Source organism: Salinisphaera sp. T5B8 (genome assembly GCF_040361255.1).
In the GTDB taxonomy this organism is placed as follows: domain Bacteria; phylum Pseudomonadota; class Gammaproteobacteria; order Nevskiales; family Salinisphaeraceae; genus Salinisphaera.
The window spans coordinates 1-56,718 of sequence record NZ_APNG01000001.1; the positions used below are offsets into that span (position 1 = coordinate 1).

54 protein-coding genes and 1 pseudogene (1 of these 55 only partly in view) are annotated in these 56,718 nt (G+C 62.5%); 29 read left to right on the plus strand and 26 right to left on the minus strand.

Annotation, left to right across the window (positions count from 1 at the left end):
• Window positions 1–541: 541 nt before the first annotated feature.
• The 5 genes from T5B8_RS00005 to T5B8_RS00025 all read left to right on the plus strand — a co-directional run bounded on the left by T5B8_RS00005 (window position 542) and on the right by T5B8_RS00025 (window position 7,063).
• Window positions 542–2,203: an isovaleryl-CoA dehydrogenase gene (locus tag T5B8_RS00005; RefSeq protein ID WP_353175115.1), complete on the plus strand. Its 1,662-nt coding sequence runs from the start codon at window positions 542–544 to the stop codon at window positions 2,201–2,203.
• A 258-nt stretch (window positions 2,204–2,461) separates the two neighbouring features.
• Window positions 2,462–2,890: a MarR family winged helix-turn-helix transcriptional regulator gene (locus tag T5B8_RS00010; protein ID WP_353175117.1), complete on the plus strand. Its 429-nt coding sequence runs from the start codon at window positions 2,462–2,464 to the stop codon at window positions 2,888–2,890.
• Window positions 2,887–4,314, plus strand: a complete 1,428-nt coding sequence (locus tag T5B8_RS00015; protein WP_353175118.1) for a TolC family protein — start codon at window positions 2,887–2,889, stop codon at window positions 4,312–4,314. Before T5B8_RS00010 ends, T5B8_RS00015 begins: the two co-directional genes overlap by 4 nt.
• Entirely contained in the window at window positions 4,311–5,465 is a 1,155-nt protein-coding gene (locus tag T5B8_RS00020; protein ID WP_353175119.1) for an HlyD family secretion protein, read from the plus strand. The genes T5B8_RS00015 and T5B8_RS00020 overlap by 4 nt, the downstream gene beginning before the upstream one ends.
• Window positions 5,462–7,063: a DHA2 family efflux MFS transporter permease subunit gene (locus T5B8_RS00025; protein WP_353175121.1), complete on the plus strand. Its 1,602-nt coding sequence runs from the start codon at window positions 5,462–5,464 to the stop codon at window positions 7,061–7,063. Before T5B8_RS00020 ends, T5B8_RS00025 begins: the two co-directional genes overlap by 4 nt.
• A gap of 932 nt (window positions 7,064–7,995) precedes the next feature.
• On the opposite strand, the gene T5B8_RS00030 is transcribed toward T5B8_RS00025, so the two are convergent.
• From T5B8_RS00030 to T5B8_RS00065, 8 genes are all read right to left on the minus strand, one after another.
• Window positions 7,996–9,429, minus strand: a complete 1,434-nt coding sequence (locus T5B8_RS00030; protein ID WP_353175123.1) for a sodium:solute symporter family protein — start codon at window positions 9,427–9,429, stop codon at window positions 7,996–7,998.
• Window positions 9,430–9,914: 485 nt separating this feature from the next.
• A complete protein-coding gene (locus T5B8_RS00035; RefSeq protein WP_353175125.1) occupies window positions 9,915–10,871 on the minus strand; it encodes a LysR family transcriptional regulator in 957 nt (318 codons plus the stop codon).
• 102 nt (window positions 10,872–10,973) lie between these two features.
• The gene (gene argE / locus T5B8_RS00040) at window positions 10,974–12,170 is read right to left on the minus strand and encodes an acetylornithine deacetylase (RefSeq protein ID WP_502950765.1); all 1,197 of its coding nucleotides are present in this window, start codon (window positions 12,168–12,170) and stop codon (window positions 10,974–10,976) included.
• Window positions 12,171–12,240: 70 nt separating this feature from the next.
• Window positions 12,241–12,915, minus strand: a complete 675-nt coding sequence (locus tag T5B8_RS00045) for a DUF1028 domain-containing protein (protein ID WP_353175129.1) — start codon at window positions 12,913–12,915, stop codon at window positions 12,241–12,243.
• On the minus strand, window positions 12,912–13,337 hold the full coding sequence (locus tag T5B8_RS00050; RefSeq protein WP_353175131.1) for a RidA family protein: 426 nt from the start codon (window positions 13,335–13,337) through the stop codon (window positions 12,912–12,914). The genes T5B8_RS00045 and T5B8_RS00050 overlap by 4 nt, the downstream gene beginning before the upstream one ends.
• Window positions 13,337–14,680, minus strand: coding sequence for a flavin-containing monooxygenase (locus tag T5B8_RS00055; protein ID WP_353175133.1), 1,344 nt, complete (start codon window positions 14,678–14,680; stop codon window positions 13,337–13,339). Before T5B8_RS00055 ends, T5B8_RS00050 begins: the two co-directional genes overlap by 1 nt.
• 272 nt (window positions 14,681–14,952) lie before the next feature.
• Window positions 14,953–15,786: an MBL fold metallo-hydrolase gene (locus T5B8_RS00060; RefSeq protein ID WP_353175135.1), complete on the minus strand. Its 834-nt coding sequence runs from the start codon at window positions 15,784–15,786 to the stop codon at window positions 14,953–14,955.
• Window positions 15,783–16,478, minus strand: a complete 696-nt coding sequence (locus T5B8_RS00065) for an NUDIX hydrolase (RefSeq protein WP_353175137.1) — start codon at window positions 16,476–16,478, stop codon at window positions 15,783–15,785. Before T5B8_RS00065 ends, T5B8_RS00060 begins: the two co-directional genes overlap by 4 nt.
• 61 nt (window positions 16,479–16,539) lie before the next feature.
• Here T5B8_RS00065 and T5B8_RS00070 point away from each other — a divergent pair, with 61 nt between their 5' ends.
• From T5B8_RS00070 to T5B8_RS00085, 4 genes are read left to right on the plus strand one after another with little or no spacing between them, the layout of a single operon-like run.
• A complete protein-coding gene (locus tag T5B8_RS00070) occupies window positions 16,540–16,920 on the plus strand; it encodes a gamma-glutamylcyclotransferase family protein (RefSeq protein WP_353175138.1) in 381 nt (126 codons plus the stop codon).
• A gap of 27 nt (window positions 16,921–16,947) precedes the next feature.
• Window positions 16,948–18,291: an MFS transporter gene (locus T5B8_RS00075; protein WP_353175140.1), complete on the plus strand. Its 1,344-nt coding sequence runs from the start codon at window positions 16,948–16,950 to the stop codon at window positions 18,289–18,291.
• A 60-nt stretch (window positions 18,292–18,351) separates the two neighbouring features.
• On the plus strand, window positions 18,352–19,011 hold the full coding sequence (gene msrA / locus T5B8_RS00080) for a peptide-methionine (S)-S-oxide reductase MsrA (protein ID WP_353175142.1): 660 nt from the start codon (window positions 18,352–18,354) through the stop codon (window positions 19,009–19,011).
• A 35-nt stretch (window positions 19,012–19,046) separates the two neighbouring features.
• Window positions 19,047–20,189, plus strand: coding sequence for an alpha/beta fold hydrolase (locus T5B8_RS00085; protein WP_353175144.1), 1,143 nt, complete (start codon window positions 19,047–19,049; stop codon window positions 20,187–20,189).
• Here T5B8_RS00085 and T5B8_RS00090 read toward each other — a convergent pair.
• From T5B8_RS00090 to pyk, 4 genes are all read right to left on the minus strand, one after another.
• On the minus strand, window positions 20,186–21,139 hold the full coding sequence (locus T5B8_RS00090; protein ID WP_353175145.1) for a bile acid:sodium symporter family protein: 954 nt from the start codon (window positions 21,137–21,139) through the stop codon (window positions 20,186–20,188). The two genes, T5B8_RS00085 and T5B8_RS00090, sit on opposite strands and share 4 nt — an antisense overlap.
• Window positions 21,136–21,720, minus strand: coding sequence for a Maf family protein (locus T5B8_RS00095; RefSeq protein ID WP_353175146.1), 585 nt, complete (start codon window positions 21,718–21,720; stop codon window positions 21,136–21,138). Before T5B8_RS00095 ends, T5B8_RS00090 begins: the two co-directional genes overlap by 4 nt.
• A complete protein-coding gene (locus tag T5B8_RS00100) occupies window positions 21,717–22,799 on the minus strand; it encodes a patatin-like phospholipase family protein (RefSeq protein ID WP_353175148.1) in 1,083 nt (360 codons plus the stop codon). Before T5B8_RS00100 ends, T5B8_RS00095 begins: the two co-directional genes overlap by 4 nt.
• Window positions 22,800–23,087: 288 nt before the next feature.
• On the minus strand, window positions 23,088–24,509 hold the full coding sequence (gene pyk / locus T5B8_RS00105; protein WP_353175150.1) for a pyruvate kinase: 1,422 nt from the start codon (window positions 24,507–24,509) through the stop codon (window positions 23,088–23,090).
• Window positions 24,510–24,680: 171 nt separating this feature from the next.
• Here pyk and T5B8_RS00110 point away from each other — a divergent pair, with 171 nt between their 5' ends.
• Entirely contained in the window at window positions 24,681–25,850 is a 1,170-nt protein-coding gene (locus tag T5B8_RS00110; protein ID WP_353175152.1) for an MFS transporter, read from the plus strand.
• A 227-nt stretch (window positions 25,851–26,077) separates the two neighbouring features.
• Here T5B8_RS00110 and T5B8_RS00115 read toward each other — a convergent pair whose 3' ends face one another.
• Together T5B8_RS00115 and T5B8_RS00120 are read right to left on the minus strand one after the other, a co-directional pair.
• Entirely contained in the window at window positions 26,078–27,769 is a 1,692-nt protein-coding gene (locus T5B8_RS00115) for a methyl-accepting chemotaxis protein (protein WP_353175154.1), read from the minus strand.
• A gap of 523 nt (window positions 27,770–28,292) precedes the next feature.
• On the minus strand, window positions 28,293–29,003 hold the full coding sequence (locus T5B8_RS00120) for an RNA polymerase sigma factor FliA (protein WP_353175156.1): 711 nt from the start codon (window positions 29,001–29,003) through the stop codon (window positions 28,293–28,295).
• A gap of 308 nt (window positions 29,004–29,311) precedes the next feature.
• Between T5B8_RS00120 and T5B8_RS00125 the strand changes: the two genes are divergently transcribed.
• On the plus strand, window positions 29,312–30,382 hold the full coding sequence (locus T5B8_RS00125) for a FliC/FljB family flagellin (protein ID WP_353175158.1): 1,071 nt from the start codon (window positions 29,312–29,314) through the stop codon (window positions 30,380–30,382).
• A gap of 297 nt (window positions 30,383–30,679) precedes the next feature.
• The gene (locus T5B8_RS00130; protein ID WP_353175159.1) at window positions 30,680–31,756 is read left to right on the plus strand and encodes a FliC/FljB family flagellin; all 1,077 of its coding nucleotides are present in this window, start codon (window positions 30,680–30,682) and stop codon (window positions 31,754–31,756) included.
• A 209-nt stretch (window positions 31,757–31,965) separates the two neighbouring features.
• On the opposite strand, the gene T5B8_RS00135 is transcribed toward T5B8_RS00130, so the two are convergent.
• Window positions 31,966–32,265, minus strand: a complete 300-nt coding sequence (locus T5B8_RS00135; protein ID WP_353175160.1) for a CcdB family protein — start codon at window positions 32,263–32,265, stop codon at window positions 31,966–31,968.
• Window positions 32,265–32,504 carry a type II toxin-antitoxin system CcdA family antitoxin gene (locus T5B8_RS00140; protein ID WP_293627591.1) on the minus strand — a complete coding sequence of 80 codons (240 nt, stop codon included), beginning with the start codon at window positions 32,502–32,504 and terminating at the stop codon, window positions 32,265–32,267. Before T5B8_RS00140 ends, T5B8_RS00135 begins: the two co-directional genes overlap by 1 nt.
• A 128-nt stretch (window positions 32,505–32,632) precedes the next feature.
• Between T5B8_RS00140 and T5B8_RS00145 the strand changes: the two are divergent.
• From T5B8_RS00145 to T5B8_RS00160, 4 genes and pseudogenes are all read left to right on the plus strand, one after another.
• Window positions 32,633–32,851 (plus strand): annotated as a pseudogene (locus T5B8_RS00145) (flagellin); the annotation flags it as partial.
• A gap of 368 nt (window positions 32,852–33,219) precedes the next feature.
• The gene (locus T5B8_RS00150) at window positions 33,220–33,624 is read left to right on the plus strand and encodes a hypothetical protein (protein WP_353175162.1); all 405 of its coding nucleotides are present in this window, start codon (window positions 33,220–33,222) and stop codon (window positions 33,622–33,624) included.
• Window positions 33,625–33,941: 317 nt separating this feature from the next.
• The gene (locus T5B8_RS00155) at window positions 33,942–34,196 is read left to right on the plus strand and encodes a type II toxin-antitoxin system ParD family antitoxin (protein WP_353175164.1); all 255 of its coding nucleotides are present in this window, start codon (window positions 33,942–33,944) and stop codon (window positions 34,194–34,196) included.
• Complete coding sequence (locus T5B8_RS00160) at window positions 34,196–34,492, plus strand: type II toxin-antitoxin system RelE/ParE family toxin (protein ID WP_353175166.1); 297 nt, start codon at window positions 34,196–34,198, stop codon at window positions 34,490–34,492. Before T5B8_RS00155 ends, T5B8_RS00160 begins: the two co-directional genes overlap by 1 nt.
• 212 nt (window positions 34,493–34,704) lie before the next feature.
• Here the strand turns inward: T5B8_RS00160 and fliE are convergent, their stop codons facing one another.
• On the minus strand, window positions 34,705–35,067 hold the full coding sequence (fliE, locus tag T5B8_RS00165) for a flagellar hook-basal body complex protein FliE (RefSeq protein WP_353175167.1): 363 nt from the start codon (window positions 35,065–35,067) through the stop codon (window positions 34,705–34,707).
• 282 nt (window positions 35,068–35,349) lie between these two features.
• Here fliE and fliF point away from each other — a divergent pair, with 282 nt between their 5' ends.
• The 13 genes from fliF to fliR are packed head-to-tail and all read left to right on the plus strand — an operon-like array spanning window position 35,350 to window position 46,487.
• Window positions 35,350–37,020, plus strand: coding sequence for a flagellar basal-body MS-ring/collar protein FliF (gene fliF, locus T5B8_RS00170; protein ID WP_502950766.1), 1,671 nt, complete (start codon window positions 35,350–35,352; stop codon window positions 37,018–37,020).
• 4 nt (window positions 37,021–37,024) lie between these two features.
• Complete coding sequence (fliG, locus tag T5B8_RS00175; RefSeq protein WP_353175675.1) at window positions 37,025–38,017, plus strand: flagellar motor switch protein FliG; 993 nt, start codon at window positions 37,025–37,027, stop codon at window positions 38,015–38,017.
• A complete protein-coding gene (locus T5B8_RS00180; protein WP_353175170.1) occupies window positions 38,010–38,702 on the plus strand; it encodes a flagellar assembly protein FliH in 693 nt (230 codons plus the stop codon). The genes fliG and T5B8_RS00180 overlap by 8 nt, the downstream gene beginning before the upstream one ends.
• Complete coding sequence (fliI, locus tag T5B8_RS00185) at window positions 38,699–40,084, plus strand: flagellar protein export ATPase FliI (protein WP_353175172.1); 1,386 nt, start codon at window positions 38,699–38,701, stop codon at window positions 40,082–40,084. The genes T5B8_RS00180 and fliI overlap by 4 nt, the downstream gene beginning before the upstream one ends.
• A 3-nt stretch (window positions 40,085–40,087) precedes the next feature.
• Window positions 40,088–40,534, plus strand: a complete 447-nt coding sequence (fliJ, locus tag T5B8_RS00190) for a flagellar export protein FliJ (RefSeq protein WP_353175174.1) — start codon at window positions 40,088–40,090, stop codon at window positions 40,532–40,534.
• Window positions 40,535–40,560: 26 nt separating this feature from the next.
• Window positions 40,561–42,063: a flagellar hook-length control protein FliK gene (locus T5B8_RS00195; protein WP_353175175.1), complete on the plus strand. Its 1,503-nt coding sequence runs from the start codon at window positions 40,561–40,563 to the stop codon at window positions 42,061–42,063.
• Between the two features lie 51 nt (window positions 42,064–42,114).
• Window positions 42,115–42,600: a flagellar basal body-associated protein FliL gene (gene fliL / locus T5B8_RS00200; protein WP_353175176.1), complete on the plus strand. Its 486-nt coding sequence runs from the start codon at window positions 42,115–42,117 to the stop codon at window positions 42,598–42,600.
• Window positions 42,601–42,609: 9 nt separating this feature from the next.
• The gene (fliM, locus tag T5B8_RS00205) at window positions 42,610–43,620 is read left to right on the plus strand and encodes a flagellar motor switch protein FliM (protein WP_353175178.1); all 1,011 of its coding nucleotides are present in this window, start codon (window positions 42,610–42,612) and stop codon (window positions 43,618–43,620) included.
• On the plus strand, window positions 43,617–44,132 hold the full coding sequence (gene fliN / locus T5B8_RS00210; RefSeq protein WP_353175180.1) for a flagellar motor switch protein FliN: 516 nt from the start codon (window positions 43,617–43,619) through the stop codon (window positions 44,130–44,132). The genes fliM and fliN overlap by 4 nt, the downstream gene beginning before the upstream one ends.
• A complete protein-coding gene (fliO, locus tag T5B8_RS00215) occupies window positions 44,129–44,638 on the plus strand; it encodes a flagellar biosynthetic protein FliO (protein WP_353175181.1) in 510 nt (169 codons plus the stop codon). The genes fliN and fliO overlap by 4 nt, the downstream gene beginning before the upstream one ends.
• Window positions 44,638–45,396, plus strand: coding sequence for a flagellar type III secretion system pore protein FliP (fliP, locus tag T5B8_RS00220; protein WP_353175183.1), 759 nt, complete (start codon window positions 44,638–44,640; stop codon window positions 45,394–45,396). Before fliO ends, fliP begins: the two co-directional genes overlap by 1 nt.
• 10 nt (window positions 45,397–45,406) lie before the next feature.
• Window positions 45,407–45,676 carry a flagellar biosynthesis protein FliQ gene (gene fliQ, locus T5B8_RS00225; protein ID WP_353175185.1) on the plus strand — a complete coding sequence of 90 codons (270 nt, stop codon included), beginning with the start codon at window positions 45,407–45,409 and terminating at the stop codon, window positions 45,674–45,676.
• A 19-nt stretch (window positions 45,677–45,695) separates the two neighbouring features.
• Complete coding sequence (fliR, locus tag T5B8_RS00230; RefSeq protein ID WP_353175187.1) at window positions 45,696–46,487, plus strand: flagellar biosynthetic protein FliR; 792 nt, start codon at window positions 45,696–45,698, stop codon at window positions 46,485–46,487.
• 692 nt (window positions 46,488–47,179) lie between these two features.
• On the opposite strand, the gene flgL is transcribed toward fliR, so the two are convergent.
• The 9 genes from flgL to T5B8_RS00275 form a co-directional block, all read right to left on the minus strand.
• The gene (gene flgL, locus T5B8_RS00235) at window positions 47,180–48,394 is read right to left on the minus strand and encodes a flagellar hook-associated protein FlgL (RefSeq protein ID WP_353175189.1); all 1,215 of its coding nucleotides are present in this window, start codon (window positions 48,392–48,394) and stop codon (window positions 47,180–47,182) included.
• A gap of 24 nt (window positions 48,395–48,418) precedes the next feature.
• Window positions 48,419–50,047 carry a flagellar hook-associated protein FlgK gene (gene flgK / locus T5B8_RS00240; protein ID WP_353175191.1) on the minus strand — a complete coding sequence of 543 codons (1,629 nt, stop codon included), beginning with the start codon at window positions 50,045–50,047 and terminating at the stop codon, window positions 48,419–48,421.
• Window positions 50,048–50,148: 101 nt separating this feature from the next.
• Window positions 50,149–51,231, minus strand: a complete 1,083-nt coding sequence (gene flgJ / locus T5B8_RS00245) for a flagellar assembly peptidoglycan hydrolase FlgJ (RefSeq protein ID WP_353175193.1) — start codon at window positions 51,229–51,231, stop codon at window positions 50,149–50,151.
• Window positions 51,232–52,347 carry a flagellar basal body P-ring protein FlgI gene (locus tag T5B8_RS00250; protein ID WP_353175195.1) on the minus strand — a complete coding sequence of 372 codons (1,116 nt, stop codon included), beginning with the start codon at window positions 52,345–52,347 and terminating at the stop codon, window positions 51,232–51,234.
• A 47-nt stretch (window positions 52,348–52,394) separates the two neighbouring features.
• Complete coding sequence (locus T5B8_RS00255; protein ID WP_353175197.1) at window positions 52,395–53,084, minus strand: flagellar basal body L-ring protein FlgH; 690 nt, start codon at window positions 53,082–53,084, stop codon at window positions 52,395–52,397.
• Between the two features lie 10 nt (window positions 53,085–53,094).
• On the minus strand, window positions 53,095–53,877 hold the full coding sequence (flgG, locus tag T5B8_RS00260) for a flagellar basal-body rod protein FlgG (protein ID WP_353175199.1): 783 nt from the start codon (window positions 53,875–53,877) through the stop codon (window positions 53,095–53,097).
• A 59-nt stretch (window positions 53,878–53,936) separates the two neighbouring features.
• On the minus strand, window positions 53,937–54,695 hold the full coding sequence (flgF, locus tag T5B8_RS00265) for a flagellar basal-body rod protein FlgF (protein WP_353175201.1): 759 nt from the start codon (window positions 54,693–54,695) through the stop codon (window positions 53,937–53,939).
• Between the two features lie 41 nt (window positions 54,696–54,736).
• The gene (locus T5B8_RS00270) at window positions 54,737–56,152 is read right to left on the minus strand and encodes a flagellar hook-basal body complex protein (protein ID WP_353175203.1); all 1,416 of its coding nucleotides are present in this window, start codon (window positions 56,150–56,152) and stop codon (window positions 54,737–54,739) included.
• A gap of 102 nt (window positions 56,153–56,254) precedes the next feature.
• Window positions 56,255–56,718, minus strand: partial view of a flagellar hook assembly protein FlgD gene (locus T5B8_RS00275; protein ID WP_353175204.1) — the 3' portion only. 214 nt of this gene lie beyond the right edge of the window; only the last 464 of its 678 coding nucleotides appear in the window; its start codon lies beyond the right edge, outside the window — the gene reads right to left on this strand; its stop codon occupies window positions 56,255–56,257.

Genomic DNA, 56,718 nt, shown 5'->3' on the forward strand with positions numbered 1-56,718 from the left:
TGGCCCGAATCGCGACTGCGCGCTGCTGAGTTTCGGGGCTAATCAAGAACGCGAATACACACGAATAAGACACAAGACAGAGCACGCGAAGGCTGTCGCTGTGCATTCGCGGACCGTTTTCCTTGTTTGAGACGAAAAACCGCCGATGTCGAGGCGTGTGTGACCGACGGCGTAGTGCTGGATCGCCGACACTTGCCCTGATTCAGCGGGCGATCAGGCAAGCAGATTGTCCGCCAATGAACGCGAAGACACGCGAATAAGTCAAAGGACAGGTCAATCGAAGGCGCGTTGATCTACTATTCAAGCCGTCCAGCGGTTTGCATCATCAATCGCTGCCTTGCATTCGCGTTTATTGGCGTGCATTCGCGGACCGTTTTTGTTGTTTCAAGAAAAAAACCGCACAAGTTCCCGTTCATTTGCGGATAACGTATCCAGCCTGACCCACCGGCAGGGAAAGCGCGCCGACGGTAATCCATAATATCTGCCCCGGGTCGGCGGATGATGCACAATCCAGGGTCTTGACTCGAACCGGATCGTGCTCATGTCCGATACCCCGCTGCACCCACGCCAGCATCTGCGTACCCACGACGTTACCAACCAGCCGCCGCCGCTGGTGGATTACAACGCCTTCAGCTCGGATATCGCGCTCATGGAAGCGGTACACCGCGAAGGCGGCGACTGGGGCCAGGACCGGCTCAAAAGCTATGGTGCGATTGCCGGCACGGAACTCATCGAGGTGGGCTTCGAGGCCAACGAACATCGCCCGGAACTCGTCACCTTCGATCGCTACGGCCACCGCATCGATGAAGTACATTTCCATCCGGCCTATCATCGCAGCATGACCCTGGCCAAGGAACATGGCCTGCATGGGCTGACCTGGACCGCCCAGCGCGGGGGCGCCCAGGTGGTGCGCTCGGCGCTGGTGTACATGCACAACCAGATGGAAGCGGGCACGATGTGTCCGATCACCATGACCCACGCCAGCGTGCCCGCGCTGCGCCATGCCCCGGAACTGGCCGAACAGTGGCTGCCCGGCATTCTCGCCAACAGTTATGACCCGACGTTCGCCCCGCACGGCGAAAAATACGGGCTGACCATCGGCATGGGCATGACCGAAAAACAGGGCGGCTCGGACGTACGCGCCAATACCACCCGAGCCACGCCGCGCGCCAATGGCCATTTCGGCCTGACCGGCCACAAGTGGTTCTTCTCGGCGCCCATGTGCGATGCTTTTCTCGTACTGGCCCAGGAAGAAGCCGGCCTGTCGTGTTTTCTGTTGCCCCGCTGGACGGCGGCGGGCGAGCGCAACACGATTGAAATTCAGCGCCTGAAGAACAAGCTCGGCGATCACTCCAATGCCTCGTCGGAGGTGGAGTTCTTCGACGCCGAAGCCTATCGCGTGGGTGAGGCCGGACGCGGCGTGCCCACCATCATCGAAATGGTCTCGCAGACCCGCCTGGACTGCATGCTCGGTTCGGCCGGGCTCATGCGCCAGGCGCTGGTGCAGGCGATTCATCATTGCCGCTATCGCGAGGCCTTCGGCGCGCGCCTGATCGAGCAACCGCTCATGCAGCACGTGCTCGCCGATATGGCGCTGGAATCCGAGGCCGCCATCGCCTATGCCATGCGTGTGGCCCGGGCCTTCGAATCCGACGACGAGCAGGAAAAACTGCTTGCCAGAATTGCCACGCCGGTCGGCAAGTATCTGATCTGCAAAGCCGCCCCGCCGCTGGTCAACGAAGCCCAGGAATGTCTGGGTGGCGCCGGCTATGTCGAGGAATCGATTTTGCCGCGGCTGTTTCGCCAGTCGCCGTTGAACTCGATCTGGGAAGGCTCCGGTAATGTCCAGTGTCTGGACATGCTGCGCGCCATGGCGAAAAGCCCGGCCGCACTGGATGCGCTACAGGCCGAACTCGGCGCCGCCCAAGGCGCGCATCCTGCCTACGACGCCCACTGCAAGGATCTGGAACGCATGCTCGCCCGCGTGGCCGACCAGCCCATGCAGGCCCGCCGGGTCGCCGAGGCCGTGGCCCGCGCCCTGCAGGCAAAGATTCTGCTCACCGGCGAATCCGCCTGGGTCGGCGAGGCGTTCTGCGAGGCCCGGCTGGCCGGCAATCGCGGCATGGCCTACGGCACCCTCGATGCGGATATCGATTTCGCAAGCCTGATCGAGCGCGCCAGCGTCGACCTCGCCGCGGGCTGAATACGGGCTGGGTGTTGGTCTCGCAGCGCCCGGCACCCACAGCCGACCAAGTCCCCTATCTTGATCGTGGGCTTTGGCGCGCCTGCCTTCGCATACGCGCGTTCACTAGTCGAAAACCGCTGTTCGCAGCGCGTAAATAACGAAGCGCGGCAATGCGACTGCGCGCCTATAATCTGCCAATAAAATAGTCTTGCAATAATATTGCTTCGCTATACACTTAATGCCGGACGCGCTTTCCAACGGCATATGAGGTGTAGCTTGGCCCACGTACTCCCGGACTCGATTCGCTGCCGGCTGGGTTACCTGTTGGCCAAGAGCCATCAGCGCCAGGTCCAGTTTTTCGAAGCCCATACACGCGAGATGCAGGTCTCGGGCCGCCAGTACGCCACCCTGCTCTTGCTGGAAGCCAACGATGGGCTGCGCCAGAGTGATATCGCGGAATGGCTGGATCTGGATCGCACGACGGTCACCTATCTGGTCGATAGTCTGGAACAACGCGGCTGGATCGAACGCCAGCGCGATCCAGCCGACCGCCGTGCCCATATCGTGCGTATGACCGCTGCGGGCATGGCCGGGCTCGAGAAGGTCCGCCCCGCGGCGCGTGCGGCCACGCAGGAACTGCTGGCACCACTCAACGACGACGAACAGGCCCAGTTGCGCGCCCTGCTCGCGCGGCTTGTGCCATGAACGCCATGACCGCACGCAAGGCCGTGGCGGCCTGTCTTGTCATAGCCACCGGCGCTACGGCCTGGGCAGGGCCACCGGCCGCGCCGCCGCCGCCGGCCGCCGCATCGACCAGCACACCGGCCACAGCGGCTTTGTCACTACGCGATGCGGTCGATCGGGCCATGGCAGCCAATGTTCAGACGCTGCTGGCCGATGCCCGACGCGACGAAGTGGCTGGCGATCGTCGCGAAGCGCGTGCCGCGTTTCTGCCGCATGTCTCGGCCAACGTCAGCCAGGCACGCCGACAGAACAATCTCGCCGCCCAGGGGCTGGATATTCAGTCGGCGCTGGATTCGCTCGGCCCGGCCGCCCAGAACGCGGACATCAGCGTGCCGGACGTCGTGACCTATAACAGCTTCGACGCACGCGCCGAACTGCGTCAGAACCTGTTCGACTACAGCGCCTGGCAGCAGTACAAAAGCGCCAAGCTCGGCGAGCGGGTCGCCGCCGATCAGCTCGCCCTGGCCCGCGAACAGGTCGCCTCCCAGGCCGCGCTCGACTATGTCGGCGCGCTCGCCGCGCGGGCATCGGTGGATGCTGCTCGGGCCGATCTCGAACTGGCCGATCGCCTGGCCGATCTGGCAGTCGATCAGGAGAACGTCGGCATCGCGACCGGGGTGGATGTCACCCGTGCCCAGACCCGCCAGGCGCGGGCGCGGGCACGCCTGGCTCAGGCACGCACAAACCGCACGCGCGCCGATATCCGGCTGGCACGTACCGTGGGAATGCCTCTGGATACGCCGCTGGCCCTGAGCGACGACCTGCACTACAGCGCGGTGGTCGATGGCGATATCGAAACCGACCTGGACAGTGCCTATGCTAGCCGTGCCGAGCTGCGTCTGGCCCAGGGCCAGCTGGCTGTGCGCCGCGCCCAACTCGCCGGTGCCCGCGGCGCGCGGCTGCCCAGTCTGTCGGCAAGCGCGACCTATGGCGAATCCGGTAATACCTATCACGAGAACGTCGAGGACACCTACACCATCGGTGCCCAGATCGAGGTGCCCATCTTCGACGGCGGCGCGATTAGTGCCCGTATCGACAGTGCTGCCAGCCGGCTGGATCAGCAGCGTATCCGCTATCGCGATACCCGCACCCAGATCGAACAGGACGTGCGCGTGGCGCGGCGCACCCTGCATACCCTCGCTGATCAGGTGCGCGCGGCCGAATCTGCCTTCGAACTCGCCAGTCGCGAGCTGGGCCTGTCGCGCGATCGCTTTGCCGAAGGCATCAGCGACAACGTCGAGGTCATCGATGCCCAGGCCGCGCTGGCCGATGCCCGCAATGGCCGAGTGGCCGCCCTGGCCGACTACACCCGTGCCCGTATCAATCTGGCGGCCGCGCTCGGGCGCGCGAGCCGTTTTCGTCTTTATGAGCCTGCCACGCCATGACCGATTCCACTGAACACGCCCCCGAGGCCGATAACCCGCCGACCAAAAACGGCAAGGGCAAACGCGTGGCCGTGATTGCCTGCACGCTCGTTGTGCTCTGTGCGATTGGCGCCGGGATCTGGTGGTGGCTAAACCGCGACCTGGTGAGTACCGACGATGCCTTCGTTCAGGCCGATATCGTGCAGGTCGCGCCGCGGGTCACCGGCACCGTGGCCGAAGTCTATGTACGCGACAATCAGCATGTCGAAAAAGGCGAGGCCCTGTTTACGCTCGACCCGGCCGACTTTCGCGTGCGTCTGGCCAGCGCCGAGGCCAGCCTGCAGGCAGCCAAGGCGGCCTATGCGGCAAGCCAGCGGGAGCTGGAAGTCACACGTCAGACCAGCGGCGCCGATACGCAAAGCGCCGAAGCCGCCCTCGAAACCGCCCGGGCCGAGGCCAGCCGCGCAGCTGCCGATGCCCAGCGTTACCGAAAGCTCTATGCCAAGCGCGAAGTCTCGCGTCAGCGACTCGATCAGGCCAACACCACGGCCACCTCGGCGGCCGCCCGCGTTCGCGAAGCGCAAGCCCAGCTCAAACAGGCACAAACCGCGCCCGATCAGATCGCACGCAGCCAGTCCCGGGCCGAAAGTGCGCAGGCGCGTATCGCCGAAGCCGCCGCCCAGGTGGAACAGGCCCGGTTGAATCTTTCGTATACCGAAATCCGGGCGCCGCAGGCAGGCAAAGTGGCCCAGAAATCGGTGCTGGCCGGCAGTCATGTCAATGCCGGCCAGGCCGCACTCGCGGTGGTGGCCGACGACCCGTGGGTCGTCGCCAACTTCAAGGAAACCCAGCTTAGTCGTATGCGGGTCGGCCAGCCGGTACGTATCGAAGTGGATGCCTTTCCCGATCGCGAGTTCGAAGGCCGCCTGCAATCGATCCAGTCCGGCACGGGCCCGACCTTTTCGCTGCTGCCGCCGCAGAACGCGACCGGCAATTTCGTGAAGATCGTGCAACGCGTGCCGGTCAAGATCGTGTTCGAGCGTAACGGTCAGCTCGATGGCGTGGAACTGGCGCCGGGCATGTCGGCGGTACCGACCGTGAACGTGGGCGCGCCCGCGAAAGCGCTCGACACGGATCGCCCGGCCACCGCGACCGCCACACCCGCGCAATGAGCGAAACCGCCGCCGCGCCGCCCGAGGCGGCTCAGTATCCGGCCAATCGCTGGCTGATCGCGGCGGTGGTGGGTCTGGCGGCGTTCATGGAGGTACTCGATATCTCCATCGCCAACGTGTCGCTGTCGCATATCGCGGGTAGCCTGTCGGCGAGCCAGGAAGAAGCGACCTGGGTGCTCACCTCCTATCTGGTGGCCAATGCCATCGTACTGCCGGTGTCCGGCTGGTTTTCGCAAGTGCTCGGGCGCAAACGCTTCTTTCTGGTGTCGATCGTGGTGTTTTCGATCGCCTCGCTGGCCTGCGGTCTCGCCCCGTCGCTGAGCTGGCTGATTGTGTTTCGTATATTGCAGGGCCTGGGCGGCGGCGGTCTGCAGCCGGTGTCGCAGGCGATCCTCGCGGATTCGTTTCCGCCGCGCCAGCGCGGCATGGCGTTTGCCATCTACGGCGTGGCGGTGGTGTTCGCGCCCGCCATCGGCCCGGCGATGGGTGGCTACATTACCGATCATGCCAGCTGGCACTGGATCTTTTTGCTCAACGTGCCGGTCGGCATCGTGCTGCTCATCCTCGCCGGCGCTCTGGTGAAGGATTCGGCCGCCTACGAGGCTGCCCGCCGCGCCAAGCTGGCCGATGGCTTTCGTATCGACTATATCGGCTTCGCCCTGCTGGCATTCGGGTTGGGCTGTCTACAGATCATGCTCGACAAGGGCCAGCAGAACGACTGGTTCGAATCGCAGTTCATCCTGGTCAACGGCATCATCGCGGCGCTGTGTCTGGGCGCGCTCATCTGCTGGGAGCCTTTCCAGAAACATCCGATCATGGATCTGCGGCTGTTTCGCTTTTCCAACTTCGCCTTCGCCAACGTGCTGATGTTCATGCTCGGCTTCGTGCTGCTGGGCTCGACGCTGCTGATTCCGCAGTTCGTCCAGTCCGCGCTCGGCTATACCTCGACGCTGGCCGGGCTTGTGATCTCGCCCGGCGGTTTCGCCATCGTGCTGATGATGCCGGTGGTGGGCTTTCTCTCCAACAAGGTCGAGGCGCGCTGGCTGATCGCCTTCGGGCTGGTGGTGGTCGCGGCCTCGATGTTTCATCTGGCCAGCTTCAATCTCGATGTCAGTTTCAACGAGCTGGTGGTCGCCCGTATCTTCCAGACCGTGGGCCTGGCGTTTTTGTTCATCCCGATCACCAATGTCGCCTATATCGGCGTACCGGCCGACAAGACCGACCAGGTATCGTCGCTGATCAACCTTGCCCGTAATATCGGCGGCAGCGTGGGGATTTCGCTGGTCACCACCTGGCTGGCCCGACGCAGCCAGTACCATCAGAACGTGCTGGTGGAAAACGTCACCCCCTACGACCATCAGTATCACGATCTGATGACATCGCTGACCGCCCACTTCCATCAGCTGGGCACCAGCGTCGAAGCCGCCCGCGGCCAGGCCCTGGCCTCGATTTACAAACTCGTCGGCGAACAGGCCCAGATGCTGGCGTTCATCGACGACTTCTGGCTGCTCGGCGTGATCCTCACGGCCCTCATACCGTTGGTGTTTTTCATCGGCAGCTCGAAGAATGCCGACGTACCCGAAGGCGCGGGGCATTAGCGGACACCCGCACGAACCGACCGGCATACGCCGCCAGCCGGCCCACACGACGCCGCGCACACGCTTGCTTGCACTGGCCAGGCAGATCGTCCGCAAATGAACGCGAACACACGCGAATAAGGCGAAAGACAGAACGGGCAAAGACCGGGGGGGCTGCTACCCCGCGCATGCTAAAACCGATCCGCAGACGCAGCACGATGTCTGCGGATTTTAGTAATCGAGCGCGTGATGGCTTCGTTCATCAAGAGCAACCGCAGATTTCGCAGATTACACAGATGAATAAAGCGGGGTACAAACGACAGCGAACGACCGCGATTTATTGTCTTTGATCTGTGTGATCTGCGTCGATCTGCGGCTAAATGGCTTCTTGATTAAGTGTGAAATGTAGTCGGCTTTTCTCAAGCAAGCAGATTGTCCGCAAATGAACGCGAAGACACGCGAATAAGACGAAAGACAGAGCGCTCGAAGGCCAGGTGGTCTGCTGTTCGCCCCACATGCTAAAGGCCGCCCGCCGACTCAGCACGGATATATACAGGTTTGGTAATTGATTGCGTGATGGCTTCGTTCCTCAAGAGCAATCGCAGATTTCGCAGATTACACAGATGAAGAAAAACGGGGTACGAACGACAGCGAACGACCGCGATTTATTGTCTTTGATCTGTGTGATCTGCGTCGATCTGCGGATAAATGGCTTCTTGATTAAGTGTGAAATGTGGCCGGCTTTTCTCAAGCAAGCAGATTGTCCGCAAATGAACGCGAAGACACGCGAATGACACGACAGGCAGGCCGCTCGAAGGACGAGCGGCGCTGATGTTCACGTCGCATGCTCAGCTGTTTGCATAATCAAACAGCCGAGCATTCGCGTTTATTGGCGTGCATTCGCGGACTGTCTTCCTTGTTTGAAGCCGCACTTTGCACATCGTCAAGAACGCTCAGATGGTCACCGGGTCAGCGACGCGCCGGGTGGCCAGACTCACCGCGAAATAACACGCCGCCGATGCCAGGCAGCCATACAACGGCCCCTGAACCCAGCCGATATCGGTCGCGAGTAACAGATAGGCACTCACGCCGAAGCCGGCCGCGATCGAACTCAGCGCGCCGGCACTGTTGCCCTGCCAGAAGGTCGAACACAGCGTGACCCCGAAAAGCGAGGCCATGAGCGTGCCATTGCCGAGAATGCCCAGCCAGAGAATCATCACCGGCGGCATATAGGCCATGCCGAAGAAACCGCACAGCCCCACGATCAACACCATCATGCGATTGAAGGTCATCGAGGTGGTGAACCCGCTGTGCTGGCCGAGCGCCGAACGCAGATCGTAGGAAAGCGCGGTGGATACCGTATGCATGAGCGAGTTGGCCGTGGATTTCATCGCGAAGAGAATGAACAGCGTGATGAAGCTCGACATCAGCGGGCCGACGCCATGCTCGAGGAAGGTCGGCATCGCCAGGTCGGCGGAGGCCAGATCCGGGTAATACGCTTTCGCATAGAGTCCGGCCAGCGGGGTGAAATTCAGCAGCAAGCCGAGAATGGCGACCCAGATACCGACCCTGGCCATGCTCACGCTCTGCTTGATCGCCAGAAAGCGTACCGACATGAACGGCAGGGCGGCCGCCCAGAGAAAGGCGTAAGGCAACAACAGGAACGCCGACATCCAGCTTTCGCCATAGGGCGCGCCGGTGGTCGGATTCGCGATTTCCGGATCTACCGCATCGAGACGGCTGATTAATTCGCCGGCGCCAATCTGCACGAAAACCACGTAGGCAATGACACAGGACCCAAAGACCATGCCCAGCACCATGGCCGCGTCGGTCCAGGCGACTGCGCGCAGGCCGCCGAACATCGTGTAGCCAATCACCAGCAATGTGATCAGCAAGGCACCGGTGGTCGGCGATATCCCCAGCCAACCGGCCACGAGCAAACCGATGGCCTTGATCTGGGAGACGAGAAATACGCTTAGTAGCAGGATGATGATCACGGCTACGATTCCGCGCAGCCAACGCCCGGCTGGGCCCGAGGAATGGGTCTGCGCGATATATTCCGGAATCGTGCGACTGCCCAGCTTTGCGGCCTTTCGACGCAGATAGTTGGCGAAGAAAAGTGTCGCCACCAGAAACGCGGGCGTATAGAACGTATTCGAAAACAGTTCCAGCGAGCCGTATTCGTAGGCCACACCGGGCGAACCGATGAACACGAAGCCGCTATAGCCGGTCGCCACCAGCGTGGCCGCGGCAACGAACGGACCCAGCGAATTATTGGCAACGAGAAATCCCGATTCGTCGTTATCGCCAGCAACCCGCATGGAGTAGAGCGATAGCGCGATCAGGATTGCTGCGGACAGCGCGAGTAAGAACCAGTTGAAAAGCATGCCTCCCCCTTTTGATTTTTACGGTCGTATCGCCGCGCGCTACTGCGCGCGATCGAGCAGCAGAGCGGCGATCGCGAATACAAGCGTCGCCGCGGAACTGATGCCGAAGGCAACAAAAGTCCAAGATTCCATATCGACTCCTGAGCTGGATAAGTGGCGGCGGCACATGGCCGATCCGGCCGATGAGGCTCGTGGGCGGGCGCCGAGCAGGCAGCCCAGGCGCGCTACGCGCGGGCCGCGAGCGGCGGTTACAGGTCGGGGTTTCGATGTGTTTCGAAAACCCGGCACCGATGTGCGCGCGGCATCAATCCGGCCACAAAGCGCCATTTCACCCTAGTCGAGGGCCTGGATAAGCTAAAATATTATTTTCAGGGCATTAGGATCAGCTTTCCTGATCCCAGCGTCATGTCGCTTACCCGGCCGCTGCAGGCGAACACCGCCGCAGAGCTCGGGCACACTGGAAAAACGCCGAAAAGGCTATGCGGTCAGTCTTCTGGCTGCGATTTGGCCGGCCGGTCGGGATGGTCGAAACCCGCGACATGGCCTTCATCGTTTATCGCCAGCGTGCGCATGGCCTCGGCGGCCGGCGATAACCGCAGCGCAGGTGGACAGGCAATACCCAGAGACAGGGCACGGGCCTCATCGCGCAGCGCAATGGCTTTCAATCCCGGTCGGCCCGGGGTGAGCCGCCCGAACGCGCTCAATGGCGTATTGAACAGCGAAAAGCCAAAGCCGTTGCCGACCAGACCCCGCACCATGTCCATTGATTTGGCCCGATGCGCGACCCTAGGCGACAACCCGCGCTGGGTGAAGATCGAGAGAAAATACTCGCGACTCAATGCCCAATCGAGCAGCACCATCGGAAAATGCACGAGTTCTTCGAGCGTAATGCTTTCGCGATTACTCAACGGATGGTCGGCACCCACCACGGCATAGGGCGGAAGCCGGTAGAGACCGAAGAAATCCATATCTTCGGGTATCTGCAGATCGTAGGTGAAAGCCAGCTCATACTCGCCACGCGAGAGCCCACGCACGATACCCAGCTGTGTCTTTTCGTCGCAGTAGAGGCTGACTGCCGGATGCAGATCGGTGAACCGGCGCAGCAGTTGGGGCAGATACAGCGGCGCGAAGGTGGGAAACGCCACGAGCCGCAGTTCACCGGAGACTTCCTCACCCAGCGAAACAGCGAATTGCTGCAGTCCGTCTGCCTCGCGCAACAGGTTGCGTGCCCGCTGCAGCAGCTGCCGACCGCTGGGCGTCAACGACAAGCCACGTGCGTGATGGCGCACGAACAACTGCAAGGCCGTCGTTTCCTCGATATGTTGAATAGCTGCCGAAATCGACGGCTGCGACACGTGCAGCTTCTTGGCCGCACCGGTCACGCTGGACAGTTCGCCCGCCACAACGAAATAGCGTAATTGCTTGAGTGTGAATTGCCGCATCACCCGCCGACCGCTGCCTGACAACGCCACGGCTGCCCACAGCGAGGCGGCGCACGTTCATCGAGCATAGCAGTGCCCGTGGCGGCATGCGTCGCGATAGGCCTAACTCACGCCGCCGTCAGCCAGACGCTCGCCGACACCAGGCTGTTCGAGGCCGGCGATCAAGCGTTGCAGAAACGCATCGCAGCGCTCGAGCTGCTCGCCGGTGACGAACTCGTCCGGCCGGTGACCCTGGGCCATGCTGCCGGGCCCACAGACCAGCGTCGGGATACCCAGCTCGCCTTGAAACAACCCGCCCTCGGTACCGAAGCCAATGCGTTCGATGGCGGCATCGTCGAGCAACGCCATGACAAACGCCACCAATGCACTGTCCTGGCTCGAGGATAGGCCCGGGTAACTGCTCAGGCGTTCGACCTCGATACACGCATCGGCATGGCCCTGCCGCAGCTCGGCTTCCAGCGCCGCGGCGAACTCCAGGAACTGCTGCAGAATGCGTTGCGGGTCCTCGGCCGGCACATTGCGAATTTCGAAATCGAACTGGCAATGCGCGGGCACGATATTGAGTGCCGCCCCGCCTTCCACGGTCCCCACCTGCAGCGTGGTATGCGGGATGCCAAACCGCTCATCGAAGGGGCCGGCTTTCGCGCGCCCAGCGGCGGCCTGCTCGATCCAGCCGATCAGGCGCGCCGCGGCATGAATGGCATTGACGCCCTCCAGCGCCATACCCGAATGGCAGGCTTTACCACGAACGCGCACACGCGCAGCGAGCTTGCCCTTGTGGGCACAGCAGACCCGCATCGAGGTCGGCTCGCCCACGACACAGGCCACCGGGCGTTGCGGGTATTGCGCCATATCCGCGATCAGGCCACGTACGCCCAGACAGCCCACTTCCTCGTCGTAGGAAAACGCCAGATTGATCGGCACCGACAGATCGGCCGCGGCCATCGCCGGCACCGCTGCCAGCACGGACGCGAGAAAGCCTTTCATATCGGCCGTGCCACGACCATAAAGCCGCTCGCCGCACGCGGTTAATGCATAGGGGTCGTACTGCCAGGTCTGGCCGGCGACGGGCACCGTATCGGTATGCCCGGACAGCATCACGCCGCGCCGCTGCGCCGGGCCGATAGTGGCGTAGAGATTGGCCTTGTCGCCCTGCGCGTTGGCGACGCGCCGACAGTCCACGCCATGGCACGCGAGATGGCGTTCGACATAATCGATCAGCGCCAGATTCGAACGCGCGCTGGTGGTATCGAAGGCGATCAGCTGCGCCAGGTGATCCACGGTCGACAACTCGGGCACGGCGTTTGCTCCTCCAGCGTTGCGAGCCGACCCGGCGGTCGTCATGACCGCATCAAGTCGCTCGCCTTGTTCAGCGTTCGTCGCCCGGCACACCATAACCGGGCGACTGATCGGGCTCGGCGGCGCGGCACACATAATCGTCGCGTTGCGGCAGGTATTTCTCCCAGAGCATGCGCAACTGTGCCAGCGGGTCATCATGCCAATCCACGCGTAGATCGACCACCGGCCAGCTCACCCGATCGGTGACCTGCAGACCGGCCGAATGCACCGGCCCCATCTCGCCGCCGGCCTTGGCGCCGGCGTCCATGGCCGCAAGCAGACGTTGCGCCAGCTCACCCTCGGCCGATTCGAAGGCCGTGCCCATGGCACGAACCACAGCCGCGTCGGCCAGCATATTGCCGCCGACGACATAATCCGGGCCGCGGTGGACCGCATGAATCCCCAGTGTTTCGTGCCCGCTATGGGCCGCGCTCTCGCCCGCGCCATCGAGCACGAGCAATTGCCGCCATTCCGGGTAGCGCTCCTGTTCACACAGCGTCGTGAGCACTTGCTCGGCGGACAGCCCCTCTGAAAGCAGCTTCACGCCGCGCTGGCCGAGCGCGGGGTTGGTGACGTTCTGGGTCAATACCGCGCCGTGGCCGGGGGCAGTGAACAGACAGCGGCTGGCCACACAAATGCTCGACGAGCTCACGGCCGCGCCGAACTGGCCTGACTGGCGACAGAAACCGGCAATGGAAAACGTCATTTGCTGTCCTCTTCGTCGGGGATGACGGCGATTACGTCGATCTCCATCAACCATTCGGGCTGGGCCAGACCGGCGACCACCAACCCGGTCGAAATCGGAAACACGCCTTTGAGATACCGGCCGACCTCGCGATAAACCGGCTCGCGAAATCGCGGATCGGTGATATAGGTCGTCGTCTTCACGATATGGCTCAGATCGGAGCCAGCCTCGGACAGCAACTGCTCGACGTTGTGCATCGCCTGGCGCGCCTGGGCGGCCGGATCGCCCAGCCCCACCAGATTGCCCTCGAAATCGGTCCCCACCTGGCCGCGCACATACACCGTGTTGCCGGCCCGAACGGCCTGACAGAGATCGTTATCCAGCGCCTGGTTCGGATAGGTGTCCTTGGTGTTGAACATGCGGATTCGCGTATGCGTTGGCATCAGTTCGCTCCTGCTCGGCGTACGTCAGCGCCTGTGGACTCGCCGCCGCGGTCCGATCCGCCGCCGGACGCCTCATGCGAAGCGCGGGCGGCCTCATGATAGGCCTGGTACCGGCGGCGCGTGGCGATATGATCGGCAATATGCTTGGCGTCGTGCCAAACGCCCCAGATGAAGCTCGAGCCGCGGCGCGAAAGCCAGGGCAAGCCGACGAAATAAATGCCCGGCTGCGAGGAAATTCCGCGCTGGTGCTGTGGCTTGCCGTCGGCATCGAAGGCATCCACTTCGAGCCAGCTGTAATCGGTCGCAAAGCCGGTGGCCCAGACAATCGATGTAATGCCGGCCGTATTCATATCCAGGCTCAGAATCGGATCGGTCACGCAGTCCGGATCCGGTAAAACCCGACGCGCCTCCGGTTCTTCGGGCAAATCCAGGCCATGTTCGACGACATAGGCATCGGCTTCATCGAGCAGCGAGAAGTAGTTCTCGTCGCCGCGCGCCAGATTGGCCGCGAGATCCGCATCAAAGCGCACCGTGTCGGCATCGAACGCCTGGGTACGGCCCACGAGGGTGACGCCCTGATCGGCCAATGCACGAAAGTCGATCGTACGCCCGCCATGGGCACCGCTCACGGCAATGGTGACATGTTCGTTACCCAGCGGCTGGGTTTCGGCATCCCACTTGCCCAGTACGCCCAGCCACCAGACAAAATCACGGCCACGATAGGAACGCGGCGGACGATCGTGCGGCCCAACCGACAGATACACCGCCTTGCCGGCGCGCTGCAATTCATCGGCGATCTGGACACCGGACGAACCCGCGCCCACCACGAGCACCCCGCCTGCCGGCAATTGTTCGGGATTGCGGTATTCGCTGGAATGAATCTGGAAAAGCTGGTCTCGCGGTGGCGCGATCGCCGGAATCGCAGGCCGCTGGAACGGCCCGGTCGCGGCCACCACCCGGCGTGCTTCGATCGTTGTATCGCTGGTTTCCACCACGAAACCGGGCGCGCCGTTGTTGCGCGCGACCCGGGTGACCTCGACGCCGGTACGAATCGGCGCATCGAAGCGGGCCGCGTACGCCACGAAATAATCGGCGACCTGTTGCTTGGTGGGAAATTCGTCGGGACCGACCTCAGCGAATTCCATATTCGGAAAGCGGTCGTGCCAGGCCGGGCCGTTGGCCACCAGCGAATCCCAACGCTGGGTGCGCCAGCGTTCGGCGATGCGATCGCGCTCCAGCACGAGATGCGGCACTCCCAGCGCCGTCAAATGCTCGCTCATGGCAACGCCCGCCTGGCCGGCGCCAATGACCACCGTATCGACGGTTTCTCGTGCTGATTCCATTCGAGTGTCCTTGCTAAACCCACGCCGCCGGCGACGACGGCCGCTATACCCGCGTCGGCACCATCGAATGCGGTATGACATCGATGTAAACGCGAAGCGGCGCGGGATGATCGCCTTTGGGAAAAGCTTAGAGGCCACCCGGTATTCGTTAAAATATATTTATTCGCGCTTTTGAATCCGTTTTACTGATACAGAAAACACCGCTTCTTTAGCGCAGGGGCTCAGCCGGGCCGTGCTGGCGCACCGGCCCGTGTGGTCCGGACAACGACCTGTCAGGCCGTCGTCTTCAGCCAGCCCGTGCCGGACTGCAGTGCCTCGCCCAGTTCGACCAGCCGGATCAGATGGGCTTCGACCTGGGCCGCGGCCATGGGCTGCAGGCGCACATCGAGATCGGGATACAGCCGCAGCGCGATCTGCTCGGGCGTGACCGGTTCATCCGCGGTCAACGCATCCAGAACCTGGGCTTCGCGTTCGCGCCGATGATCCACGATATGCGCGAGTACCGCCGGCGCGTCCTCGAGCAGCCGGCCGTGGCCGGGCGCGATACGCGCGATGGGCAGGGCCTGCAGCTGTTCCAGGCTTTGCATATAGGCACTCATGTCGCCATCGGGCGGCAGAATCACCACCGTGACATCGGCCATCACCGTGTCGCCGGCAAACAGCAGGCCGGCTTCGCGCCAGAAAAAGCACAGGTGATCGGCCGCATGGCCCGGGGTATGGATCGCTTCCAGACGTATCTCGTCCAGGGCGATCACATCGCCGTGATAAAGCGGCCGATGGGCGGAAAACTCCTTGTCGCGTATGCCCTGTAGCTCCAGCGGATAGGCATGGATGGGCACGGCCAGGCGCTCGGCGAGCCGATGGGCGCCGCCGGTATGATCGGGGTGGGCATGGGTAACCAGAATCGCGACGATCTCGCCCGGCGCGGCTGCGACCAGCGCATCCAGATGGGCCGTATCGTCTACGCCGGGGTCGATGATGGCGCAACGCGATTCACCCACGATATAGCTGTTGGTGCCCTCGCCGGTCATCGGGCTCGGGTTGGGGGCGATGACGCGTTTCACCCCGTCGGCGATCTGCTCCACCTGTGGCGTATGGCGACTCATGGTACGCGCACCGTCGCCGCCTGCATGAGCTCGGCGAGCGCGGTCGCGGCATCGGGATAACGCGCCAGCGATTCCAGGGTGGCCCGGGTCGGTGTCATCAGCTCGATCTCGCCGCGGTCATGGGCCGCCACCGCCGCATGCGGGCGCGCCCACCAGACATGGGTGGTTTCCAGCCCGTCGCAACGCGCTTCGCCGTCCGGCGCGGCCGCCGCGAAAAAACGGGTGGAATAGCGCTTGGGCGGGCCGGCGGGTGTGGTCCAGTGAGCAAAGAATGCCAACGCGTCGAGATCGAAGCGCAGATCCATTTCGGTGACGATATCGGTCCAGCACGCAGTCTGTTGATTGAGCGCGGCACGCAATACCTCGCGGCGACGCGCGCTGACCGGCGTATGCGCCGTGCAGGCGATCAACAGATCTGCTTCTTCGAAGCATTCGCGAATCGCAGCCATCGCCAGCGCAAAACCCTGGTCGCCGACGGCTTCGGCGATCGCCTCGGCGCCGCCGGCACACCGTGCGCGCAGCTCGGCATCGTCGTCGGCCGCGTCGAGCGCCCCACCGGGAAAGACATAGGCATTGGCGCCGAACACATGGCTGGCATGGCGACGCAACAATAGTACCTCCAGGCCGGTATCCGGCGCGTCGCGCAAGAGCGCGGTCGTGGCGGCATCGCGCACATTCACGGCGCGATTCACGGCGAGGCAGTTGTCAGGCAATCCATGTCGGCTAGCATACCTGCATCATTCCGGCTTTCGCATGTCGATGCATCAGGTATTTGTCTACGGCACACTGCGCCCCGGCGAGCGCAATCATCATTTCATGGCAACCGCCACGCATCTGGGCGCGTATACCACGCCGGGGTGTTTCGCCCTGCTCGATACCGGCCCCTATCCGGCCGCGCTCGACGAAGGCCGGACCGCCCTGGTAGGCGATGTATTCGCGGTAGACGACGATACATTCGCCGCGCTCGACCGGCTGGAAGACTATCCGGTGCACTACACGCGCCGCGAGCTTGCAACCGACTACGGCGATGCCTGGATCTATCTATGGATCGCCGCGCGCGATCCGGCGTGGCCGGTCATCGACGATGGCGACTGGTGCCGGCATCGGCGCGAGCGCGAAAAACACATCACCTGACGATCCACCGAACTGCATGAATTAACCGTGAGCCAATCCGAACCCAACTCGCACGCCAACACGCCCGAAAGCGGGCCGCTACGCGATCTCTACGATCTGGTCACCGGCGACGAGAATGCACGCGTATGCCGCGACATCTCGGATGACGCCTGTCGCGAGCAGCCCACCAATTTCTTCATCCACCTGGTCGCGCTGCTGGCCAACAAGACCGGCGATCTGATCGCAAGCCCCAAGCTGGTGCTGCCCTGGCTGATGGGCGCACTCGGCGTGCCGGTGTGGATGACCGGGCTGCTGGTGCCGATCCGCGAATCGCTGGCCTTGCTGCCCCAACTCGCCGTCGCCGGCTGGATGCGCACCCAACCACGGCGCAAGTGGTTCTGGGTGGCCGGCGCCGCCATTCAGGGCGCGAGTGTGGTCGCCATGATCGCGGTCGCAATAACCCTCACCGCCGTTGCCGCCGGTGCGGCGATTCTCGCCCTGCTGGCGGTGTTTTCGCTCGGGCGCGGTATCTGCTCGGTGTCGTACAAGGACGTTCAGGGCAAGACCATTGCCAAGACCCGGCGCGGCACGCTCTCCGGCTATGCCGCGAGCGCGGCCGGCGGCGTGGCGGTGGCGCTCGGGCTGTTGCTGTGGCTTACGCCCATCGGCAACGCCACGCTCACCCCGTTGCTGGTGTTGCTGGCAATCGCCGGCGCGGCCTGGCTGTTCGCGGCCATCGTCTTTTCCAGCCTGCGCGAATACGCGGGCGCGACCGAGGGTGGTGGCAACGCACTCAAGACCGCTTGGCAGAGTCTGGGCCTCATTCGCAGCAAACCCGGTTTCGCTCGTTTCATCGGCGTACGCGGTCTGCTGGTCGCCACCGCTCTCGCGGCGCCTTACTACGCCACGCTTGCACGAGACAGTGGCGGCGAAGCGATCGGCAATCTGGCGATTCTGCTGGCGCTGTCCGGTCTCGCCTCGCTGGTGTCGGCGCCGTTCTGGGGCCGCTTCTCCGACCGCTCCTCGCGCCAGGTTCTGATGATCACGGGCATGGCTGCAGGCGTGCTCAACCTGCTGGTGGCGCTCTGTGCATTTTCGCATCTGGGCGAAAGCTTCGGCGTGTGGCCCTTCGCGATCGGCTATTTCGTACTCGCCGGCCTGCATGCCGGGGTACGACTGGGTCGCAAGACCTATCTCACCGACCTGGGCAACAGCGAGGATCGGGCACAGCTCACGGCAGTGGCCAATACCAGTATCGGCGTCATCCTGCTGGCCGGCGGCGGGCTGGTCGCACTCGTCGGCCTTCTGGGTGCGGCCTGGGCCGTGGCGGCCTTGAGCATTCCGGCGTTCGCCGGTGCCGCACTGGCCATCGGTCTACCGGAAACCGAATGAACGCATCGGCGCGGCCCAGGGCAACGTAAACTGGCTATCGAATTCGCTATCGAGTCGCCCATGCGTCGCCTGCCGATTTATCTTCTGGTTCTTGCCAGCCTCGCGCTTTTCTTTTCTGCTTCGGCCGGCGCTAACGAAGCGCCAGCACCGGACGCCCCCTTCAAGCCGGATGTGGGCGCCAACCAAGGGGTGGCAATCTTTGCCGGCGGCTGTTTCTGGTGTGTGGAAGAAGCCTTCGATCAGGTCGAGGGCGTAGTGTCGACCACCTCGGGCTATACCGGCGGGCACCTGGCCGACCCCAGCTATCGCGACGTCACCGCCGAAACCAGCGGCCATGCCGAAGCCGTGAAGGTGGTCTACAAAACCGACGAGGTGGATTACGCGACCCTGCTCGATACCTTCTGGCACAACATCGACCCCACCGATGACGGCGGGCAGTTCTGTGATCGCGGCGATTCCTATCGCAGCGAGATCTTCTACGTGAACGACGCCCAGAAGAAAGCCGCCGAACAGTCCAAGCGGGCCCTGCAGGACGACCCCGATGCGCCCTCGCCCATCGTGACCGAGATCGTGGCCGCTACCACCTTCTACCCGGCCGAGGACTACCACCAGAACTATTACAATAAGAATCCGCTGCGCTACAAGTTCTATCGGAGTTCCTGCCGGCGCGACGCGGTACTGGAAAAACGCTGGGGTGCGGCGGCCGGCGGGCACCACTAGAACCGCACCGAGCATGGCCGTGCCACAATACGGCCATGCTCGATCGACTCCGCCGACGCGCCGCGGCTGCACGCGACCACGCCCGCGACGCGCTCACTAACGGCCGTGACTGGCTACGCAACGACCCGACGCTCTATCAGGCCGAGCGCACGCCATATGAAGTAATCCATCGACTGGGTTTGATGGCGGTACGCTATTACCCGCCGCTGGCAGAACGCCAGATTCCGGTCGGCGACACGATCGCCGATGTGGCCCAATACGAACACGCCACGCCGGTGGTGCTGGTGCCGCCGCTGGCGGCGAGCACGTTGATCTTCGATCTGCTGCCCCAGCGCAGTCTGGTACGTTATCTGCGCGCGCGCGGCTTTGCCGTCTATCTCATCGACTGGGGCGAACCGCAACGCGCCGACGCCCATCTGGGCGTACGCGACTATGCCCTGCGTCTGCTGCCCGATGCACTGACCGCCGTACGTGCGCACAGCGCCAGTCCGGACGTGTCGCTCGTGGCCTACTGCATGGGTGGTTTGTTTTCGTTGCTTTATGCCGGCACGGGTCGGGATTACGGCATTCGCAATATCGTGACCATCGCCAGCCCGATCGATATGCACGATGCCACCCTCGCCGCGCGGGCCCTGCGTGCGCTCAACGGCCCGGCCCGCCTGATTCGCCGGCATACGTCCTGGCGCATCCATCAGATCGACCCGCGTCTGATGCATGTGCCCGGCTGGCTCAATGGCCTGGCCTTCAAGCTCACCAACCCGATCGGCAGCCTGACCACCTATCTGACTTTGCTCCGCGGCCTCGACGATCGCGACTTCGTGGCCACCCATGCCACCTTTGGCCGTTGGATGGGCGACATGCTCGATTACCCGGGCGTGCTGGTCCAGGATTTCCTGGTCACGCTATGGATCGACAATGCGCTGGCCAGTGGCACCGTGCGCCTGGGCGAAGTCGAATCGGATCTGGCCAGTATCGACTGTCCGCTGTTGGCCATCGCCGGCGAATCCGACCAGTTGGTGGGCGTGGCGAGCGCGCGCCGGATCATGGCGCTGGTCACCAGCGAAGATCGCCGCTTCGAACTCGCACCCGGCGGCCATGCCGGTGTATTCGCCGGCAGCCAGGCCCCCGCCCATACCTGGCGTATCGCCGCCGACTGGCTGGCCGCGCGTTCCGACTAGCCCTGGCGATGCAGCGACTGCGGCGACACGGGCGCCGTTTTACGCGCGCAGGCCGCCGCGAACAGCGCGCCGCTGACGTTGTGCCATACCGAAAACAATGCACCCGGCAAGGCGGCCGCGGGCGAAAAATACTGCTGGGCCAGCGCGACCGCCAGCCCCGAGTTCTGCATGCCCACTTCGATAGCCAGCGTACGCGCGATACGCCGATCGCCGGTGACCAGGCGCGCCACGCCGTAACCTGCACTCAGGCCGATCAAGTTATGCATTATCACGGCCGCGAGCACGAGGCTGCCCATGGTGGCGATCGCATCCGCGTTGAGGGCGACGATGATCGCGATCACCACCGCAATCGCGATCGATGACCCCAGCGCGCACCAGCCCTCGCGCGCAGGCCAGCGATTGCCAATCCAGAGATTGAGTGCCATGCCAGCCACCACCGGCACGATCACGATCCCGGCGATACTGAAAAGCATCGATGCCACCGGCACGGCCAGCTGCGAATCAGCATAAAGCCAGGTCAGCACCGGCGTGGCCAGCACCGATACGAGCGTGGCGATACTCGTGAGCGTGATCGACAGCGCGACATCGCCACCGGCCAGAAAACAGATCACGTTGGAGGCGGTTCCGCCGGCGACGCTACCCACCAGAATCAGGCCCAGCGCCAGCGGCGCGTCCAGACCCAGCACGTGCGCGATGGCCCAGGCCGCAAAGGGCATCAGCCCGAACTGCAGCACGAGCCCCAGCAAGACCACCGGCCAACGCGCGATCGCACGGGAGAAATCCGTCGGCATGAGCGTCAGGCCCATGCCGAACATGATCACCACCAGTAGCGGCACGATCGCCGGCTTACCCGGCACGAAAAGCCAAGGCGCGGCATAGGCGACCAGCGCCAGCGCGCCGGCAAGCAACGGAAACACGATGGCGATACGGGCAGGCGATGGCGCGTTCATGACCGCGAACCGAGTACATCGAAGCCGGCCTCGGCGAGTAACGCCGCTGTTTCGTAGAGCGGCAGCCCCATGACGCTGGAATAGCTGCCGTCGAGCCGCGCGATGAAAATCGCGCCGCGGCCCTGGATCGCATAACCGCCGGCCTTGCCGATCGGCTCGCCGCTGGCGATATACGCGGCCCGCTCGGCGCGGGTGATCTCTCGCATGGTGACTTCGCTGACTGATATGCGGGATGTGCAGCGCCCGGCCACACATAGCGCCACCCCACTGACCACGCGGTGGGTGGTACCGGACAGCGAGGCCAGCATCGTATCGGCCTCGCCGTCGTCAGCCGGTTTGCCGTAGAGCGTATCGCCCAGGGCCACGACCGTATCCGAGCCGAGCACGGCCGCGCCGGCATGGTCTGCAGCCAGCGCCTGGGCCTTGCCACAGGCCAGGCGCTCGGCCAGCGCTTCGGCGCTTTCGCCCGGCTGCGGGGTTTCGTCGATATCGGCCGCCTGTGCGCTATGGGCCACGCCGAGCTGATCGAGCAATTTGGCGCGCTGCGGTGAAGCGGAGGCCAGAATCAGGCGGCGGCTCATAATGGTTTCACGTGGTCGGCCGGGTCGGCACAGGATGCGAATTCGATGAAGGCATCGCGCATGAGCCGACCTGCATCGATGGCCTGTTGCCAGGCCGCCAGGCGTGCGTCGTCGCGCTGCGCATAGCGATAGAAATCCTTGCGATCCGGCACGCGCCGGTCGACCAGACGATCGCGCAGCGCGGGCCCCGGGCCGATCAGCAACGTATTGGCGGCATGACGCGGGCGCCGCCAGGGCAGGCGTTTGTCGAACCAGCCCGGTACCAGGCGTTCGTCGTAATGCGGCATGAGCACCAGCGGAGCCTGGGTATCGGGCGCGAGCAGTGGCTGATCGATGTGATAGTCGACGATGCCGCCGTCGCGATAGACACCGGCCGGCGCGCCATCCGGATCGACCACACCGCGCATCACCAGCGGCACGTTGCCGCTGGCATAGACCGCATCGCGTACGTTGGCCTCGGTGAGTTGCACGGTTCGTTCGCCCAGATGGGTATCGGCCCAACGCAAGCCGTTGCGCCCACGGGAGAACACCACGCGCTCGAAAAACCAGCGCAGGCTGTCGCGCGATACGGCATTGCCCAGCGCCCCCAGGCCGGAGCCGAGCATGAGCGGGCCGCGCGCCTCGGTGCGAGTCAGCGCACGCGAGCGAACCGTCAGCACGTGCAGACGAAAACGTGGATGGCCAAGGATGCCGTCGCGTACCGCATCGGTGAGAAACGTATCCAGAATCGCACGGACCGTACCGCTGATCTCGTCGCGATCCGGCTTGGCGCTATAGAACTGATTGAGATAGGCTTTTTCCAGCCTGTCGATTGCGCTCGCGGGGTCATTTCGTTCACAGGCGGCCGCAAAGCGCCAGGCGCCGATCGATGACCCCACCAGATCGATCGGCTGGCTGGCGCCGTCGCGATGCAGCCAGTCGGAAAACAGATAACGATCCAGCGCCGAGAGAATCAGCCACTTGGGTCCGCCGGCGGCGCCGGCCATCGCCCCGACATCGCCGGGCCTCAGGCCGTTGTTTTCCAGCACGGCGCGCGCGCCATGGCCTGCACGCAGGGTCAGTACGTCATTGAAATCCATCGGTCTCGCCCTCGTTCGCTGGGCGCATTCTAAGGAATCTGTGCACAACCTGTCGTGGTCGCGCTGGCGTGCTTTGCACATGGCTGGCAGACAAAGGCGCAGCGCAGCGTGCTGGTTGCACGGTGCGCCTGCCTCGACGCCGACCAGGCGCGCACAAAGCCGTGGGCCTCGACGGGGTCCGGTCTCGAACGCGAACCGCGAGAGGCTGTGCAGAAATTCCCTAGCGGGTGCGGCGCATATACGCGGCCCGATGCCGACGGCCGGCGTGATCTTACGCCAACCCGCGCTTTACTCGACCGTGATGATCTTCAAAGCGTTGGTGCCACCGGGGCCGGTGAAATCGCCCTTGGTGACCAGCACGCGGTCGCCGCTTTCCAGATCGCCCCGCGCACGCAGGCAGGCCACGGCTTCATCGACCGGCACCACGCCGTTGAGCTCGGAGGGCGAAAACGCGACCGGAAACACATTACGGCACAGCGCCAGATAGCGCTCCGACGCCGGGTACTGAGTCAACGCGAAAATCGGGATATGCGTATCCTGACGCGACATCAAAAGCGCCGTGGTGCCGGACTCGGTGAGCGCGATAATGGCATCGGCATGCATATGCCGCGCGGTATACATGGTGGCCATGGCGATGGCCTCGTCGGTGCGTTTGAAATGCGCAGCCAGCCCGCTGGCCGGCCGGTCGGCGGTGGCTTCGCGTTCGGCACCGACACAGATCTTGACCATGGCCGCGACCGTCTGCACCGGATAACGCCCGACCGCGGTTTCGGCCGAGAGCATGACCGCATCGGTACCGTCGAGGGTGGCATTGGCCACGTCCAACACCTCGGCCCGAGTCGGGATCGGGTTTTCGATCATCGACTCCATCATCTGGGTGGCGGTAATCACCAGCCGGTTCATTTCGCGGGCGGTGGCAATGATGCGTTTCTGCACGCCGGGCAGTTCCGGATCGCCGATTTCCACGCCCAGATCGCCGCGCGCGACCATCACCGCGTCACTGGCCTGGATGATTTCGTCGAGGGCAGCGATCGCTTCGGCGCGTTCGATCTTGGCGCATAGTCGCGCCTGACCGCCCGCGGCTTCGAGGCGCTCGCGCGCTTCATGCAGATCGGCCGCACTACGCACGAAGGACACGGCCAGATAGTCCACGTCCATTTCGGCGGCGACCTGGATATCGTCGAAGTCCTTTTCCGTGAGCCCGCCGGCCGACAGGCCGCCACCGCGCAGATTCACGCCCTTGCGCCCCGACAGCTTGCCGCCGACCTCGACCGTGCACTGGATACGGTGATCATCGACCGCGTCGACAGCCAGCGAAATCGCGCCGTCGTTGATCAGCAGCTGACTGCCCGGCTTGACGTCGGCCAGCAGGGGTTCGTAGTGAATGGCCACGGCTTCGCGCGTGCCCGCATCGGCGGCCATCTGCGTATCGAGCGTGAATTGCTGACCGGTTTCGAGTTCGACCGCACCGTCCATGAAGGACTCGATCCGAATCTTCGGCCCCTGGAGGTCGGCCAGCACAGCAACGGGCAGCTGAAGTTCGGCTGCAGCCTCGCGCACGCGGCGTACACGTTCGCGGTGGTCGTCGGCTTCGCCGTGCGAGAAATTGATTCGTACGACATTCACCCCGGCCGAGAGCAGCTTGGAGAGTACCTCGGGCGAGTCCGAGGCCGGGCCGAGGGTCGCAACAATCTTGGTTTTTCGTTTCATGTTGCAAACGCTAGCACAGCGCCTGTGTTGACGGGATGACAAGACTGGAAAATCATGGTTTTAACCTGTATCCAGGCCGGTGGGCGCGCCTGGAGGGAGCGTTGCACAAACGGTTCGCAACCCCTCCCGTTGCGGACTAGACTCGTGCGCCCATTCACGCCAACGCTGCTCATGCTGTCGCCAACGGAACTGCTGCGCCGAGCCGGAATTCTGCTACTACTGTGGGTGGCCGGCATCTATATGCGCGCGCCGATTCTGATCGCGGCCCCCTTGGGCGAGCGTATTCGCGACGATCTGGGGTTTGGTCAAACGGCGTTGGGTGCGCTCACCACGCTACCGGTGTTCATGCTCGGCCTCGGCGCGCTGCCTGCCGCCTGGTTGATCGGCCGGTACGGGGCGCGCAACACATTGGTCGCGTCAGTTCTTCTTACCGGCGTGGCATCGATGCTGCGCGCGTTGGCGCCAGACATCGCCGTACTGCTGGGTTTAACCGCCGCGATGGGCCTGGGTATCGCCGCCATGCAACCGGCGCTGCCGGCTCTGGTCGGGCGTTGGTGCCCTTCGTTCGTGGCGCTGGGTGCAGCAATTTATATCAACGGCATGATGCTCGGCGAGTTTGTCGGGGCCGGTCTGACGCTTCCATTACTGTTACCCGCAGTAGGCGGCGACTGGCGCAGCGCCCTGGCCTGGTTTTCGCTGCCGGCTATGGCGTTGAGTCCGTTATTGCTGGGGCCGCGACTGCACGGCAAGCGGCCTACCCAGCGCACGCGCGGTCTGCCCGCATTCGACGATCGTCTGCTCTGGCGTTTCGGGCTGCTGCTCGGTGCGACCGCAGCGACTTTTTTCGGCATGAATGCCTATATGGGCGTCCTACTCGAGCGCAAGGGATTGGGCGATGATCTCGCCACGATGCTGTTTGCGTTCAACCTGACCCAGCTCGTGACATCAATCGTGCTGGTGTTCGCCGTTCGCCATGTGTTGCGCCTGCCACGGCTGCTGGCACTGACATGTCTCGCCCATATCATCGGCCTTCTAGGCTTCCTGCTTGCGGACGGGCTGGCGCTACTCTACCCAGCTGCCGTGCTGCTGAGCCTGACTGCGGCACTCCAGCTGATCGTACTCACCGCCCTACCACCGCTACTGCGCGACGCCGACTCCGCCGGGCGACTTGCCGCCGGCATGCTCGCGGTCGGCTATATCCTCGGCTTTGCCGCACCGATCGCCGCCGGCGCAGCCGCCGACGCATTGGGCTCGCCGTATGCGGTCGTCGCCGTATTTCTGGCATTCAACACAGCCGTATTACCGCTTGCCTGGACGACGCGGACCGACCCCGAGTATTAATCCGGCAAAAAACCAGATTGCTCAACTCCTTGTTGATGCGTGCATGCCGGCTAAGTAGATCGTGGTCAGGCGCAGCCTGGCCGCCCCTCGGCAGGACCTGAAACGATCTGCGCTTGATATGGCACGGCGTTGAAACAGCTGAGCGCGTCAGCTGCTCGAGCGCCAAAAAACAAGCCCCGTCGAAACGGGGCTTGTATCAAACGTCAGATTTTCGCTTCAAACCGCGCCTAGAACGTCGCCCAATCACCATCATCAATATCGATATCGCTTTTGACCGGCGCCGGCCGCGCTGACGGCGCTGACGGCGCAGCCGATACGCTCGGTGAAACAGACGCTGCCACCGGCTGTTCGTTTGCAACGGGCGCAGACTCGACCACATTGATATCACCACGCAGCTTGAAGAATGCGACCTGACGCTTGAGCGCCTCGGCCTGTTCTTCGAGCGACCGGCTTGCGGCGGCGGATTCCTCGACCAACGAGGCGTTTTGCTGGGTCATGCTGTCCATTTGCGATACGGCCAGATTGACCTGTTCGATACCGCTGGACTGCTCGCTGCTCGCAGCAGCGATCTCGGCAATAATATCGCCGACCTTATGCACGCTCTCGACGATGCCGTCGAGCGTCTTGCCCGATAACGCCACCTGCTGTGAGCCATCGGCCACCTTCGCCGCACTGTCTTCCACCAGCGACTTGATGTCCTTGGCCGCGGCCGCGCTACGGCTGGCCAGATTACGGACTTCCGAGGCGACCACGGCGAACCCGCGCCCCTGCTCGCCCGCTCGGGCCGCTTCCACGGAGGCGTTGAGCGCAAGCAGATTGGTCTGGAAGGCAATATCGTCGATCAGGCCCACGATCTCGCTGATCTTGCGACTCGACGCGTCGATCTCCTGCATGGCAGCCACCGCGCGCGACACCACCTCACCGCCTTCACTGGCCTGCGCCCGCACACCGTGCGCCAGCTGATTGGCCTGGGCGGCATTGTCGGCATTCTGCTTGACCGTCGAGGTCATCTGCTCCATCGAGGCCGCGGTTTCTTCAAGATTGGCCGCCTGTTCCTGGGTACGGCTGCTGAGTTCGTCGTTGCCCGAGGCGATCTGGCCGGCGCCTACGCTTACCGACTCGGAGCCTTGGCGCACGTTGGCGACAATCTCGGACAGCTTGGCCTGCATGTTTTTCAGGCTCTCGAGCATGCCGCCGAACTCATCCTTATATGGATTATGGACATCGTTCTCGAGGTGACCGTCAGCGATCGAGCCGACCAGTCGACGCGCTTGATCGAGCGGCCGGGTAATCATGCGCGTGATCACGACCATGATGCCGAGCGTGAAGAGCGCCACCACGACAAGTGTCGCAACGATGATGTTGCGGCTGGTCGCGACCGTAGCCTGCCCTTGCGCAAAGAACGCACCGGCGCGCTCGGTCTGAAAGGTGGCCAATTCATCCATGTAACCGACCAGCGTCTCGAAGGCGGGCGCCACATCGACCGCGTAGAGGGCCTGCGCCTGATAGGTTTCGCCGGATTGCATCGGCTCGACGATCGTCTTGAGCACCGGCATGAATTCCTTGAACTTCGCTGCCGCTTGGTCGGCCTTGGCCCGCTCTTCGGGGCCGGTCAGCAACGCCGGATAGTAGTCGCCCCAGACGCGCGTGATCTTCGCGATATTGTTGTCGATGGATTGCGCCAGTTCGGTGCCGTCGTCGTTGAACATGAGGGCGGTCTGAACGTCGCGGCGTATCGTATTGAACGTATCGATGAGGACGTTGACCTCGATAACGCCTTTCAGGTTTTTCGAATAGATCCGATCGGTGACGGAAGCCACCTGGCTGTTGCTATAAAGCGAAAACGCGCCGAGCGCTAGTACCAGAATGGTAATCACACCGAAGCCCAACCCTAGCTTCCCCTTCACACTTTTCATCATTGCGAACCTGCCTGTTCAGTAGCTTTATTCCCGCGGTTTCGGCCAGCGCGAACACCGGTTCGATACGCCTTCGGCGGGGGTTGTTATTACGATTATTGGAATGCTGGCCACGCGGATGACGTTCGACCATCGCGCAGATGGCAGCTTTAGCACCCGGTACCTATCGGCGTAGCGCCGTATTGCTTGAGCGGCTTGCGCTAGCGCCCGATCGAGCACGTTCGCAGGCAAAATCAAACAGCCGCGCCGGCATGCCTTGCCTGCAGCGGCGAGTACTGTGGAGCACAGCATACGAATGACGCCGCAACGACGCCGGCACGCGAACCGCTCGCGGGAGCTAACGGTTACCGCGTCGCAAAGCAGGGGTCACAGGAGCGAACGTAAGCGCCGCCGCGGGAAGCGCCCGGCTCGTTGCTCGGGAACAATCATGCGACTCGTCTTGTGCACAATCGTGTCGGCGACGCATGGTCATCAAGCGCTTCGCGGACACGATCAAAGCGGCAGCGTAGAAAAGTATCTCCCGATTCTAGTGCTCGGTAAGCATTGCGCGCAGGCGCGATACGGCTTGGCTGTGTAGCTGGCACACGCGGGACTCGCTGACCCCCAGCACCACGCCGATTTCCTTGAGGTTGAGATCTTCCTGGTAGTAAAGACCCAGTAGAAGTTTTTCGCGCTCGGGCAGTTCGTCGATTGCTTCCGCCAGTTGCTCGCGGTCGCCGAACGCCAGAAGCGCATCGAGCGGGTTGGTCGAGGTATCGACGTCCGCCGAGACCACGGAGGCCGCTGTCTCTTCGGTACCGCTCTCCTCGAAGGCTTCGATGAAACCGTTGTTCACGTCGTGCAGCAAACGGTGGTATTCGTCGATCGGCATATCGAGTTCTTCGGCGATCTCGCGATCGGTAGCCTGGCGGCCATGACGATGTTCGAGACGCTGAATGGCACGGTCGACATCGCGACTGGCGCGACGCACGCTACGCGGCAACCAGTCGCGGCTGCGCAACTCGTCGATCATCGTGCCCTTCACACGCTGCGAGGCATAGGTCGCAAACGAGGCCCCCTGGGAGGCATCGAAGCGGTTGAAGGCATCCAGCAGGCCCACCATGCCCGCCTGGATCAGGTCGTCCAGTTCGACACTGGCCGGCAGGCGCACCTGCAACGACAGCGCATGCCGTCTGACCAACGGCAGATACTGTTCCACCGCCTGGGACCGATCGATCTTGCCTTGAGCCGTATACATAAGTGATCCGCCTGGATGATCCACCGCTGGCTGCGCGTTAGCACGTCCAGCGCTGTTGGTTTTTCGATGCAGGCAATACTAGGGGCTGGCAATAGATAGCGATTGGCGAATTAAGCGCAGGTTTCGGCCCCTTCTCGGCGAATAGCGTTGTCGGCACGGCCGACCAGACTTCCCGACTGGGTCTCATTAAAACTTTTGCTTTGAGGCCATTAAAGATTATTCGGAGCACGACGATATGTACCCCAGCGGCAGCGAGAGCCGCATCCCGGCAAGCCGCCGAACCCAACACAACGCACAGGGAAATCGCCATGTCATTCGTGATCAACACCAACACGCTGTCGCTGACCGCCCAGCAGAACCTCAACCAGTCCCAGAAGACCCTCAACAGCGCCATCGAGCGTCTGTCTTCGGGCAGCAAGATCAACTCCGCCAAGGACGATGCCGCCGGTCAGGCCATCTCCAACCGCATGACCTCGCAGATCAATGGTCTGAAGCAGGCTTCGTCGAACGCCAACGACGGCATCTCGCTGGCCCAGACCACCGAAGGCGCGCTCAACCAGATCAACGACAACCTGCAGCGCGTGCGTGAACTGAGCGTGCAAGCCGCCAACGGCACCAACAGCCAGTCGGACCTGGACTCCATCCAGAACGAAATCGACCAGCGCTTGAAAGAAATCGATCGCGTCTCGGAGCAGACCGCCTTCAACGGCACCAAGGTGCTCGACGGCTCCAAGACCGAAATCAAGATCCAGGTCGGCGACAAGGACGACCAAACCATCTCCATTAACCTGGAGAACATGGATTCAAATTCGCTGAGCCTCGACGGCTTCAATGTCAATGGTTATGCTGGCAACGTAACGACTGCTGGCACTATCGAAGATGATACCGGCACGGCCGTTACGGCTGGCAACATCACGTTCGACCCATCAAGCGGTTCTTTAACTAACGCTTCGTTGCAAGAAGATACTGAGGGCAACCTTTTCGTTGAAGCCAACGAAGGCGTGTTTGCGATTGAAAGCGTGAAAGTAACGACGGACGAAGCCACGCCTGCGAACTCAACCGCCACCGTTAAGGTCAACACCGAGAACGCGCTTGAAGCTAAGGATGCCGATCCGCTGGCCGCCCTCGACAGCGCCCTGAAGCAGGTCGACGATCTGCGCTCGGACCTCGGTGCGGTACAGAACCGTCTGGACTCGGCGATCAACAACATCTCCACCACCGAAATCAACATTTCCTCGGCCCGTTCGCGCATCACCGATGCCGACTACGCCACCGAAGTGTCGAACATGTCCAAGGCCCAGATCCTGCAGCAGGCCGGTACCTCCGTGCTCGCTCAGGCCAACCAGAGCACCCAGGGCGTTCTTTCCCTGCTCCGGTAAGCCTCGGCTTCAAGCCTTCGCTATACGCGAATAAAAAGGGCGCCTTCGGGCGCCCTTTTTTTTAGCTGCTTACACAGGCTTTGCCCGTTCCCGTAAAACACATCTCAATATCACCTTCACCCCGTAGCCGCCCCATCGGGCCATCACGCACACTAAAATTTCATTCAAAGCGCATAGAGAACGCTAAAGAAAATACTGAGCTAGGCGATATGACATCAGCGGCGCGATATGCAGGCCGCACCAAAAGCCGCCGAACATATTCGGCCAGTCACAACGACTTAGACACAGGAAATCGCCATGTCATTCGTGATCAATACCAACACGCTGTCGCTGACCGCTCAGCAGAACCTGAACTCTTCGCAGAAGACCCTCAACAGCGCCATCGAGCGCTTGTCCTCGGGCAGCAAGATCAACTCCGCCAAGGACGATGCCGCCGGCCAGGCCATCTCCAACCGCATGACCTCGCAGATCAATGGTCTGAAACAGGCTTCTTCGAATGCCAACGACGGCATCTCGCTGGCCCAGACCACCGAAGGCGCGCTCAACCAGATCAACGACAACCTCCAGCGCGTGCGCGAACTGACCGTGCAGGCCTCCAACGGCACCAACAGCCAGTCGGATCTGGAATCCATCCAGAACGAAATTAACCAGCGAATGGAAGAGATCGATCGGGTATCCGATCAAACTGCCTTTAACGGCACCAAGGTCCTCGACGGCAGCTCGGCGGAAATCAAGATCCAGGTCGGCGATAAGGACGGCCAGACTATCTCTATCAACCTGGAGAACATGGACTCCGCTTCGCTGGGTCTCGACGGTTTTAATGTCGATGGCCCGTCAGGCGCCCTGAGCGATGTGCAGGCCGGTAATGATGGAGCCGGTAACAAGGTCACCGTCACGAACGGTACGGTAGTCAACGGCGCTGGCGGCGACGTCTCGGGCACCTACACGCTCAAGCAGGATGAGAATGGCCGCTACTTTGCAACCGACGGTACTGACAACTTTGCTGTATCAAACGTAAGCATTGACGACAGCACGGATGCAACAGCTCCGACGGCCAGTTACACCGTCGATGTCGCGGGTGGCGCTCTTGATGCCGCGAGCACTGATCCGCTTGCCAAACTCGACAGCGCCCTGAAGCAGGTCGACGATCTGCGCTCGGACCTCGGTGCGGTGCAGAACCGTCTGGACTCGGCGATCAACAATATCTCCACCACCGAAATCAACATCTCGTCGGCTCGTTCGCGCATCACCGATGCCGACTACGCCACCGAAGTGTCCAACATGTCCAAGGCTCAGATCCTGCAGCAGGCCGGCACCTCCGTACTGGCCCAGGCCAACCAGAGCACCCAGGGCGTTCTTTCCCTGCTCCGGTAAGCCTCGGCTACAATGCTTCGCTTTACGCGAACACCAAGGGCGCCTTCGGGCGCCCTTTTTTTGCCCTGGTCTATTGCCCTGGCATGAAATTGACGATTTATCAGCGTTAATAGCGCGCGTAGGCGAACGCACGTGTGTCGCGCACAACGATCAAGAAGTCGTTGCAAACAGTTTACAAGGTCGACTGTTTCGGCGCTGGATTCATTGCCTCAGAAACCCAGGAACAGCATATCCAGCGCAGCTGAAATAGCGTGCTGTTGTTCGGCAAGGCTGCATACCGTCGGGCCTAGCTCGGACTCGGGTACGGCTGCCATGTACTGCGTGGCCATAACCACTTGGGTTCGTTTGATTTCGAACTCAGGATTCAGTCTTTCGGCAGGACGCGGCGCCGCCGCTTTCGGCAACAAAGGCACGACCATACGGGTATTCAGGCCGCTGAGAAGATCCGATTGAACGTCCAACAGATAGCCGCTTCCACCTTGGTTTCGGCACACATCGAAACGCGCCATTAGAACTGGCGATGTCGGGAGAGCGGCAGCCCATTCAATGCAACATATTCGTTGGAGCTATCCAATGCTGCTTGATTGGCCTGAAGCCACCGTTGCTGTTTCGACCGTCTCACCGCTTCAGCAATACCGGCCTCAGCGGATCGCGACATATTTACCCCCAGTGCCTTGGCCTCTTCTAGCAAGGCGCTATCCAGAGATAAGTTCGTCGGTCTTCTCGCGTGCTTGATCGATTCAGTCACGGGCGGTTCCCCACTTCTCAACTCAGTAGACACCCACATAACTTACGCGCATAAAATATGCGCATCAATGTTCGCATCGTGCGAGCCTACCCAAAGTATCTAACGGGGCCAAACCCACTCAGAAGACCGCCGATCTGGGTGCGGTCCAGAACCGCCTCGACTCGGCGATCAACAACATCTCCACCACCGAAATCAACATCTCATCGGCCCGTTCGCGCATCACCGATGCCGACTACGCCACCGAAGTGTCGAACATGTCCAAGGCTCAGATCCTGCAGCAGCCCGGTATCTCGGTACTCGCTCAGGCCAACCAGAGCACCCAGGGCGTGCTCTCCCTGCTCCGCTAAACCTGACCTGATCGACCTTTACGATCGAAACCACAAGGGGCGCCGCCAGGCGCCCCTTTCTTGTTTTTGAAGGACCAAATCAGGTCAAACCCACGTTGCGTGACAGGTGCCGCTACCGACGGCCACGTCTATCAGGACGATCCCGCGAGATCGGCGTCAATTCGCCAAAGATCGGCTAGTGACCCCAGCGTGATCGGCACTAGCGCGCGATCTTCAGGCGATGCCCGTAGCAGATACGCCGAAAATCGTAAAAGCATCACGCCCCATATTGGTTTGACGAGCCAGCGCTTGGCGTCGAACCGGAGCTGAGTGGCTTACGGGATCAGAATATGGTAATTAAGAACTGTAACCCACTCCGCGTATTTGTTATGAACGCTACCAATTTTGAAAAATTCAAAGCCGAATTCTACGCTTATCTAAGCGACGCAATGCTCACCTTTCAAGAAGTCGAATCGGTTTCTCGCAGCTTCATGGCGCGGCCAATGCAGCGCCATAAAACTGATTACTCAAACGAATTGGTTGCTGAATGGGCTTCGGAGCGTATGGTAACGCCGACCGGCGCCAACCGCCTCTTATCGCTTGTTACGAGCCAAATCAAGTTTTACCAACGCGTGACGCTCGGAAGAAGCATTATGAATTTCGGCCGGGTCGCCTATATCGATGTTAATAACCAACAGACTTTCCAAGATTTGCAAAGCCGGCTACTTCGGCTTTCCCAAAGAGCGTTGAAAGTGCAGAAGAGTGTAAATAGGTGGGAAGAATCTTACTGGTAAGTTGATTTCGAGCAGGTAAATGCAATGATGAAGAAAAGGGGTAAGATCCATTTAATAAAGTGATCGCAGGCCAGAACCCCGCTATGCTGAACCGGACGTCATGTTTTGTAGGCCGGCGTCAGTATTTAATTAACTTTGCCCCCCCTTATTCAGACCACGGCGGCTGCTTCTCCGGCTTCCCTTGCATAGCGGAGCCTATTCTACGGCCACTTCGACGGCGACCAGGTCAGGCGTTGGGCACCAAAGCGTGGTTATCGATTTGGCAGAAGCGGATGGTATGATTTTGTCATACCGTAACTGCTTTACGAGCTCCTGCTATGAGCATGCACCGGAAAACCATCACCCTGACTGAACAACAAGACGGCTGGGTGAAAGGCCAGATTGAAAGCGGTCATTTCGGCAATGATAGCGAGTATATCCGCCATCTAATCCGGGAAGATCAGCGATCCCAAGAACGTCTTGCGACGCTACGGCAGGCCCTCGCCGAGGGTGAGTCAAGCGGGACGCCTAAGCGCCTCGATATGTCGGCTATCAAGGCGGCTGGCCGCAAGCGGCTGGACGCGGGTAAGTAGTGCTCAAGCTGAGCATCACGCCGAAGGCGGAATCAGACCTCATCGGGATATGGGTTTACACCTGCGATGAATGGGGTGCCGATCAGGCGGATATCTACCTGGATCAGCTCGAGAATGGCATGAAACAGCTGATTAGCTACCCCTTGCTCGGCGCGAACTACGCCCACGTGCTGCCCGGATATCGCAGATTACAGGTCGAGCATCACGCGGTTTTCTATCAAGTGCTCGAACCGGAAGTGCTAGTTGTTCGTGTGCTGCACGAGGACATGGATGCACCGAAAAGGCTTCTGGCTTAGGAGAAAGGGTTAGATTCATTTAACGAAGCGATCTACCTTTTGCCTTGTATGGTTCTATCGACTACATCGCGAAAACGGAAAGGGCCAACCTGCCCAAAGCGCGGCCCCCGCATTTGAGCGTCGCGACCTTCTATATAGTCGCTTCGAGCGATGCCAAGGAAAAGGGCGCCCGAAGGCGCCCTTTTCTCATCCATGATGAATGCACGTGAACGCTACACCTGCATATTCATGATCTCGCGATAGGCACTCACGACGCGGTTGCGCACCTGTACGCCCATCTCGAAGGCGAGCCCGGCTTTCTGCATGTCGACCATTACGTCGTTGATACCCACGCCCGGCACGCCGCGCTCGAATGCATGGCCCTGCGCATGCGCTGTCTGCTTCATACCGTCGATCTTGTCGATCGCGGCGACCAGCGCATTGGAAAAATCGACGGCTTCCGTCTTTTCGCCGTTTTTCGGCACGGCCTGCGCAGCGGCTTGGACGCCGGGCTGCGCGGCCGCGGGGCCAGCCTGGTTGGCCGTGGCTTGCAGCTGTTGCAATACGCTATTGAGATTCACACCCGAGACACTCATAAGCCTTCCCTCGTGAAAGACGATCGGGGCGCGCAAGCCGCGCCGACACGATATCCAATTTGATGGAAGGCAGGGTAACGCAGGCGCAAGCGATCTAATTCGCTCAATTGCCGCCCAAAAAGCCGGCTTATTCGGCCTTTGATTTTCTTTCGTTGCTGAATAATGGCCCTCGTCCTGCTACGACCGCGACACATCGAGCGCCGCGGTCAGGCAGACAACAAGAGGGGCCCGGGTACATGAATCGACCCGCGGCAGTAACGCATCAAGCAACGAGGAATGAGCATGGCGACAGCGGAGACGCCGGTCGCAGCAGCCGAGGCCAAGCCCGGTGTGCTGGAGCAGCTACGCGCGAATCCGCGTCTGCCTTTGATCGTGGGTGTCGCGATTGCCGTGACCCTATTGGTGGCCATGGCGTTGTGGACCATGGGTCCTAGTTACGGCGTGCTGTTCTCGAACTTGAGCGATCGCGACGGCGGCGAAATCATCGCTGAACTCGAGCAGATGCAGGTGCCCTACAAGTTCGCGGGCAACGGCAACACGATCATGGTCCCGACCGACATGATCGATCGTACGCGCCTGCAGCTCGCCGGCGAAGGCCTGCCCAACGGCGGCGGCGTCGGCTTCGAACTGATGGACAATCAGTCCTTCGGCATCAGCCAGTTCGCCGAACACGTCAACTACAAGCGCGCGCTCGAAGGCGAGCTGGCGCGCTCCATCGAGAGCATGGACGCCGTCGCCAAGGCGCGCGTACATCTGGCCATTCCGGAATCCTCGGTATTCGTGCGCGAGCGCGAAAAGCCGAGTGCCTCGATCGTGCTCGATCTGTATCGCGGCCGCGCGCTCGGCGACGGTCAGGTCACCGCGATCGTTAACCTCGTGGCCAGCAGCGTGACCAACCTGCCCACCGACGGCGTGACGGTCGTTGACGGCGCCGGCAAGCTGCTGTCGAACAACGCCGCCACCGCGAACGACGCGGCCGATGGCGCGCAGCTCGAATACGTCGACCGTATCGAGCACAGCTATCGCGACCGTATTGAATCCATCCTCGCGCCGATCGTCGGCCGCGACAACATCCGCGCGCGCGTGGTCGCTGATGTGGATTTCTCCTCCAATGAGCAGACACAGGAACTCTATACGCCCAATGGCGACCCGGCCCAGGCGGCGATTCGCAGCGAACAGCGCAGCTCCACGCGTTCCAACGGCGGCCCGGCCATGGGCGGCGTGCCTGGCGCGCTGAGCAATCAGCCGAGCCCCGAGATCGCCTCGCCGATCAACGAAAACAACACCACGACGACGGCCAGAAAAGACGACGGGGCCAAGGGCGCGACCGTCAGCAACGCCACGATCAACTACGAGGTCAACCGCACCATCCGTCACACGCGTGAACAGAGCGGACAACTTCAGCGCCTGTCTGCGGCCGTCGTCGTGAATTATCCGATGCAGGCCAACGCCGAAGGCGAAATGCAGCCGATGCCGCTGGCCGAAGAACAGATGGCTCAGATCAAGAGCCTCGTGCGCGAAGCGATGGGCTTTTCGGCCGAACGGGGCGACTCGCTGGAAGTGATCAACATGCCGTTCACCGACCAGCCCGACACCGTCGTCGAGCCCAGCGTGCCCTGGTGGCAAGATCGCCAGCTCATTTCCATGGTCGAAAGCGCGGTCAAGTATCTGCTGCTGGCGATCGTGGCCTGGATCGTGTGGCGCCGACTGGTCAAACCGCTACTTGACCAGGTGCCGCGTCCGCCGGTACGTCTGGCCGATGCCGAGGCCGGTGAAATGGCCCGCGATACGGACGAAGACGACGACAACGGCGAGTTGCGTGCGGCCATCGAAGCCGGCCGCGGCAAGCGCCGGCAACAGGACGCCTTGCTCAACACGACGCGCGAAGCCGCCAAGAACGACCCCAAGCTGGTCGCCGCCATCATCAAGAGCTGGATGCATAGCAATGCCTAGACAGATGTTCAACGAAGCCGGTAGCGAGCGCGGCGCCATCCTCATGATGACGCTCGACGAAGACACTGCCGCTGATGTGTTCAAGCACCTGTCCACACGCGACGCCCAGGAACTGGGCGCGCGCATGGCCGGTCTGCGCAACATCTCGAACGAGCAGATCACCGAAGTGCTCAACGAATTCCACGAGGAATTCGAGCAGGTCAGCGCGGTGAGCATGAACTCCAGCGAACACATCCGTTCGGTTCTGACCAAGGCCATGGGCGCCGAGCGCGCAGCGAGTCTGCTCGAGGACATCTTCGACGCCCAGGAAGGCACGGGCATCGACGCACTGAACATGATGGAGCCGACCGTGGTCGCGGAAATGATCCGCGACGAACACCCGCAGATCATCGCCACCATCATGGTGCATCTGGAACGTGGCCAGGCCGCGGAAGTGCTCATGCACTTCGACGAACATCTGCGCAACGACGTGGTGCTGCGCGTTTCGACGTTTTCCGGCGTACAGCCCGCTGCGCTGCAGGAACTCACGGAAGTGCTGTCCGGGCTGCTCGACGGGCAGAATCTCAAGCGCAGCAAGATGGGTGGTGTTCAGACCGCCGCCGAGATCCTCAACCTGATGAACTCGGCCAACGAGGAAAGCGTGCTCGAGAGCGTGCGTGCGCACGACGACAGTCTGGCCCAGAAGATCATCGACCAGATGTTCGTATTCGAGGATCTGGCCAGCGCCGACGATCGCACCATCCAGCGCCTGCTCCAGGAAGTCGACCAGAACAGCCTGGTGGTCGCACTCAAGGGCACGCCAGAGGAACTGATCTCGCGCTTTACCTCGAACATGGCCAATCGCGCGGCCGAAATGTTGCGCGAAGACATGGATCTGCGCGGCCCGATTCGCGTGTCGCAGGTCGAAACCGAACGCAAGGCCATTCTGCAGACCGTACGCCGACTGGCCGACGCCGGCGAAATCACGCTGAGCAAGGAAGACGACGAATATGTCTGATCGCTCGGGTGCGCGAAACAACGCCTGGCGCCCCTGGCAGATGGGCGCGCTGGAGCGGCGCATGCCGCGGCGCGACAACGCCGACGAGGCCGATGCGCCCGCGCGCCGCCGCGAAGACGGCATCAGCTTCGCGCTGTTCGAACTGGCCAAGGAAGAAGCCGTAGCCAAGGGCCACGACGCCGGCTATGCAGACGGCCTGGAAAAGGGCCGGGCCGAGGGCAAGGCCGAGGCAAAAGCCGAACACGAACAACGCCTGGCCGCCGAACTCGAAACGCTGCTGGGCCCCATACGCGAACTCAGCACCGCGTTTCGGGACTCGGTAAACAGTCTGAATGACCAGGTTTCCTACGAGTTGGTAGAACTGGCCCTGGAAGCCGGTCAGCAACTGGCAGGACGGGCCTTACAGCTCAAACCCGAGCATATCCTCGAAGAGATCGAAGCCCTGATGGCGGAAAACCCGACCATCGGCGGCAAACCGACGCTCTATGTAAATATCGAAGATCACGCCCTGGTCGATCAGCATCTGTCGCAGACACTGCAAGCTGCAGGCTGGGAACTCAGACCCGACATGGGGCTGGCACGCGGGGATTGCCGCGTGGAAAGCGAACAGCGTGCCATTGATGCCACGGTGGGCGATCGTTGGAAGCGTTTGTTGCACACGGTCGGTCACGGAGAAGAAGCATGAGCGCCAATCCGAACATCGCCCAACAGTGGATCGAGCAGTTGCGCGAAGCCCGGCAACAGGTCAGCAGCCTGTCGCGTACCCGCCAGGGCGGGCGCCTGACCCGGGCCACCGGCCTGGTGCTCGAAGCAGTCGGCCTGCAATTGCCGTTGGGCGCGCATTGTATTGTCGAGATCCGCGGCGGCAACGATTTTGCCGAAGCCGAAGTCGTCGGCTTCAACCCGGAAAAACTGCTGCTCATGCCATTCGTCGATACCGCCGAAATGGTGCCAGGCGCGCGCGTATGGGCCACCCTGCCCCCGCCGGGCGCGCAGGCGATCGGCAGCAAGCGCGTGCCCGTGGGCGACAGTCTGCTCGGGCGCGTGGTCGATGCGCGCGGCCGTGTACTCGACGGGCGCGGCCCGTTGCACGACCCGGCCCATGCAACACTGGCCGCGCCGCGTCTGAACCCGCTCGATCGCGAACCCATCCACGAAGTGCTGGATGTGGGTGTCCGCGCGATCAATGCGCTGCTGACGGTCGGGCGCGGGCAGCGCCTGGGCCTGTTCGCCGGCTCCGGCGTGGGCAAGAGCGTGTTGCTGGGCATGATGGCGCGTTTCACCCAGGCCGATGTCATCGTGGTCGGACTCATCGGCGAGCGCGGGCGCGAGGTCAAGGACTTCATCGACAACATTCTCGGCACCGAAGGCCTCAAACGGGCGGTGGTCGTGGCCGCGCCGGCCGACGACTCTGCTCTGCTGCGACTGCAGGGCGCGGATTATGCGACCCGTCTGGCCGAGGATTTTCGCGAGCGCGGCAAGAACGTGCTGCTGATCATGGACTCGCTGACTCGCTATGCCATGGCCCAGCGCGAAATCGCCCTGGCCATCGGCGAGCCGCCGGCGACCAAGGGCTATCCACCGTCGGTATTCGCCAAACTGCCCAAACTGGTCGAGCGCGCCGGTAACGATGCGCCCGGCAAGGGCTCGATCACGGCCTTCTATACCGTGCTCACCGAAGGCGACGACCAGCAGGACCCGATCGCCGACTCCGCGCGCGCCATTCTCGACGGCCATTTCGTGCTGTCTCGACAGCTGGCCGAATCCGGCCATTATCCGGCTATCGATATCGAAGCCTCGATAAGCCGCGCTATGACCGCGCTTATCGACGAAATGCATCTGTCGCGTATCCAGTACTTTAAGCAAATGCTCTCTCGCTACCAGCGCAATCGCGACCTGATCAGCGTGGGGGCCTATGCCAAGGGCAGCGACCCGTTGCTCGATCAGGCCATCGAGATGTACCCGCAGCTCGAAGCCTTTTTGCAGCAATCGATGAATCAACGCGCCGACTTCGAACACGCCAGCGAGCACCTGGCCCAACTGCTACCGCAACGAACCAATCACTAGAACATGGCCAAGACATCCGCACTCGATACGCTCATCGACCTGGCAACCGACGACCGCGACGCGGCCGCGGTCAAGCTCGGCCAGCTGCGCCAGGATCACCTGCAGACCGAGCAGAAGCTGGAAGCGCTGCTGGGCTATCACGCCGAATATCAGCGTCGTCTGGATGAAGCCATGACCATGGGCATGAGTATTGCCACGCTGCAGAACTACCAGCGCTTCATTGCCTCGCTGGAACACGCCATCGAGGCACAACGCGGCGCTGTCAATCAAAGCGAACGCCGTATCGAGCACGGCAACGAAGACTGGCGTGCACGCCAGAAACGCCTGAACTCTTACGACGTGCTGGCCGTGCGCCGGCGCGAAGCCGCCGAAAAAGCCGAGGCCCGGCGCGAACAGCGCCAGACCGATGAATTCGCCAGCCGCGCGCTGTCCGCCGGCCTGTATCAATAAGCCCGCGCGGCTCACGGGATCGCGATATGAGTATTCAACTGGTCAACAAGATTGCACCGACGTCGACCGAGGGTTCCGCGAAGGCCGGGCCGGCGGGCGACAAGCCCCAGGGCGAGGCCAGTTTCTCGGCCGTGCTGGCTGATCGCCGGCGCGCGGATACGCCCGCCGATACGCGTACCACCGATGCGCCGAAGCAGGCGCCGTCCAGCCCGCAAGCGCGCATCGCGCAGCTGACAGACAAACAACAGGCAGGCGCCGATGGCGATGGCGTGCCCCGCGATACCGCGGCCAAACGCCACGGGGACATCGACCTGGCCAGCGCGAAAACGCGGCCAGCGCGTGGCGACCAGATTGCGCTGACCGATCTGACGGGCGAGGCCCGGCCGGCCGGCGACCCGCGCCCCAGTGATCTTGCCGAGACGCTCGATCTCGAGCCCGCCACGCAGGCCGAACCGGCGCATGCGTCGAGCCACGACGAGGCGTCCGATAACGATGCGACCGTCTTTGCCGATATCCGCTGGCACACGATCGCCGTGTCGCTACAGCACAATACGGGCACTGCCGTAGCGGCCAAAGGCGCTTTGCCAGCCGGCGCCCACACCGCCATCAATGCCAGCGCGGCCGATACGCGCATGGCTGGCGCCACCACCGACCTGCAACTGGCCCTGTCGGGTACAGGCCAGGCTGGCGCACAGGATGGACGCGCCGCGATCGAGTGGCGCACGCTGGATACACGCAGCGCCCGGGCTGGCCGGGCCGACAACGACAGCGGTCTGCGGCTTGCCGCCGCCGGCGATGCGGCGCTGAACCGACAGGGCGACGAGGCGCTCGCCGCCGATCGATCCCGTATCGCCTTCGGTGCCCAGCATATGCCCACCGACGCGCGTAATAATCCGGCCGCCTGGGCCGCCTTTACCGGCGATGTGCAGACTCAGAGCTTCGGCAAGCGTTTTGCCAGCGCCGCGGGCACCGAGGCCACCGACGCTGCCGATCTGAAATCGCTGCCGGGCACGGCAACGAGCATCCAGGCGGGCACGAACCCGGCGCTTGCGACAAGCGCGCCGGCCGCGACGCTGAGCGCCAATATCAACGCACCGCTGGGCAGCGAAGCCTGGAAGCAGGCAATCAACCAGCAGGCCCTGCGCCTGAGCCACGTCGGCGACGGCGCAGCCGAACTCACGCTCTATCCGCGTGAACTGGGCCAGCTGCATGTATCACTGAAGATGGGTGAAAACGCGCAGCTGCACTTCGCCTCGGCGCATGCGGATGTGCGGGCCGCCGTGGAAGCCGCGCTGCCCCAGTTGCGCCAGACCCTGGCGGACAACGGGATCAACCTTGGCCAGACCTCGGTCAGCGATCAGGGCACGAATTCGAACGCGTCGAACGGGGATGGCAGTGGCCGCGCTCAGGGTGGGCGCATGCCGGCCGATAGCACGGACGTCGCCAGCGCCGATACGCTGACCGCGCCAGTCGCGGTGACCACGCTCGCCGGGCGCACGCTCGACGGCGGCATCGACATCTTCGCCTAGTCATCGCAAACCCGGCCGTTTTACTGCGGCCCGAACAGGATACCTCTCGTCATGGCCACATCGCCCCCCAACGCTGCCGGCGGCAATCGCATGCTCTGGCTGATCATCATGGCGCTGGCGCTGATCATCGTGACCGGTGCGGCGATCGGCGGCACGTATTTCTTCATGAGCGACGACGATCAGGCGGCGGCCGAGCCGGCGCACGCAGCACCCGTGCCCAAACCGGCGCCGGTATTCGTCGAAATCAAGCCGTTCACGGCCAACCTGCGCGATCCACGCGGGCGTATCCTGTATGTTCGTATCGCCGTTAAGGTCGACGATGACAAGGCGGCGGAAAAACTTGCCGAGCACATGCCCCAGGTACGCAACCGGATTCTCATGACGATCGCCGACACCCAGGCCGACAACCTGACCAGCGCCAACGGCAAGCAGTCGCTGGCCAATAGCTTGCAGGTCGCCATCGCCCGGCCCTTCGACGAAGACGAAGACGCGATCGGCGTGCAGGAAGTCCTTTTCACCGATTTCATCGTTCAATAGGCCGCGCTCGTGTCCAACGACGACATGCTATCGCAGGACGAAATCGATTCGCTGATGCTTGGCGTCAGCGGCGATGACGAACCGTCCGCCTCCCAGACCGATAGCGGTGGCAAGCGCATTCGTCCGTTCGATCCGAACGACCAGCAGCGCGTGGTCCACGGGCGCCTGCATGCCTTCGATATCATCAACGAACGCTTTGCGCGGCGTTTTCGCATGTCGCTGTTCAACCTGATCCGGCGCAATGCGGATATCACCGTCGGCCGTATCAAGATCCAGAAATACAAGGACTTCACCCGCAATCTGCCGGTGCCGGCCAATATCAACCTCATCAGCATCAAGCCGCTGCGCGGCAATGCGCTGGTGGTGTTTCCGCCGAATCTGGTCTATCTGGTGGTGGACAGCCTGTTCGGCGGCGATGGGCGCTTTCTCACTCGCTCGGAAGGCCGCGAGTTCACGCATACCGAACAGCGCATCATCCAGCGCCTGTTGTCGCTGGCACTGGAAAGCTATGCCGAAGGCTGGAAGAGCGTCTATCCGGTGAAGCTGGAGTATCAGCGCGCCGAAATGCAGGTGAAATTCACCAATATCACCAATAACGACAACGAACTGGTGATCAGCTCGACTTTTCATGTGGAGGTCGGCGCCTTCGGCAGCGATTTCCAGATCTGCATGCCCTATTCCATGATCGAGCCAATCAAGGATCTGTTGTCGGGGCCGCTACAAAAGCGCGATCCGGAAGAAGAGCAGCACCGTACGCGTCAGCTGGCCGGCGAGATCAAGCAAAGCCATATCCAGCTGGTCGCCGATTTCACCGAGATCGAGACCACCCTCGGCGAGGTTTCACGCCTGGCGGTCGGCGATGTACTGCCCATCGAACTGCCGCGCGCGATTACCGCGCGGGTTGATGGCGTGCCGGTGCTCGAATGCGACTACGGACGACTCAACGACCGCAAGGCGCTGCGCGTGACCCGGGTCATCAACCAAGAGGCTTCCAAGTCCAAACAGGGACCGAAAAAATGAACGATCAAGTGCCCCAGAGCGACGCCGACGACGATTGGGCGGCCGCGCTTGCCGAACAGGCCGGCAGCGAAACCGAAACGGACAACGCGGACAGCATGGAAGACGCCTGGGGCGAGGCCATGGCGGAGCAGGCCGAGGTCGAGTCGAACAAGAGCAGCGCGTCCAAGGCGTCTGGCGCCGGCGACAAGGCCACCAGCGCCGGTGACAGCGTGTTCAAGCCGCTGGCCGACGAGGCCAAGGCGGGTACGCCGCGCGAACTCGACATGATCATGGAAATCCCGGTCACCCTGTCGGTGGAACTGGGCCAGACGCGCCTGACCATTCGCGAACTGCTCGACCTCGCCCAGGGCTCGGTCGTGGAACTCGACGGGCTGGCCGGCGAGCCGATGTCGATTCTGGTCAACGGCTATCTCATCGCCCAGGGCGAGGTCGTCGTGGTCGACGAGAAATACGGCATCCGTATCACCGAAATCGTGACCCGCTCGGAACGCATCCACAAGCTCAACAAATGAACGAAGATCAGGCGCAACAGACGATCGACGCCGCGCAAAACGCACCGCGTAACGGCTCGGCCGACTGGCTGCACGGGCGCACCCAGACCAGCGCCGATACGCCGTCATCGGCGGTGCCCAAGGCCAACGGCTCGCTGGGCATGGAAAGCATCGGTCGCACCTCGCTCGGTCTGATTGTGGTGATTGCGCTGATCTTTGCCTGTAGTGCCCTGCTCAAGCGCTTCGGCCCCTACCGCAAACGCGGCGGGCGCTCGCTGGATATCATCGCCAGCCAGAGCCTGGGCCCGCGCGAGCGGGTGGTGGTCATCGAAGTCGAGGATACCTGGCTGGTACTCGGCGTGGCCCCCAACAGCGTGAACACGTTGCATACCATGCCCGCCGGTGAACGCGAGGTGCCGGCCGAAACCAGCCCGGCCGGGCAGTCGAACCCGAGCTTCGGCGAGGCGTTTGCCGAAAACCTGCGCCGCGCGGGCACGCGTTTCACCCGGCACGACGGAAAGCGTTAATGCGTCGCCGGTCGATCCACCTGCTGCTCGCGCTGCTGGGGCTGGCCGTGAGCTTTGCCGTCGGCGCCCAGGAACCCGGGGCCCTGCCGGGCGTGGTCACACGCCAACTCGAAAATGGCGGCCAGTCCTGGACCCTGTCGGTCCAGACCCTGGTTCTGCTCACGGCGATGGCATTTTTGCCCGCCGTACTGCTGATGATGACCGGCTTTACCCGCATCATCATCGTGTTAAGCCTGCTGCGCAGCGCCATCGGCACGCCCACGGCGCCACCCAATCAGGTATTGCTGGGGCTGGCCCTGTTTCTGACCTTTTTCGTGATGTCGCCGGTTTTCGAGCGCATCTACGATGTCGCCTACGAACCGCTTTCACGCGACGAGATCACTTTTCAGCAGGCCATACAGAATGGCGTCGGGCCGTTGCGCGAATTCATGCTGCGCCAGACCCGCGAGAGCGATCTGGCCATGTTCGCCAACCTTGGCGATATTCCGCCCATGCAGGGCCCGGAAGACGTACCGTTGCGGCTGCTGCTGCCGGCGTTCGTCACCAGTGAGCTGAAAACGGCGTTCCAGGTCGGTTTCATGATCTTCATCCCGTTTCTGATCATCGACCTGGTGGTGGCCAGCGTGCTGATGTCGCTGGGCATGATGATGGTGCCGCCCGCCACCATATCGTTGCCGTTCAAGCTCATGCTGTTCGTGCTCGTGGACGGCTGGACACTGCTGATCGGTTCACTGGCCGACAGCTTTTTCATGACCTGAGGCATCGTCGATGAGTCCTGCAACCGTCATGGAACTGGCCTATCAGGGCATGAAAGTCACCCTGCTCATGGCCACGCCGCTGTTGTTGACCGCGCTGCTCGTGGGCCTGGTGGTCAGTCTGTTTCAGGCCGCCACCCAGATCAATGAAATGACGCTGTCGTTCATCCCCAAGATCCTGGCCGTATTCGCCGCGCTGATCGTCGCCGGGCCCTGGATGCTCGGCCTGATACAGGATTTCACCCGCGATCTGTTTCTGAGCATCCCCGGCCTGATCGGCTAGCCGCGCGGGCCGCGTCGCGATGATCGAGTTCACCACGAGCCAGATCACACCCTGGGTGATGGCGCTGTTCTGGCCATTCGTGCGCATCCTCGCGTTCGTCGCGGTCGCACCGATTCTCGGCGAAAACAGCCTGTCGCGGGTGGCCAAGGTCGGCATCGCCGTGCTGCTGGCCTTCATCATCGCGCCGACCCTGCCGCCACCGCCGGATATACCGCCCGTATCGTACGTGGGCGTTTGGCTGATCGTGCAGCAGATTCTCATCGGCATCGCCATGGGTCTGGTGATGCGCGTTGTCTTCGCCGCGGTACGCGCGGCCGGCGACTATATCGGCCTGCAGATGGGGCTGGGCTTCGCTTCGTTCTACTCTGCGGCGATGGGCGCCAACATCATGGTGCTCGCCCAGATTCTCAACGTGTTCGCGCTGTTGTTCTTTCTGGCCTTCGATGGCCATCTGATCATGATCCGCGTGCTCGCCATGACCTTTATCGAACTGCCGGTCGGCGCCGGCGCGATCGAAGCCGATGGCTGGTACTTGCTGGTGCGCTGGGGCGGCACCGTGTTCAGCGCCGGGCTCGGCCTGGCGCTGCCGCTGGTCACCGCGCTTTTGACCATCAATATGGCGCTGGGCATTCTCAACCGCGCCTCGCCCCAGCTGTCGATCTTCTCGATCGGCTTTCCGCTGACCCTGTTGTCCGGCGTGGTGTTGCTGTTTTTCATGGTGCCGGAACTCGGCGGCCTGTTCGAGCAGATGTTTGCCAACGGCATCGAGGCCATGGGCGCAATCCTGAGCGCCATGGCCGGCAACAACTGAGCATCGGCTGCTCCCAACATCGGAAAAACACGCGCCGTGCGATCAAGGCACAGAAAGGCTGTCCGCGAATGAACGCCAATAAACGCAAATAAAGCAAAACGCTGGGCGGGCATTTTGCGGTTTTCGAAGGCGGCGCAAGACTGTGGCGTCGCCACGCGCGCCGGGAAACGTCTTCTTCCATTCGCGTGAATTCGCGTTTATTTGCGAACGATTCCTTCACGCGCCGGGCAATCAAGGCAAAGAAATGTTGTCCGCGAATGAACGCCAATAAACGCGAATAAAGGCAAAACGCCGGACGGGCGTTTCGCGGGTTTCTAAGGCGATGCAAGACTGTGACGTCGCCACGCGCGCCGGGAAACGTCTTCTTCCATTCGCGTGAATTGGCGTTTATTTGCGGACGATTTCTTCACGCACCGGGCAATCAAGGCAAAGAAAAGCTGTCCGCGAATGAACGCCAATAAACGCGAATAAAGGCAAAAAGGGCGGACGGGCGTTTCGCGGATTTCGAAGGCGGCGCGAGACTGCGGCGTCGCCCCGCGCGCCGGAAAACGCGTTCTTCCATTCGCGTGTATTGGCGTTTATTTGCGGACTGATTTCTTCACGCGACAGGCAGCCACGGCAAAGAAGGGCTTTCAAAGACGATAAAAGGCGACAGGTCCGGCTTCGTAGCCGGACCCGACACGAGCGCCGTGTTAGAGATTGAACATCGACAGCTTCTGGATATCGGTGAACGTCTTCTGCGAGAACTGGAGGGCCACCTGGGCGAGGCTGTAGTCCGAATAGGCGGACATGTAGTCGAGGTCCTCGAGCTGCGAACGCGTCGTATCGTAGTTGAGCCCGCGCGCCGCGCCGACCGTATCGAGCGTATCCAGCTCGTTGAGCCGTGAGCCCAGCGAGGCGCGTACGGTGAGTACGTTGTCGAGCGCGTTGGCGACCTTGCGATTCGCACTGTTGATGCCGTTTTCCAGCGCAGCGCGCGAGGCCGGCGTCTCGGTGCCCTGCTTGAGCACGTCGATCACCGAAGCAAGCGTATTGAGGATGTTGTTGTCTTCGTCGCGATCGCGGGCAAAGGTAAAACTATCGCCATCTGCGGGCTCGCCCTTGATGGTCGCGAGCATGCTATCGCCCAGCGCGATCGGCTCGCCTGCCTTATAGGGCTGATCGGCCGTCACCGTTTCGCCGGTCGTGGCATTGACCACGGTATAGCGGGTCTCGCCGCCGGCTTCGCTGAAGCTCAGGCGGAATTCGTCGCCGAAATCGGCTGCACCCGAGTCGGCCACGTTGATCGCGCCGAATACGCCGCTGCCGGCATTGGCGTCGTCAGCGCTGGCCACATACTGGGCACTATCGGTGACCGAGGAAAACACGCGCGTGCCGGTGTCATTGACCGCCATCATGCGCGATGCGTCCACGCGCAGGTTTTGCAGGCCCTCATCGCCCTGATAGCTCACCCGGCCGCCGGACTCGACGAACGGCGTCCGATCGCCGTCGTGACCGGCGAATATGTAACGGCCGTTGCCGTCCTGGGCATTGGCGCTGCCGAGCATTTCGGCATAAATGCCCTCCAGCTCGGTGGCAATGGAATTGCGGTCGGCATCGCTGAACGTGCCATTGCCGGCCTTGACCAGCAGCGGCGTAACCGATTGCAGCGCTTTGGTGACCTGATCCAGTTCGGCTTCTTCGGCCGCCATGCTGCGCCGTGCCGCGGTACGGCTGGCTTCGAACTGGTCGTTTACCGCACTGGCTTGGGAGACCACCAGCGCCTGCGAGGCCGCACGCGGGTCGTCGGCCGGCGTGACGATCTTCTTGCCGCTGGCCAGCTGCTGGCCGACTTCGGCGACCTTGCCCTGCTGACGCATGATCGACTGCATGCTCATGCTGTAGATCGAATTGGTACTCAAGCGCATGACGTGGGCCTTTTCGGGTTAAGACTAGGCGCGGATGCCGAGCAGCGTATCGAACAGGCTGGCTGCCGTTTCGATCACGCGCGCATTCGCCTGATACATTTGCTGGTAATACATGAGGTTGACGCGCTCTTCGTCGAGGTTCACGCCGGAAACCGACTGCTGCGCGGTTTCCAACTCGCTGGTGAGCATGTCCTGGGCACTGCTGTTGACCTGCAACGAACGTGTCTTGTTGCCGATATCGCTCACCAGACGGGCATAACCACTGTTGAAGCTGCTATCGCCTTCGATGGCGGGTTCGTCCTGCAGCGCAGCCATGTCCAGCGCATTGCGATTGTCGCCAGTACCGCCGCCCTGGCCGGCCGCGATCGCTGCCGTATTGGTGACCGCGACCTCCATGGCCGCGGCCGCGCGATCCAGCGGCTTGATGACGAAGGCATCGCCATCCAGCGGCTGTCCCTGCATTTGAACCTCGACGCCATCGAATTGCAGCGGCATTTCGTCGCCGCCGAAAAAGCGCTGGTCGCCGTCGCTCATGCGGGTGAGCTTGTAGGAACTGGTATCGCCATCGTATTCGAGCCGGTAGTTGCTCGCGCGCACCTCGGCACTGGCGCCTTCGGTGAATTTCACGTCCAGCGTGGCCGTGCTGTTGTTGTTCGCATCGCTGAAACTCACCGGGTCGGCGGTTTTGAAGAACGCGCCGCCGGCCTCGCCCTTGAGCGTGGTGCCGCCTTCATGCAGTTCGTTTATCCGCGCGGCCAGCGTATGGGCGATCTGGTCCAGACGCTGCTGGGCCGGCTCGAGCGAATCCTTGCGGAACGCCATCAGCCCACCCACCGTACCGCCCTTGATACTCGACTCCGGCAGCTCGCGCACCTGGCCGTTGCCAACCTCGAAACCCAGCACGGGGCGTGTCGGGTCGGCACTCGAATCCATCAGGACGAGCGACTTGGCGCCGTTGGAATCCACCAGCGGCTGGCCGGCTACCGAGATGTGATAGTCGTTGCCGTCCTGTACCGAGAGCTTGACGTCGACGAGGTCCCCGAGCGCGGATACCAGTTGATCGCGTTGGTCGAGCAGATTGTTCGGCGGCTGGCCGGTCTTGGCCTGGGTTTGCACGATCTGCTTATTGAGGTTCGAAATCTGCTCGGCGTAGTTGTTGACCTGGCTGATCGCGCCGTCCAGCTGCGATTCCACGCTTTCGCCCATATCGGACAGGTATTCCGAAAACGCACGGAACTGTGCGGTCATGCTGTTGGCATCGCCCAGCAGCGATTCGCGGGCGGCCGAATCCGCCGGGCTCGCGGACAGTGTTTGCATGCCGCCGAAGAATTTCTGCATCAGCGGCGCCAGACCGGCCTCGCTGTCGCCGAGCAGGTTGTTGACCTGCGAAATCTGGCTCAGATGGCTGTCAAACGCACTCGATCGGCTCTTGGCATCGTTGAGCTGGCCGGTGAGATATTGCTGATACTGTCGCTCCACACCCGTGGTACGTACACCCGCGCCCTGCCCGTCGCCGGTCTGAGCGGTACTCAGGCCCGTCACCTGGCGGCTATAGCCGGGGGTATTGACGTTGCTGATGTTGTTGCTTGTGGTGGCCAGCGCGGTCTGCGCTGCGCCGAGTCCGGTCAAGCCGATGCCGAATAGATTGGACATGATCGCTCTACAAGTTTGGCATGCGCACCCGCGGTGCGTTCGCTATGTGCAAATAACGGCGAAAACGAAAAAAAGTTGAATCGTTCGCGACCGCGCCCTGGCTAGAAAAGTCTTGTCAGATCGGCACTTTTGACCTCACCGAGCTGGGCGACCTGCACCGCCGGGGCCGGCGCGTCGGCCGGCAGGCGTTTCATGATCGACACCAGCTTGTTGGCATAGGCCGGATCGGTGGCATAACCGCAGTTTTGCAACGCCCGCGCGGCATGCTCCGCGGTGGGCGCGTCGACTACCGGCTTGTAGCGCGGCGATTGCGTCAACAGCCGTGCGTAATCGGAAAATGCCTGTTCATAGGAATCATAGGCTCGGAATTCAGCCCGGGTGGTGTAGCGGCGCGAACCCTCGTACTCGGTGGTTTTCACGCTCGCCGCATCGCCATCCCAGCCGGTGGCCTTGATATTGAACACGTTGAAGCTCGGGCTGCCGTCCGCGCGGGTGATTTCATGCTTGCCCCAGCCGGTTTCGAGCGCGGCCTGGGCCAGGATCAGGCGCTTGGGAATACCGGTTTCGCGGGCAGCCACCGCAGCGGCCGAATCCATGCGATCCAGAAACTTGTTGACGTGATCAGGCAATACGGCACGGCGTACCGTATCCGACGCCGACGTCTGGGCAACCGCCTCGGCGGGCACCGAAGCTTCGTTAGCCGCTGCCTGCAACGGTGGCCGGGCAAAGGTCTTGCGCGCCAGATCATCAGCCGGCTTTTCGGCCGACTTTTCGTCAGTACGACGCGCAGTGATCGGGTTGGAAGCCTGCAGCGGTTGTGGCGATGCACTGGGAATCGAGGCCAGCAGCGAATCTACGCCGTTGTCGTTCGGCGTCGCCGAGGCGGACTTGCCTTGCAGCTGCTGGGTCAGCATATCGGCCAGACCAATGCCACGCTGGGACAACGTCTGCGCCCACTGCTGATCCATGAGCGACTGATACATCTCCGAGCGCTGGCTGTTGAGCAGCCCGCTCTGCGGAATGGCGTCGCGCATCTGCTTGAGCATTTTCTGCAGAAATACTGCTTCGAACTGCTTGGCGGCCTCCTTGATGCCCTCGTCCGGCGAATTACGTGCCGAGTACTTGAGCTTGGCCACCGAGTTCATGCTCAGGGCGAAATCGCCGCTGCTGCCCATGCCGGTCATCTAGATGATCTCCAGCTCGGCGTTGAGCGCACCCGCGGACTTCAACGCCTCGAGAATAGCCATCAGATCCGTCGGCGTCGCGCCGAGCCGGTTGAGCGCATCCACCACTTCGCGCAGCGAGGCACTTTGGGTAATGGTATGCAACACGCCACTGCCTTCCTGGACCGTAATATCGGCATTGGGCACGACGGCCGTCTGACCACCGGACAGCGCATTGGGCTGGCTGACGATCGGATTGGAATCGATCACCACCGACAGACTGCCATGGGCAATCGCCGCGCTGTTGAGCGTGACATTGCGATTCATCACCACCGAGCCGGTCCGCGAGTTGATCACCACGCGCGGGGTTTCCTGTCCCGGCGTGACGTCGAGTGCCTGTACACGGGCCAGAAACGCGACCTTGGCGCTCTCGTCGACCGGCGCCTTGAGCGTGATCGTGCGCGCATTCTTGGCCGTCGCGATGTTGGAGCCGAAGGCCTCGTTGATGGCATTCATCGTGCGCAGCGCGGTATTGAAGTCGGCACGCTTGAGCGCGAGATCGATTTCGCCGCCCATACCCAGCTGCGAGGGCACCGTACGCTCGATGATCGCACCGCCAGGGATCCGCCCCGCGCCGGTCTGGTTGACCTGAACACTGCTGCCGCCGCCTTCGGCACTGATACCCGGGGCCAGAATATTGCCCTGGGCCAGCGCGTAAATATTGCCGTCGGCGCCCTTGAGCGGGGTCATGAGCAGGGTGCCACCCCGCAGGCTTTTGGCATTACCGACCGAGGAAACCGTGACATCCAGTGCCTGGCCGGTACCGGCGAATGGCGGCAGATCGGCCGTGACCATGACCGCGGCGACGTTCTTGAGCTGCATGTTGGTGCCGGCGGGCACGGTCACGCCCAGCTGCGTGAGCATGTTCTTGAGGGCCTGGCCGGTAAACGGCGTCTGGGTGGTCTGGTCGCCGGTATTGCCCAGCCCCACGACCAGCCCGTAGCCGACCAGCGGGTTGGAGCGCACGCCGCTGAACGTGGCGATATCGGCCAGCCGCGCGGCCTGCGCGCTGGTCACGACCATTACAGCGCCGGCCAGCGCCAGCAGCATCCGTTTGCACCATCCGATCTGGATCATGTTTCGTCTCGCTCGCAAAAAAGGAACAAACGTGGAGCCTGTCGTGCCTAGAGCGGCGACAGGTTCATGAACACGCGCTGCAGCCAGCCCATGCGCTGCGCTTCGTCGATATAGCCATCGCCGTAGTACTCGAGCCGGGCGTTGGCCACCTGGGTCGATACCACGGTGCTGTCGGCCGACACGGTGCGCGGATTGACCACGCCCGAAAACAGGATGTATTCCACGCCCTGATTGATGCCGATACGTTTCTCGCCAGCGACCTGCAGGTTGCCGTTGGGCAGCACATCCATGACCGTGACCGTGATCGTGCCGGTGAAGTTATTGGAGGCATTCGCCCCGCCGCTGCCGTTGAAGCTATTCGAACCCGACAGATCGGTGCCCTGATTTTCCAGCAGGCTTTGCAGCACTTCCGGGATCTGGGTCGGGGTGAATTCCACCGAGCCATTGCGGCTGGCCTTGGCCGCCGAACTCTTGGAGGCACTCACGGCCTCGTCGAGCACGATGGTGAGAATATCGCCGACCTGGGTGGGACGCCGATCCTCGAACAGCGGCTTGGTATAGCTGGCACGAAAGATCGACCCGTCGGCTGGCGGCGCGGGCGGCAGCTGCGGCGGCGCGGTAGTCGGACCTTCGACCACGTTCTTGCGCGGCAGTTGAGCACAGGCAGAAAGCGCCACCAGGGCCGCGACGACCACGGCCAGGCGCAGAATCCGTGCAGACAGGCGTGCGCTTTGCATGGGTGGCTCGTTACAGCTGGGCCAGACGCTGGAGCATCTGGTCGGAGGTTTCCACGGCCTTGGAGTTGATCTCGTAGGCGCGCTGGGTCGCGATCATGTTCACCATCTCCTCGACCACATTGACGTTCGAGGTTTCCACGAACTTGTGGCGCAGCAGGCCGGTGCCGTTCAGGCCGGGGATGCTGTCGTTACGCGGACCCGAGGCGGTGGTTTCGCGATAGAGGTTGTCGCCGATGCTCTGCAGACCGGTCGGGTTGATGAAGGTGGTCAGCTGCATCTGGCCGACCTGGACGTTCTCGGCCGTGCCCGGCTGGGTAACCGATACCGTGCCGTCGGTGGCCACGCTGATCGACAGCGCGTTTTCCGGAATGGTGATCGCCGGCTCTACCGGGAAACCCGAGGAGGTCACCAGCTGACCGTTCTGGTCGATCTGGAACGAGCCGTCGCGGGTATAGGCATTGGTGCCGTCGGGCATCTGCACGGCAAAGAAGCCGCGGCCGTCGATGGCGATATCCTTGGAGTTGCCGGTCTGCTCGAGATTACCCTGGGAATGCAGGCGCTCGTTGGCCACCGGCTGAACACCGGAGCCGATCTGCAGACCCGACGGCAGGTTGGTCTGCACCGACGACAACGCGCCGGGCTGACGCATGTCCTGATAGAGCAGATCCTGAAAGACCGCGCGCGAGCGCTTGAAGCCGTTGGTCGACACGTTCGCCAGGTTGTTGGCGATGGTGTCGAGCTTGACCTGCTGGGATTCCAGACCGGTCTTGGCAATCCAGAGTGAACGAATCATGTGTTGTCCCTCGTTGCGCCGGGCGCATCGCCCGTACGCGAATATCTATTCAAAAGTAACTAGCTCAGCGACAGCAGCTTGTTGGCGCTTTGATCGTTTTCGTCGATGCTGCTGATCATCTTCATCTGCATTTCGAAGCGGCGTGCGTTTTCGATCATCGAAACCATGGCTTCGGTCGGATTGACGTTGCTGGATTCGACCGCGCCGCTGACCACTCGCACGGTGTCGTCAGCCGCGAACGGCGCGCCGGGCGTACCGTCGGGGTTGTTACGCGGATGAAACAGGTTGTCGCCGCCACGCGCGATCTGGTCGGGTTCGGGGTTGACCAGCTTGAGCCGGCCGATTTCGGCAATGGCGTTGGGCTGATCGCCCGCGCCCAGCGCGGAAATGGTGCCGTCGGCCGCGATTGTGACCTCGGCGCCCAGCGGCAGCACCAGGGGCGCACCGAACTCGCTGAGTACGACGTTGCCATTGCTGCGCAGCAGACCGGTCGAGTCCATCTGCAACCCGCCGGCCCGGGTATAGGCTTCGCTGCCGTCCTGGGCCTGTACCGCGAGCCAGCCGTCGCCGTCGATGGCGACGTCGAGGCTGCGGCCGGTTTCGGTCATGTCCCCGGGGGTCAGATCGGCCCCCGGGGTGGTGGTGGCCGTGATTGCCCGTGTCGCCAGCCCGTCGCCGTTGACCGGCACGGCCCGAAACATCGACAACTGCCCACGAAAACCCGGCGTCGAGGCATTGGCCATGTTGTTGGCCACCACGGCCTGGCGGTCCAGGGTCTGGGTCGCGCCGCTCAGGGCGGTATAAATCAGTCGATCCATAACGAAACGTCCGGCGGGTTAAACGGGCGGGCCAGCGGCGACTAGCGCAGGTTGACCGCGGTCTGCAGGACCTGATCCTGCGTCTTGATGGTCTGCGCGTTGGCCTGGTAGTTGCGCTGCGCGATGATCATCTCGACCAGCTGCTGGGACAGATCCACATTGGAGCCTTCCAGGGTCGAACCCAGCAGGCTGCCGAACTGGCCGGTGCCGGCTACGCCGAGCCCGGCCTGGCCGGATTCCGCGGTTTCGACCCAGGCGTTGCCGCCCACCGGCGACAGACCCTGTTCGTTACGGAAGCTCGCCAGCGCGATCTGGCCGACATTGATGGCCTGACCGTTGGAGTAGCTGCCGCGGATCATGCCGTCCTTGCCGATATTGATCGCGGTCAGATCACCCGAGACATAACCGTTCTGCTGGGGCGTGCTGGCCGAGAAGTCCTGGGCAGTCTGCGAGGAACCGGCGAAATCGAACGTGAAATCGATCGGCGCGGAACCGTTTTGGGCATTCAGGCTATAGGCCACCGACGAGGCGCCGAGCGTATCGGCCTTGTCCTGCTGACCGGCGGCGGTCAGGTTGCCGTTGGCGTTGAAGCTCAGCGTGCTGGCGGGCAGGTGCTCGACATAACGAATCTGACCACCCGAGAAGGTGCCATCCGGCTGTGCGGTCGCGCCCGAGACATAGGCGGTGTAGTTATGATCGCCGTCGCTGAACTCATAACTGCCGTTGCCACCGTTCACCGGATCGAAGCCGTTATAGGTGTTGTCGGCATCCACCGTACGCGGCAGATTGGACTCGTCACCCAGGGCCATTTCACCGTTGACGCTCCAGCTGTTGGCCGCGGTCTTGGTGAAGAACAGATTCACGCTATGGGCATTGCCCAGCGAATCGAACACAGTGTTGGGCGTGCTCCAGTTGTAGCTGTCGGTGTCATCGGCATTGAAGTCGCCGGTCTTGATCTCGGCGCCCGCATCCAGCGCGGTTTCCAGCGACGCTTCGGTGGTCGCCTTGGCATTCATGCGCTCGGTCGGGATCACCAGCGGAACCGGATTGCCGCCGGCAGCCACCACGGGCTCGGCATTCGGGTTGTTGAAGTTGGTCACGTTGTAACCGGTCAGCAACGCACCCTGGGCATTGGCGATGTTGCCGTCCTTGGTCTGCTGGAATTCGCCGTTACGCGAATACAGTGTCTGGGCGCCATCGGTCAGACGGAAGAAACCGCCGCCGTCAATGGCCACGTCGAGGTTACGGCCGGTGTTGTTGAGCGCACCGCCGGTGAAATTCTGGGTGATACCCGACACTTTGGCGCCGAGACCGGTCTTGGCACCGGCGTAAATGTCCGCGAATTCGCTACGCCCGGACTTGAAGCCCACGGTCTGCGAGTTGGCGATGTTGTTGCCGATGCTGCTCAGGCTGCTGTTGGCCGCGTTAAGACCGCTGACCCCTTGCGAAAAACTCATGGTGTTTCCCTCGTGTTTCGAGTGGTTAGTATCCCGGCGTACGGGTGGAATTGATTAGGCGATTAGCGCGCGTTTGCGTGCGCAATTCATTACCTGTGGCGATCAGATGATCTGGCGGATGGAATCGAGATCGACCAGCCCCTTGTTGGGCCCGAGATCGAGCTTGGGCCCGTTCTCGCCGGCAACCACGCCGCTGACATAGCCCGTCGACAACGCCTGCGCGTTCACCGCTTCGCCATTGGGGCCGACGGCCTCGATGTTGACGCGGTAATTGCCCTTGGCCACGACATTGCCGGCGGCGTCGCGGCCATCCCAGGAGAACGACTGCACGCCGGCCGGCTGATCGGCGTAGGACGATTCATGCACCACCGCACCGCTGTCGTCGGTGATGGTGAGCTTGATTTCGCTGGCGGGCCCGTCCAGCTCCATGCCGAACGGCAGCGCCGAACCCTGTTCGCCCACGCTGATGTCGTTGCCCGGCACGAGCACGCCACGGCCGATCAGCGCGCTGGCCTGCAGCTGCTGCGAGGTATCGATCTGGCCGTTGATGTTGGCCAGGGTGTCGT

What these genes read in the sequence shown, in the direction of transcription:
- T5B8_RS00005 (WP_353175115.1), top strand. Translation starts at nt 542, where the DNA reads ATGTCCGATACCCCGCTGCACCCACGCCAGCATCTGCGTACCCACGAC.
- T5B8_RS00015 (WP_353175118.1), top strand. Translation starts at nt 2,887, where the DNA reads ATGAACGCCATGACCGCACGCAAGGCCGTGGCGGCCTGTCTTGTCATA.
- T5B8_RS00020 (WP_353175119.1), top strand. Translation starts at nt 4,311, where the DNA reads ATGACCGATTCCACTGAACACGCCCCCGAGGCCGATAACCCGCCGACC.
- T5B8_RS00025 (WP_353175121.1), top strand. Translation starts at nt 5,462, where the DNA reads ATGAGCGAAACCGCCGCCGCGCCGCCCGAGGCGGCTCAGTATCCGGCC.
- T5B8_RS00030 (WP_353175123.1), bottom strand. Translation starts at nt 9,429, where the DNA reads ATGCTTTTCAACTGGTTCTTACTCGCGCTGTCCGCAGCAATCCTGATC.
- T5B8_RS00035 (WP_353175125.1), bottom strand. Translation starts at nt 10,871, where the DNA reads ATGCGGCAATTCACACTCAAGCAATTACGCTATTTCGTTGTGGCGGGC.
- T5B8_RS00045 (WP_353175129.1), bottom strand. Translation starts at nt 12,915, where the DNA reads ATGACGTTTTCCATTGCCGGTTTCTGTCGCCAGTCAGGCCAGTTCGGC.
- T5B8_RS00050 (WP_353175131.1), bottom strand. Translation starts at nt 13,337, where the DNA reads ATGCCAACGCATACGCGAATCCGCATGTTCAACACCAAGGACACCTAT.
- T5B8_RS00055 (WP_353175133.1), bottom strand. Translation starts at nt 14,680, where the DNA reads ATGGAATCAGCACGAGAAACCGTCGATACGGTGGTCATTGGCGCCGGC.
- T5B8_RS00060 (WP_353175135.1), bottom strand. Translation starts at nt 15,786, where the DNA reads ATGAGTCGCCATACGCCACAGGTGGAGCAGATCGCCGACGGGGTGAAA.
- T5B8_RS00070 (WP_353175138.1), top strand. Translation starts at nt 16,540, where the DNA reads ATGTCGATGCATCAGGTATTTGTCTACGGCACACTGCGCCCCGGCGAG.
- msrA (WP_353175142.1), top strand. Translation starts at nt 18,352, where the DNA reads ATGCGTCGCCTGCCGATTTATCTTCTGGTTCTTGCCAGCCTCGCGCTT.
- T5B8_RS00085 (WP_353175144.1), top strand. Translation starts at nt 19,047, where the DNA reads ATGCTCGATCGACTCCGCCGACGCGCCGCGGCTGCACGCGACCACGCC.
- T5B8_RS00090 (WP_353175145.1), bottom strand. Translation starts at nt 21,139, where the DNA reads ATGAACGCGCCATCGCCTGCCCGTATCGCCATCGTGTTTCCGTTGCTT.
- T5B8_RS00095 (WP_353175146.1), bottom strand. Translation starts at nt 21,720, where the DNA reads ATGAGCCGCCGCCTGATTCTGGCCTCCGCTTCACCGCAGCGCGCCAAA.
- T5B8_RS00100 (WP_353175148.1), bottom strand. Translation starts at nt 22,799, where the DNA reads ATGGATTTCAATGACGTACTGACCCTGCGTGCAGGCCATGGCGCGCGC.
- pyk (WP_353175150.1), bottom strand. Translation starts at nt 24,509, where the DNA reads ATGAAACGAAAAACCAAGATTGTTGCGACCCTCGGCCCGGCCTCGGAC.
- T5B8_RS00110 (WP_353175152.1), top strand. Translation starts at nt 24,681, where the DNA reads ATGCTGTCGCCAACGGAACTGCTGCGCCGAGCCGGAATTCTGCTACTA.
- T5B8_RS00115 (WP_353175154.1), bottom strand. Translation starts at nt 27,769, where the DNA reads ATGATGAAAAGTGTGAAGGGGAAGCTAGGGTTGGGCTTCGGTGTGATT.
- T5B8_RS00120 (WP_353175156.1), bottom strand. Translation starts at nt 29,003, where the DNA reads ATGTATACGGCTCAAGGCAAGATCGATCGGTCCCAGGCGGTGGAACAG.
- T5B8_RS00125 (WP_353175158.1), top strand. Translation starts at nt 29,312, where the DNA reads ATGTCATTCGTGATCAACACCAACACGCTGTCGCTGACCGCCCAGCAG.
- T5B8_RS00130 (WP_353175159.1), top strand. Translation starts at nt 30,680, where the DNA reads ATGTCATTCGTGATCAATACCAACACGCTGTCGCTGACCGCTCAGCAG.
- T5B8_RS00135 (WP_353175160.1), bottom strand. Translation starts at nt 32,265, where the DNA reads ATGGCGCGTTTCGATGTGTGCCGAAACCAAGGTGGAAGCGGCTATCTG.
- T5B8_RS00150 (WP_353175162.1), top strand. Translation starts at nt 33,220, where the DNA reads ATGAACGCTACCAATTTTGAAAAATTCAAAGCCGAATTCTACGCTTAT.
- T5B8_RS00155 (WP_353175164.1), top strand. Translation starts at nt 33,942, where the DNA reads ATGAGCATGCACCGGAAAACCATCACCCTGACTGAACAACAAGACGGC.
- fliE (WP_353175167.1), bottom strand. Translation starts at nt 35,067, where the DNA reads ATGAGTGTCTCGGGTGTGAATCTCAATAGCGTATTGCAACAGCTGCAA.
- fliF (WP_502950766.1), top strand. Translation starts at nt 35,350, where the DNA reads ATGGCGACAGCGGAGACGCCGGTCGCAGCAGCCGAGGCCAAGCCCGGT.
- fliG (WP_353175675.1), top strand. Translation starts at nt 37,025, where the DNA reads ATGTTCAACGAAGCCGGTAGCGAGCGCGGCGCCATCCTCATGATGACG.
- T5B8_RS00180 (WP_353175170.1), top strand. Translation starts at nt 38,010, where the DNA reads ATGTCTGATCGCTCGGGTGCGCGAAACAACGCCTGGCGCCCCTGGCAG.
- fliI (WP_353175172.1), top strand. Translation starts at nt 38,699, where the DNA reads ATGAGCGCCAATCCGAACATCGCCCAACAGTGGATCGAGCAGTTGCGC.
- fliJ (WP_353175174.1), top strand. Translation starts at nt 40,088, where the DNA reads ATGGCCAAGACATCCGCACTCGATACGCTCATCGACCTGGCAACCGAC.
- T5B8_RS00195 (WP_353175175.1), top strand. Translation starts at nt 40,561, where the DNA reads ATGAGTATTCAACTGGTCAACAAGATTGCACCGACGTCGACCGAGGGT.
- fliL (WP_353175176.1), top strand. Translation starts at nt 42,115, where the DNA reads ATGGCCACATCGCCCCCCAACGCTGCCGGCGGCAATCGCATGCTCTGG.
- fliN (WP_353175180.1), top strand. Translation starts at nt 43,617, where the DNA reads ATGAACGATCAAGTGCCCCAGAGCGACGCCGACGACGATTGGGCGGCC.
- fliO (WP_353175181.1), top strand. Translation starts at nt 44,129, where the DNA reads ATGAACGAAGATCAGGCGCAACAGACGATCGACGCCGCGCAAAACGCA.
- fliP (WP_353175183.1), top strand. Translation starts at nt 44,638, where the DNA reads ATGCGTCGCCGGTCGATCCACCTGCTGCTCGCGCTGCTGGGGCTGGCC.
- fliQ (WP_353175185.1), top strand. Translation starts at nt 45,407, where the DNA reads ATGAGTCCTGCAACCGTCATGGAACTGGCCTATCAGGGCATGAAAGTC.
- fliR (WP_353175187.1), top strand. Translation starts at nt 45,696, where the DNA reads ATGATCGAGTTCACCACGAGCCAGATCACACCCTGGGTGATGGCGCTG.
- flgL (WP_353175189.1), bottom strand. Translation starts at nt 48,394, where the DNA reads ATGCGCTTGAGTACCAATTCGATCTACAGCATGAGCATGCAGTCGATC.
- flgK (WP_353175191.1), bottom strand. Translation starts at nt 50,047, where the DNA reads ATGTCCAATCTATTCGGCATCGGCTTGACCGGACTCGGCGCAGCGCAG.
- flgJ (WP_353175193.1), bottom strand. Translation starts at nt 51,231, where the DNA reads ATGACCGGCATGGGCAGCAGCGGCGATTTCGCCCTGAGCATGAACTCG.
- T5B8_RS00250 (WP_353175195.1), bottom strand. Translation starts at nt 52,347, where the DNA reads ATGATCCAGATCGGATGGTGCAAACGGATGCTGCTGGCGCTGGCCGGC.
- T5B8_RS00255 (WP_353175197.1), bottom strand. Translation starts at nt 53,084, where the DNA reads ATGCAAAGCGCACGCCTGTCTGCACGGATTCTGCGCCTGGCCGTGGTC.
- flgG (WP_353175199.1), bottom strand. Translation starts at nt 53,877, where the DNA reads ATGATTCGTTCACTCTGGATTGCCAAGACCGGTCTGGAATCCCAGCAG.
- flgF (WP_353175201.1), bottom strand. Translation starts at nt 54,695, where the DNA reads ATGGATCGACTGATTTATACCGCCCTGAGCGGCGCGACCCAGACCCTG.
- T5B8_RS00270 (WP_353175203.1), bottom strand. Translation starts at nt 56,152, where the DNA reads ATGAGTTTTTCGCAAGGGGTCAGCGGTCTTAACGCGGCCAACAGCAGC.